53 protein-coding genes, 1 tRNA gene and 1 pseudogene (1 of these 55 cut by a window edge) are annotated in these 57,671 nt (G+C 32.1%); 50 read left to right on the top strand and 5 right to left on the bottom strand.

What is annotated here, in order from left to right:
* The 6 genes from HMPREF9943_RS04370 to HMPREF9943_RS04345 all read left to right on the top strand — a co-directional run.
* On the top strand, positions 1-38 hold the 3' portion of the coding sequence (locus tag HMPREF9943_RS04370; RefSeq protein ID WP_004802387.1) for a DEAD/DEAH box helicase. Its footprint begins 1,522 nt before the window's first position; 38 of the gene's 1,560 nt are visible here — the last part of the coding sequence; its start codon lies beyond the left edge, outside the window; it ends in the stop codon at positions 36-38.
* A gap of 122 nt (positions 39-160) precedes the next feature.
* Entirely contained in the window at positions 161-2,815 is a 2,655-nt protein-coding gene (ppdK, locus tag HMPREF9943_RS04365) for a pyruvate, phosphate dikinase (protein ID WP_004802385.1), read from the top strand.
* 86 nt (positions 2,816-2,901) lie between these two features.
* Positions 2,902-3,897 carry a DNA-processing protein DprA gene (locus HMPREF9943_RS04360; RefSeq protein ID WP_026624409.1) on the top strand — a complete coding sequence of 332 codons (996 nt, stop codon included), beginning with the start codon at positions 2,902-2,904 and terminating at the stop codon, positions 3,895-3,897.
* Positions 3,878-4,486, top strand: coding sequence for a rhomboid family intramembrane serine protease (locus tag HMPREF9943_RS04355; protein WP_004802381.1), 609 nt, complete (start codon positions 3,878-3,880; stop codon positions 4,484-4,486). The genes HMPREF9943_RS04360 and HMPREF9943_RS04355 overlap by 20 nt, the downstream gene beginning before the upstream one ends.
* Positions 4,487-4,530: 44 nt before the next feature.
* Positions 4,531-4,950, top strand: coding sequence for a hypothetical protein (locus HMPREF9943_RS04350; RefSeq protein WP_004802379.1), 420 nt, complete (start codon positions 4,531-4,533; stop codon positions 4,948-4,950).
* A gap of 29 nt (positions 4,951-4,979) precedes the next feature.
* Positions 4,980-5,732 (top strand): hypothetical protein, encoded by a 753-nt coding sequence (locus HMPREF9943_RS04345; RefSeq protein WP_004802378.1) that lies wholly within the window; start codon positions 4,980-4,982, stop codon positions 5,730-5,732.
* A gap of 104 nt (positions 5,733-5,836) precedes the next feature.
* On the opposite strand, the gene def is transcribed toward HMPREF9943_RS04345, so the two are convergent.
* Positions 5,837-6,406 (bottom strand): peptide deformylase, encoded by a 570-nt coding sequence (gene def, locus HMPREF9943_RS04340; RefSeq protein ID WP_004802376.1) that lies wholly within the window; start codon positions 6,404-6,406, stop codon positions 5,837-5,839.
* Positions 6,407-6,513: 107 nt separating this feature from the next.
* On the opposite strand from def, the gene HMPREF9943_RS04335 reads away from it, so the two are divergent.
* From HMPREF9943_RS04335 to HMPREF9943_RS04185, 29 genes are all read left to right on the top strand, one after another.
* Entirely contained in the window at positions 6,514-6,771 is a 258-nt protein-coding gene (locus HMPREF9943_RS04335) for a UPF0223 family protein (RefSeq protein WP_004802373.1), read from the top strand.
* Positions 6,768-7,988, top strand: coding sequence for an FtsW/RodA/SpoVE family cell cycle protein (locus HMPREF9943_RS04330; protein ID WP_004802371.1), 1,221 nt, complete (start codon positions 6,768-6,770; stop codon positions 7,986-7,988). Before HMPREF9943_RS04335 ends, HMPREF9943_RS04330 begins: the two co-directional genes overlap by 4 nt.
* Positions 7,978-8,358, top strand: coding sequence for a YlbF/YmcA family competence regulator (locus HMPREF9943_RS04325; protein WP_040402609.1), 381 nt, complete (start codon positions 7,978-7,980; stop codon positions 8,356-8,358). The genes HMPREF9943_RS04330 and HMPREF9943_RS04325 overlap by 11 nt, the downstream gene beginning before the upstream one ends.
* Positions 8,333-8,887: a 16S rRNA (guanine(966)-N(2))-methyltransferase RsmD gene (gene rsmD, locus HMPREF9943_RS04320; protein WP_004802368.1), complete on the top strand. Its 555-nt coding sequence runs from the start codon at positions 8,333-8,335 to the stop codon at positions 8,885-8,887. Before HMPREF9943_RS04325 ends, rsmD begins: the two co-directional genes overlap by 26 nt.
* Complete coding sequence (gene coaD, locus HMPREF9943_RS04315) at positions 8,884-9,369, top strand: pantetheine-phosphate adenylyltransferase (protein ID WP_026624416.1); 486 nt, start codon at positions 8,884-8,886, stop codon at positions 9,367-9,369. The genes rsmD and coaD overlap by 4 nt, the downstream gene beginning before the upstream one ends.
* Entirely contained in the window at positions 9,366-10,112 is a 747-nt protein-coding gene (locus HMPREF9943_RS04310) for a dihydroorotate dehydrogenase electron transfer subunit (protein ID WP_004802364.1), read from the top strand. The genes coaD and HMPREF9943_RS04310 overlap by 4 nt, the downstream gene beginning before the upstream one ends.
* A 1-nt stretch (position 10,113) precedes the next feature.
* Positions 10,114-11,031: a dihydroorotate dehydrogenase gene (locus HMPREF9943_RS04305; RefSeq protein WP_004802363.1), complete on the top strand. Its 918-nt coding sequence runs from the start codon at positions 10,114-10,116 to the stop codon at positions 11,029-11,031.
* Between the two features lie 17 nt (positions 11,032-11,048).
* Complete coding sequence (locus HMPREF9943_RS04300) at positions 11,049-13,190, top strand: ATP-dependent helicase (RefSeq protein WP_004802360.1); 2,142 nt, start codon at positions 11,049-11,051, stop codon at positions 13,188-13,190.
* Between the two features lie 97 nt (positions 13,191-13,287).
* On the top strand, positions 13,288-15,273 hold the full coding sequence (ligA, locus tag HMPREF9943_RS04295; RefSeq protein WP_004802359.1) for an NAD-dependent DNA ligase LigA: 1,986 nt from the start codon (positions 13,288-13,290) through the stop codon (positions 15,271-15,273).
* A complete protein-coding gene (locus HMPREF9943_RS04290) occupies positions 15,270-16,355 on the top strand; it encodes a CamS family sex pheromone protein (RefSeq protein ID WP_004802356.1) in 1,086 nt (361 codons plus the stop codon). Before ligA ends, HMPREF9943_RS04290 begins: the two co-directional genes overlap by 4 nt.
* Positions 16,356-16,411: 56 nt before the next feature.
* Positions 16,412-17,095: a hypothetical protein gene (locus HMPREF9943_RS04285; RefSeq protein ID WP_004802355.1), complete on the top strand. Its 684-nt coding sequence runs from the start codon at positions 16,412-16,414 to the stop codon at positions 17,093-17,095.
* A 36-nt stretch (positions 17,096-17,131) separates the two neighbouring features.
* Complete coding sequence (gene rlmD / locus HMPREF9943_RS04280) at positions 17,132-18,757, top strand: 23S rRNA (uracil(1939)-C(5))-methyltransferase RlmD (RefSeq protein ID WP_004802352.1); 1,626 nt, start codon at positions 17,132-17,134, stop codon at positions 18,755-18,757.
* A gap of 16 nt (positions 18,758-18,773) precedes the next feature.
* A complete protein-coding gene (locus HMPREF9943_RS04275; protein WP_040402606.1) occupies positions 18,774-19,055 on the top strand; it encodes a CD1845 family protein in 282 nt (93 codons plus the stop codon).
* Between the two features lie 40 nt (positions 19,056-19,095).
* Positions 19,096-19,434, top strand: coding sequence for a CatB-related O-acetyltransferase (locus HMPREF9943_RS04270; protein WP_004802350.1), 339 nt, complete (start codon positions 19,096-19,098; stop codon positions 19,432-19,434).
* The gene (locus HMPREF9943_RS04265) at positions 19,431-19,955 is read left to right on the top strand and encodes a P-loop nucleotide/nucleoside kinase family protein (RefSeq protein ID WP_004802348.1); all 525 of its coding nucleotides are present in this window, start codon (positions 19,431-19,433) and stop codon (positions 19,953-19,955) included. The genes HMPREF9943_RS04270 and HMPREF9943_RS04265 overlap by 4 nt, the downstream gene beginning before the upstream one ends.
* 433 nt (positions 19,956-20,388) lie before the next feature.
* On the top strand, positions 20,389-20,646 hold the full coding sequence (locus HMPREF9943_RS10180) for a CD1845 family protein (protein WP_482156153.1): 258 nt from the start codon (positions 20,389-20,391) through the stop codon (positions 20,644-20,646).
* Entirely contained in the window at positions 20,636-21,226 is a 591-nt protein-coding gene (locus HMPREF9943_RS04250; RefSeq protein ID WP_004802344.1) for a DUF6707 family protein, read from the top strand. The genes HMPREF9943_RS10180 and HMPREF9943_RS04250 overlap by 11 nt, the downstream gene beginning before the upstream one ends.
* 342 nt (positions 21,227-21,568) lie before the next feature.
* On the top strand, positions 21,569-21,976 hold the full coding sequence (locus HMPREF9943_RS04245) for a hypothetical protein (RefSeq protein ID WP_004802343.1): 408 nt from the start codon (positions 21,569-21,571) through the stop codon (positions 21,974-21,976).
* A gap of 571 nt (positions 21,977-22,547) precedes the next feature.
* A complete protein-coding gene (locus HMPREF9943_RS09825) occupies positions 22,548-22,985 on the top strand; it encodes an L-2-amino-thiazoline-4-carboxylic acid hydrolase (RefSeq protein WP_196793789.1) in 438 nt (145 codons plus the stop codon).
* Between the two features lie 88 nt (positions 22,986-23,073).
* The gene (locus tag HMPREF9943_RS04230; RefSeq protein WP_004802337.1) at positions 23,074-23,532 is read left to right on the top strand and encodes a hypothetical protein; all 459 of its coding nucleotides are present in this window, start codon (positions 23,074-23,076) and stop codon (positions 23,530-23,532) included.
* A gap of 30 nt (positions 23,533-23,562) precedes the next feature.
* Positions 23,563-24,042: a hypothetical protein gene (locus tag HMPREF9943_RS04225; RefSeq protein ID WP_004802335.1), complete on the top strand. Its 480-nt coding sequence runs from the start codon at positions 23,563-23,565 to the stop codon at positions 24,040-24,042.
* Positions 24,043-24,122: 80 nt separating this feature from the next.
* Complete coding sequence (locus HMPREF9943_RS04220) at positions 24,123-24,368, top strand: hypothetical protein (protein WP_051053879.1); 246 nt, start codon at positions 24,123-24,125, stop codon at positions 24,366-24,368.
* Between the two features lie 101 nt (positions 24,369-24,469).
* Positions 24,470-24,823 (top strand): immunity 51 family protein, encoded by a 354-nt coding sequence (locus HMPREF9943_RS04215; protein ID WP_004802333.1) that lies wholly within the window; start codon positions 24,470-24,472, stop codon positions 24,821-24,823.
* A 316-nt stretch (positions 24,824-25,139) separates the two neighbouring features.
* Positions 25,140-25,619 carry a hypothetical protein gene (locus HMPREF9943_RS04210; protein ID WP_004802331.1) on the top strand — a complete coding sequence of 160 codons (480 nt, stop codon included), beginning with the start codon at positions 25,140-25,142 and terminating at the stop codon, positions 25,617-25,619.
* 583 nt (positions 25,620-26,202) lie between these two features.
* The gene (locus HMPREF9943_RS04205; RefSeq protein WP_004802329.1) at positions 26,203-26,412 is read left to right on the top strand and encodes a hypothetical protein; all 210 of its coding nucleotides are present in this window, start codon (positions 26,203-26,205) and stop codon (positions 26,410-26,412) included.
* Between the two features lie 435 nt (positions 26,413-26,847).
* Complete coding sequence (locus HMPREF9943_RS04200; protein ID WP_004802327.1) at positions 26,848-28,485, top strand: malolactic enzyme; 1,638 nt, start codon at positions 26,848-26,850, stop codon at positions 28,483-28,485.
* 168 nt (positions 28,486-28,653) lie between these two features.
* Positions 28,654-29,640, top strand: a complete 987-nt coding sequence (locus HMPREF9943_RS04195) for an IS30 family transposase (RefSeq protein WP_004802325.1) — start codon at positions 28,654-28,656, stop codon at positions 29,638-29,640.
* Positions 29,641-29,756: 116 nt separating this feature from the next.
* A complete protein-coding gene (locus HMPREF9943_RS04190) occupies positions 29,757-30,257 on the top strand; it encodes a hypothetical protein (RefSeq protein ID WP_004802323.1) in 501 nt (166 codons plus the stop codon).
* A gap of 706 nt (positions 30,258-30,963) precedes the next feature.
* Complete coding sequence (locus HMPREF9943_RS04185; protein WP_004802321.1) at positions 30,964-32,241, top strand: hypothetical protein; 1,278 nt, start codon at positions 30,964-30,966, stop codon at positions 32,239-32,241.
* Between the two features lie 1,430 nt (positions 32,242-33,671).
* On the opposite strand, the gene HMPREF9943_RS04170 is transcribed toward HMPREF9943_RS04185, so the two are convergent.
* The gene (locus HMPREF9943_RS04170; RefSeq protein WP_004802319.1) at positions 33,672-34,793 is read right to left on the bottom strand and encodes an IS110 family RNA-guided transposase; all 1,122 of its coding nucleotides are present in this window, start codon (positions 34,791-34,793) and stop codon (positions 33,672-33,674) included.
* 1,111 nt (positions 34,794-35,904) lie between these two features.
* Between HMPREF9943_RS04170 and HMPREF9943_RS04160 the strand changes: the two genes are divergently transcribed.
* From HMPREF9943_RS04160 to brnQ, 6 genes are all read left to right on the top strand, one after another.
* Complete coding sequence (locus HMPREF9943_RS04160) at positions 35,905-37,470, top strand: helicase HerA-like domain-containing protein (RefSeq protein WP_004802315.1); 1,566 nt, start codon at positions 35,905-35,907, stop codon at positions 37,468-37,470.
* 141 nt (positions 37,471-37,611) lie between these two features.
* Positions 37,612-38,523, top strand: coding sequence for a metal ABC transporter solute-binding protein, Zn/Mn family (locus HMPREF9943_RS04155; RefSeq protein WP_004802314.1), 912 nt, complete (start codon positions 37,612-37,614; stop codon positions 38,521-38,523).
* Positions 38,507-39,229, top strand: coding sequence for a metal ABC transporter ATP-binding protein (locus tag HMPREF9943_RS04150; RefSeq protein WP_004802311.1), 723 nt, complete (start codon positions 38,507-38,509; stop codon positions 39,227-39,229). The genes HMPREF9943_RS04155 and HMPREF9943_RS04150 overlap by 17 nt, the downstream gene beginning before the upstream one ends.
* Positions 39,211-40,074: a metal ABC transporter permease gene (locus HMPREF9943_RS04145; RefSeq protein WP_040402601.1), complete on the top strand. Its 864-nt coding sequence runs from the start codon at positions 39,211-39,213 to the stop codon at positions 40,072-40,074. Before HMPREF9943_RS04150 ends, HMPREF9943_RS04145 begins: the two co-directional genes overlap by 19 nt.
* Positions 40,071-41,177, top strand: coding sequence for a metal ABC transporter permease (locus HMPREF9943_RS04140; RefSeq protein ID WP_004802307.1), 1,107 nt, complete (start codon positions 40,071-40,073; stop codon positions 41,175-41,177). Before HMPREF9943_RS04145 ends, HMPREF9943_RS04140 begins: the two co-directional genes overlap by 4 nt.
* Before the next feature lie 170 nt (positions 41,178-41,347).
* Entirely contained in the window at positions 41,348-42,691 is a 1,344-nt protein-coding gene (brnQ, locus tag HMPREF9943_RS04135; RefSeq protein ID WP_004802305.1) for a branched-chain amino acid transport system II carrier protein, read from the top strand.
* A gap of 29 nt (positions 42,692-42,720) precedes the next feature.
* On the opposite strand, the gene HMPREF9943_RS04130 is transcribed toward brnQ, so the two are convergent.
* Entirely contained in the window at positions 42,721-43,632 is a 912-nt protein-coding gene (locus HMPREF9943_RS04130; RefSeq protein ID WP_004802303.1) for a ribonuclease HIII, read from the bottom strand.
* Positions 43,633-43,719: 87 nt separating this feature from the next.
* Between HMPREF9943_RS04130 and HMPREF9943_RS04125 the strand changes: the two genes are divergently transcribed.
* The 9 genes from HMPREF9943_RS04125 (at position 43,720) to HMPREF9943_RS04085 (ending at position 56,172) form a co-directional block, all read left to right on the top strand.
* A complete protein-coding gene (locus HMPREF9943_RS04125) occupies positions 43,720-44,502 on the top strand; it encodes a CvpA family protein (protein WP_026624282.1) in 783 nt (260 codons plus the stop codon).
* 3 nt (positions 44,503-44,505) lie between these two features.
* Positions 44,506-46,803 (top strand): endonuclease MutS2, encoded by a 2,298-nt coding sequence (locus HMPREF9943_RS04120; RefSeq protein WP_004802299.1) that lies wholly within the window; start codon positions 44,506-44,508, stop codon positions 46,801-46,803.
* A gap of 13 nt (positions 46,804-46,816) precedes the next feature.
* Positions 46,817-48,571, top strand: a complete 1,755-nt coding sequence (gene uvrC, locus HMPREF9943_RS04115; protein WP_423901387.1) for an excinuclease ABC subunit UvrC — start codon at positions 46,817-46,819, stop codon at positions 48,569-48,571.
* 45 nt (positions 48,572-48,616) lie between these two features.
* On the top strand, positions 48,617-49,744 hold the full coding sequence (locus HMPREF9943_RS04110; RefSeq protein ID WP_004802294.1) for a M15 family metallopeptidase: 1,128 nt from the start codon (positions 48,617-48,619) through the stop codon (positions 49,742-49,744).
* 1 nt (position 49,745) lies between these two features.
* Positions 49,746-50,213: a metallophosphoesterase family protein gene (locus HMPREF9943_RS04105; RefSeq protein WP_004802291.1), complete on the top strand. Its 468-nt coding sequence runs from the start codon at positions 49,746-49,748 to the stop codon at positions 50,211-50,213.
* Between the two features lie 53 nt (positions 50,214-50,266).
* Positions 50,267-50,343: transfer RNA gene (locus tag HMPREF9943_RS04100), tRNA-Arg, on the top strand.
* Positions 50,344-50,954: 611 nt separating this feature from the next.
* The gene (locus HMPREF9943_RS04095; RefSeq protein WP_004802287.1) at positions 50,955-52,652 is read left to right on the top strand and encodes a ribonuclease J; all 1,698 of its coding nucleotides are present in this window, start codon (positions 50,955-50,957) and stop codon (positions 52,650-52,652) included.
* 67 nt (positions 52,653-52,719) lie between these two features.
* Positions 52,720-54,999 carry a DNA translocase FtsK gene (locus tag HMPREF9943_RS04090; protein WP_004802285.1) on the top strand — a complete coding sequence of 760 codons (2,280 nt, stop codon included), beginning with the start codon at positions 52,720-52,722 and terminating at the stop codon, positions 54,997-54,999.
* 87 nt (positions 55,000-55,086) lie between these two features.
* The gene (locus HMPREF9943_RS04085) at positions 55,087-56,172 is read left to right on the top strand and encodes a BMP family lipoprotein (protein WP_004802282.1); all 1,086 of its coding nucleotides are present in this window, start codon (positions 55,087-55,089) and stop codon (positions 56,170-56,172) included.
* Between the two features lie 65 nt (positions 56,173-56,237).
* On the opposite strand, the gene HMPREF9943_RS04080 is transcribed toward HMPREF9943_RS04085, so the two are convergent.
* A complete protein-coding gene (locus HMPREF9943_RS04080) occupies positions 56,238-57,182 on the bottom strand; it encodes an IS3 family transposase (protein ID WP_155957262.1) in 945 nt (314 codons plus the stop codon).
* 158 nt (positions 57,183-57,340) lie between these two features.
* Positions 57,341-57,586: pseudogene (locus HMPREF9943_RS10255) on the bottom strand (transposase); the annotation flags it as partial.
* Positions 57,587-57,671 lie beyond the last annotated feature (85 nt).

The following is a 57,671-nucleotide window of genomic DNA, read 5'->3' as shown; positions in this document are numbered from 1 at the left end:
CAAGAATAAAATTAGAGTTTGCAAAAGAAGTAAGATAATCTTACTTCTTTTGATTTGTATAACATTTTTAAGTTTATCAACTGAAATTAGGTGAAATTGCTTGCTTGAAAGATACATGATGGTGTATACTATCTTCAGTTATTAATAAGGAGGATTGAATATGAAAAAGTATGTTTACCTTTTCAAAGAAGGTGCTGCTTTAGATATGCCACTTAGCAAGAAAAAAGAACTTCTTGGTGGTAAAGGTGCAAACTTGGCAGAAATGACTGGTATTGGATTACCTGTTCCACAAGGTTTCACTGTTTCTACTGAAGCTTGTACTAAGTATTATGAAGATGGAGCTCAAATGACTGATGAAATGAAAGCAGAAGTTTTAGCTAATCTTAGAGAACTTGAAAAAATTACAGGAAGAGAATTTGGCAATCCTGAGAATCCATTATTGGTTTCTGTACGTTCCGGTGCAAGAGAATCTATGCCGGGTATGATGGATACTGTATTAAACTTAGGTCTTAATGATGAGGTTGCTGCTCAATTCGCAAAAGATACTGGCAATGAACGTTTTGTATATGATTCATATCGTCGTTTTATTCAGATGTTTGCTGATGTTGTAAGAAACTTCCCAAGAGAGAAATTTGAACATCAGTTTGATGCTATTAAAGAACAGAAAGGCTTAGAGAACGATTTAGACTTAACTGCTGAAGATTTAAAAGAAGTTGTTGAAGTTTATAAGAAAGAATTTGCTGAACTTGATCCAGCTGGTTTCCCTCAGAAACCTGAAGAACAGCTGATGGCTGCTATTGGTGCAGTATTTGGTTCTTGGAACAATGATCGTGCCATCACTTATCGTCGTTTAAATGATATTCCAGGTTCTTGGGGTACAGCTGTTAATGTACAACAGATGGTTTACGGTAACCGTTCAGAAACTTCCGGTACTGGTGTTGCCTTTACTAGAAACCCGGCTACTGGTGAAAATGTATTATATGGTGAATATTTAATGAATGCTCAGGGTGAAGACGTTGTATCCGGTGTAAGAACACCTAGTCCAATTGCTGCCTTACATGAGCAGATGCCTGATTGTTATAATCAATTTGTTAAGATCTGTGAAACATTAGAATCTCATTATAAAGATATGCAGGATATGGAATTTACTATTGAAGATGGTAGATTATATATGCTACAGACTCGTAATGGTAAGAGAACTGCTCAAGCTGCATTAAGAATTGCTGTTGAGATGGTTGATGAAGGTATGATCTCTAAAGACCAGGCTTTATTAATGGTTGATCCAAAGGCTTTAGATCAGTTATTACATCCAAACTTTGACAATGATTCATATAAAGCGGCAAAAGCTGTTGCTACCGGATTAGCTGCTTCTCCGGGTGCTGCTACAGGTCATTTATATTTTACTGCTGAAGATGTTATGGCAGCTAAAGAAAATGGCGTACAGGATATGATCTTAGTACGTAATGAAACTTCTCCGGAAGATATTGAAGGTATGAACTTAGCTCATGGTATCTTAACTGTACGTGGCGGTATGACTTCACATGCTGCTGTTGTTGCTCGTGGTATGGGTACTTGTTGTGTATCTGGATGCGGTTCTTTAAAAGTTTCTGAAGCTGATAAGACTGTTGTATTACCAGATGGCAGAGTATTACATGAAGGTGACTGGTTATCATTAAATGGTTCTACTGGTGAAGTTTTTGCTGAACAGATTAAGACTGTTGCTCCTGAAATTGGCGGTAATTTTGCTAAATTTATGGAATGGGCTGATGAAGCAAGAAAATTAAAGGTTAGAACGAATGCTGATAATCCAAGAGATGCAAAACAGGCTAAAGAATTTGGTGCTGAAGGTATTGGTCTTTGCCGTACTGAACATATGTTCTTTGACGAAGAAAGAATCTTTAACTTCCGCCGTATGATTACTGCTGAAACACTTGAAGCTAGGGAAGAGGCATTATCTAATATTCTTCCATATCAGAGAGAAGACTTTGAGAATTTATATAGAACAATGGGTAAATACGGAGTTAATATTCGTTTCTTAGATCCTCCTTTACATGAATTCTTACCTCATACTGATGAAGAAATTGCTCCATTAGCTGAAAGTTTAGGAATGACTTTTGAAGCATTAAAAGAACGTGTTGAATCACTAAAGGAATTCAATCCAATGATGGGTCATCGTGGCTGCCGATTAGCTGTTACATATCCGGAAATTGCTGCTATGCAGACAAGAGCTGTAATTGAAGCTGCTATTAATGTTTCTAAAGAAACCGGCACATTAATTGAACCTGAAATTATGATTCCTTTAGTTGGTGAAGTAAAAGAATTAAGCTTTGTTAAGAAGACAGTTGTTGCTACTGCTGATGCTATTATTGCTGAAAGCGGATTAGATATGAAGTATCATGTAGGTACTATGATTGAGATTCCAAGAGCTGCCTTAACTGCTGATAAGATTGCTCAAGAAGCTGAATTCTTCTCATTTGGTACAAATGACTTAACTCAGATGACATTTGGATTCTCTAGAGATGATGCAGGTAAATTCTTAGGTGATTATTATGCAAATAATATCTATGAACATGATCCATTTGCAACTATTGATGTTGATGGTGTTGGTCAGTTAGTTAAGATGTCAGTTGAAAAGGGTAAATCTACTCGTCCAGATATCAAACTTGGTATCTGTGGTGAACATGGTGGAGATCCTAAGACAGTTGAGTTCTGTCATAATGTAGGATTAACTTATGTATCATGTTCTCCATTTAGAGTACCTTTAGCTCGTTTAGCTGCTGCTCAGGCTGCTGTTAAAGAAAAATTAGGTAAATAATTTAAAGACCCTTAGGGGTCTTTTTTTTCATTGAGAACTGTTTTATCATTATTTTATATGATATAATATAAGAAATGGTGATGAAAATGAAAATAAAACTTAATTTGGACAGCTTGGCTGTGATATTATATACAAGTGATATTATACCTACAAATATTGAACCTCTTACTAATGAAGAATGGTTTCATGTTGAGAAACATTTAAGAGGAGGAGAAAATCACGATCCTAGCAGATTGATTGGAATGAACATTGATACGCTTCATCAGATTTTAGGTATAGATTTAGATATTGCTAAAAAGCTTATTGCCCGTACGGGTCTTCTGCCTGATCTTATTCATTCTTTACATAACTTGGATTCAGAGCATATTTCTATAACAACAAAATATGAAAATGATTATCCACAGTCACTTCTTAAGTTAAAAGGAAGAATGCCGCTTATTCTATATTATTGCGGGGATCTTAACTTACTTCAGCATAATGTTGTTTCTATAGTAGGACCGCAAACTAAGGATAAGATTCTATCTAAGCCCATTCGTAAAGTTGTTGATAAGATACTTCAGGAAAAGATTCCTATATTGGTACAGGGAATTAAGGGTACTGATGAGTATGTTACACAGATTGTGTTAAAAAATAATGGTAAATTAGTGATGATGACAGCAGATCATATGCTTGATAAAATGATTGAATATAAAAAGCAAATTAGAAATGCGCAGATGCTTCTTATTTCTGCTGTAGATCCATATGCTTATTTTAACCTGACTAATTCATTAGATCGTAATATTTATGTATGTGGTCTATCTAATACTCAGTTTGTAATAGCTGCTCATATTAATAGCGGTCCAGTCTGGTTTACTTCTGTTCAGAATCTCCATTATCAATGGACAAAGCCTTTAGTTTTAACAACGGATACTGACTACAATGGAAATTTAAGACTTATTGAAATGGGTGCTATCCCGGTATCCCGTGCAGATTTATTAAGTGATTTAAGTATTGATGAAATAGTTATGAATAATGAAGAAAAGAAAGTAGAATCAATCACATTGATTGATCAGATGTCAATTTATGAATTTCTTGATGATTAAATATGAATATAAGAAATCTCCAGTTATCTATACACTCATGAGCATATGTATTTTTGTTTATATCATTTCTTTTCTGCTTTATGGATTAGAAATGAATGCTTATCAGGGTCTTGAACTAGGAGGATATAATCCTATATATGTCCATGATTATCACCAATATTATCGTTTAATTACAGCAAACTTTATTCATTTTGGAATTCTTCATTTAGCTGTGAATATGTCTGCTATATATAATCTTGGCATATTTGTAGAACGGATTTTTCAGAAGAAAATGATCATTGTTGCTTTTGTGTCACTTCTTTCAACAAATTTTCTTCCATATCTTCTTTATCTTTATAATGGTTTTGGAAAATTAACTGTAAGCGGAGGTATTAGCGGACTTATCTTTGGATTAATTGGAGCATTAGCTGCTCTTGCGTTACTTAAAAAGAATATTTTTTCAGATATTTTTAAAAGTCTTTTACCTAATCTGATTGCAATGATTTTGATTTCTATAATTGTACCGAATATTTCTCTTTCAGGACATATTTGTGGTTTTATAGGTGGTTTTTTTAGCAGTTATTTGCTTATTAAGATAAATAATTTATAGTAAGTTCATACTATTTTATTAAACTGTAATAGGTGGTGATTTCTTTGAATATAGCAGTTGTATGTAGCAGTAAGAACAAATTAACTTTACAGCTTGCTGATGAATTAGCAAGATATGGGAAAACGCATGTCATAGAGATAAATGAATATGATTTTAATCAGAAAACCGATTTACTTATTTTAGGCTTTTCATCATTACCTCAAGAAAAGAAGATAATTAAATCATTCATTTCTAAGCTATCCAGAGCTCATGTTTCTAATTTTGCTTTATTTTCTACTTATCATATGAATGATCGAAGAATGCAGGATATTATTTCATATGCTATTAAGAAAGATCTTCCACTAATGCGAGAACAATGCTGCTGTAAACTGCCGCTTTTTTCTAAAAAACTTCCGGATGATATCAAACAGCTTTCTCGCTGTTATATTGATGATATGATTACTATTTGTGAGCATTATTACTAATAGAATACTTTGTGAAAGGGATAGGATATATGAGTTATTTTAAAGATTTAAAAAACATATTTTATTATACTTTAGGTTTTGGTGGATTTATTGCTTGGTGTATAGTACTTTTATTCCAATTGGAATTCTTTTATATTCTAGTTTTTTATAGTATGCTTATTTCAAGCGTATATCTTCTTCTTACTATAATTGAATTCACTAGAATAAAGAAGATAAGAAAATTAAAAGAAAACTGTTGTATGAGAGAATATTTAAAAGAAATTGAATCTTTTGATATGGGAGGAACTACAGTTAAACAAAGAATTGCTCACACAGTTGACAGAGCAATCGCTTATTTGGATTTAGGAAACTATAATGAGTTTTTAATACTTATGAATCAGGTATTTGAATATGGCAGAAAAAAGAATGATCAAAGGATTCTTGTAAATTACTTTTATAATTTAGCTTTGTATTATCTGTTAGTTAATCAATTGAGTAAGAGTAAGGAATATTTGGAATATACGAAATCTTATGTTTCTTCACTTACAAAATCACAGCAGAAATTTTATTCTCAGAATATTGAATATTTAAATCATATTATTGCCTTTAAAGAAGGCGATGATCGCTATATTGAATTCTATCTTTATGGGGTACTGAGAAACAGACTGAATAATTATGGTAGAGTTATTGATCATTTTTATTTATATGAATTTTATAAATTTAGAAATGATCCTAGAGCTGAGCAGCATAAGCAGTTTATATTAGCTTATAGCAATGATTTAAACTATAAAAATATGTTATAGTTTCTCTTTTATATTTTCATTTCAGTAAATACTTATATAATTAAATCATTATTTTAAAAACTAAATAATAAATCTGTAAATAAAAAATAGAAGTCCTAGGACTTCTATTCAATTACTATAGCGTTGCTGATTGGAGCATGAGGATTATCTTTATTAAAGTGATCATAATAGAGGATACCATCTAGATGATCCATTTCATGCTGAAGACAGATGGATAAAAAACCTCTCGCTACAATTTTTACTTGTTTATCAGTTAAAAGATCATAGGCTTCAACGGTTACTTTTGCATGTCTTGGAACGATTCCCTGCTGATCTATCGGAACTGATAAGCATCCTTCACCATTTTTTAGATAAGAGGGCTTAGCAGTATAGGAAATTAATTTTGGATTAACCAATATATATTGATCACAGTGAGTTATTTCACCGTTTTCATCTATTTCCGGTATATATATTGCAAGCATTCTTTTTAAAACACCAACCTGAACAGCAGCCAGTCCGACACCGGGTCTTAAATCATATTTTTCGCTGATTTCTTCATCCTGTGAATTCTTTAAATATTCAAACATTTCTATTCCCAGTTTTCTTGTTTGTTCGTCAACAGGTATAGAAATATCTTTAGATTTTTTTCTGATTAATGGATTTTTATCATCAATTATATCTTTCATTGTTAACATGTTACCACCTCAGTGACATTATAACAAAACAATCCCTATAAATCTATCTATGTGACTTTATAAAATCATTAAATTCATGTATAATGGACATAATTGGAGTGATGAATATGTATGATTATCCATTAGACAGTGAATGGACAGTTAATGAAATTATAGATGTTATGGCATTATATAATGCAGTTGAGAAAGCCTATGAAGGTGGTATCTCAAGTGATGAGCTTTTAGCTGCTTATAAGAAATTTAAAGTGATTGTAACTTCCAAGAGCCAGGAAAAACAACTGGATAAAGAATTTGAGAAAAACAGCGGCTATTCTATTTATCAGGCTATAAAAAAATCTAAAGAAGAAAGCTGGATAAGTTTATGATAGGAAAAGAGTTTTTAAAAAAGGTATTTAAGAATACCGGTTCTGATCGTGTACTGTATTTTATGTGCATATTTCTTTGTGTATTTGGGATAGTTATGATTGGAGATGCATCAGTAGGAATGGCTAATAAATATGGAACAGCTTATGCTGCTATCAATATGATTAAGCAGATTGTATTTGTATGTGCCGGAACAATAGGAATGACGTTTTTAGCTCATAATTATAAAAAAAGAAAACTTTCAGGAAAGTTTTTAAAGCTTATGTACTTTATTGTCTTAATGAGTATGTTTATATGTCTTTTATGGGTTATTAATGGAACACATGCGTGGATTGTTTTAGGGCCTGTAACTATTCAGCCGGTAGAATTTATGAAGCTGACAATTATTTTATATCTTTCTTATGCTTTTGGCGAATTACCTAGACATTATGATTTTAGAAAAGGCAGTCAAAAGCTGAAAAATGAATTACAGGATAAACTTTTAAAACAATGTCTTGTTTATCCTATTGCTATGGCTGGCTTTGCCTTTTTAGTGTGTGCATTTATACAGAAGGATTTAGGCTCAGCTTTGATTATTGGCGGAATCAGCTATGTAATATTTTTATGTACTGATTATTCTTTTTTTCAGAAATTTAAAAGACTTACATATATTTTGATTATTGCCTTACCTGTTGTTTTTCTTATGTATTCAGGACTATTAAAGTCTCATCAGCTATCTCGTATTGATTCATGGCTTCATCCATTAAGAGATATTTATGGACAATCTTATCAGATAGTGAATGGATTGGTAGGTTATGTAAGCGGGGGACTTTTAGGAAAAGGATTTGGAAGCAGTGTTATGAAATTTGGTTATATTCCTGAAGCGCAGAATGACTATATTTCAGCTATTATTATGGAAGAACTGGGGCTTATCGGTTTTGCCTGTATTATGATACCATACTGTTATATTATTTTTGTATGCTTTAGATATGTGTTTAAGGTCAAGGAATCTTCTGACAAGCTGACATTAATCGGTATTGCTGCTTATTTTCTTACTCATCTTTTTGTCAATATCGGCGGTGTATCCGGTCTTATTCCTATGACCGGTGTTCCATTGCTGCTTATTTCTGCCGGCGGATCATCTACTGTTGTTGCTTTATTGTCAATAGGTATTATTCAGTCTATTATCACTAAGCATAATCGTGATCAATTAAAGGAAGATTATGAATATGGATTATGATCTTTTAGAACAGCTCATTGAAAGTATTAAGCAAGAACAGTGTTATCAGGATTTTATGAAGGCTAAGAGGGATATTGACAGCAAACAGAATATTCTATTACTGATTTCTCGTATTAAAGAAAAAGAACAGCAATATCAGGAAATGATGAAATATAAAAATTATATTTCCTTGGATGATCTTAAAGAAGAGATCAGAAACCTAAAAATCAGTCTTTATAGTTATAATGAAGTTATTGTTTATAATAGTTGTTTAAAGATTTTAAATAATCGTTTGGATGAAATATCAAATATTTTGTTTAATGGTGTTTCAGATGAACTGGTGACTTCAAGGATAGGTAAAATTTATGAGAGTTATTTCAGGAAAGTATAAAAGTCGTCGTTTGAAAACTGTTCCTTCTCAGAAAACAAGACCAACGACGGATAAGAATAAGGAAAATCTTTTTAATATTATTCAAAGATATCTTAATGGTGGGACTGTCTTGGATTTATTTGGTGGCAGTGGAGGGCTTGGTATTGAGGCTATTAGCCGAGGAATGGATACTTTATATGTATGTGATAAAAGCTATCAGGCATATAAAGTTATTAAAGAAAATATTGAAGCATTGCATATTTTAAATGCATATCCATTAAAAATGGATTATCGGAAGGCACTTTCTTATTTAAAAGAACAAGAGATTAAGTTTGATCTCATTTTACTTGATCCGCCTTATTCTATGAAGATAAATAAAGATATTATTTTATTCATGCAAGAAGCAGGTATGCTCAATGATAAATGTATTATTGTGACTGAAGATTTATATGAAGAGAAAATGATACTGGATAAGCATTTCCATACTATTAAAGAAATTGTTTATGGTATAACGATGCTTCAAATTTTTGAATATAGAGAGGAATTATGATGAAGGCAGTTTATGCAGGAACGTTTGATCCAATTACTAATGGGCATTTGGATATTATTAAAAGAGCATCTAAATTATTTGATAAGGTCTATGTAACAATCTTTGAAAATCCTGATAAAAAGGGATTATTTAATATTGAAGAGAGACTTTTATTAATCAAGGAGACAGTTAAAGATCTGGATAATGTGTATGTTGATTTTAGTGATAAGCTTGCGGTTGAATATGCTAGAAAAGTAGGAGCAGGAGCTCTAATCAGAGGCTTAAGAGCAACTCAGGATTATCATTATGAATCAATGATGGCTTATGCAAATCAGTATCTTGATGATGAGATAGAAATTGTTTTCTTAATGTCTCATCTTAATCAGACTTTTATTTCAAGTTCTAATATTAAAGAGATTGCCAGTCATCATCATGATGTTTCACCTCTTGTACCGGAATGTGTAAATAAAGCTTTAATAAAAAAATTTGGAGATAAAAAATGAATAATCAAGGATTGATGAGAATAGTCTCACATCAGAAATTAATTGAAAATGTTTATGAAATGATACTTGAAGGAGAAGCAGCTTCTTATGTTGAACATGCCGGTCAGTTTATTAATATCAGGCTGACTGAAAATAAAGATCCTTATTTGAGAAGACCAATGAGTATTTGTGATTATAATAATCATGAAATTAAATTGATTTATAAAGTTGTAGGAGAAGGAACAAGAATTTTATCTAAGAAAAAAACAGGTGATATTCTTGATGTTTTGACTGGATTAGGTAATGGTTTTATTTATCATAATGAAAAAGAGGCGTTGCTGATTGGCGGGGGACTTGGGGTACCGCCATTATATAAAACATGTAAAGATCTTATTAATATGGGTGTTAAAGTTAAAGCTATATTGGGATTTAATTCAGTTGATGATGTTTTTTATCAGAAAGAATTTGAAGCACTCTGTCCAGTTTATATTTCGACAATGGATGGTTCCTTAGGAATAAAAGGAACTGTTATTGACTGTATTAAAAAATATAGTTTTACATATGATCATTATTATGCCTGTGGACCTTTGCCAATGCTTAAAGCTTTAGCTTCCTTTGATAACAAGAATGGATCATTGTCATATGAGGCAAGAATGGGATGTGGCTTTGGTGCATGTATGGGCTGTTCGATGCTTATGAAAGATGGAACTTCTAAACGTGTCTGTGTAGAAGGTCCTGTATTTTCTTCAAGTGAGGTACAATAAGATGGCTAATATGAAAATAGAATTACCTGGTTTATCTTTAAAAAATCCTGTTATTCCTGCTTCAGGAACATTTGGGTATGGAGAAGAATTCACTCGCTTTTTTGATTTAAATGTATTAGGATCGATTTCTATTAAAGGAACGACTTTAGAAAAAAGATATGGTAATCCTTTACCAAGAATTGCTGAAGGACCGGCAGGATTACTCAATGCGATTGGTTTACAGAATCCCGGGGTTCATCATGTAACCGGATATGAATTACCAAGATTAGCTGAAATATTTAATGATAAAGTGATTGGAAATATTGGCGGACACAGTTTTGCTGATTATATTGAAACTGCAAGAATTTTAAGTCAGGCGGATAATATTGGTGCTTTGGAATTAAATATTTCCTGTCCAAATGTTGCTGATGGAGGAATGCAATTTGGTACTGATCCAATGACTGCTGCAAAACTAACAAGTGAAGTAAAGAAAGTATCAGCGAAGCCTGTTTATGTGAAGCTTTCTCCTAATGTGACTGATATTACAGAAATTGCCTGTGCAGTAGAAAAAGCAGGTGCTGATGGTATTTCTATGATTAATACATTGGTTGGTATGCGTTTTGATATTAAAACAGGTAAACCGATTATTGCGAATAAAACCGGTGGATATAGTGGTCCTGCTATTTTACCGATTGCTTTGCGAATGGTTTATCAGGTTTCTCTGGCTGTTTCCATACCTGTTATTGGTATGGGAGGAATTAGCAGTGGAAAAGATGCTGTTGAGATGATGATTGCAGGTGCCAGTGCAGTTCAGATAGGCTGTGCCAATCTTATTGATCCATATGCCTGCCCAAAGATCATTAATGAAATGAATGATATTCTTGATCGTATGCATATTAAGGATGTCAAGGATATTATTGGTTTATCACATCAATATTAAACAAAAGGAGGGTAAGTATGAATTTAAAAAAACTATTAAATGAAAAGCAATATGAGGCAGCTACTTATCTTGATAGTCATTTAAGAATTATTGCCGGTGCAGGTTCAGGTAAAACAAGAGTCATTACTTACCGTATTGCTTATCTGATTGAAAATATTGGTGTTTATCCTAAAAATATTTTAGCAATTACCTTTACTAATAAGGCGGCTAATGAAATGAAAGAGAGAGTAGAAAAAATTTTAGGAACACAGGCACTAGGTTCTACAATCAGTACTATTCATTCTATGTGTGTGCGTGTTCTTCGCCAGCATATTTCTAAACTTGGCTATGGTCATAATTTTATTATTATGGATGAAGAGGATCAAAAAGCTCTGGTAAAAAAACTGTTAAAAGAATTATCGTTGGATAGTAAGATTTATACTCCAAAATCTCTTATTCATTATATTTCTTCATATAAGACAGCTTTTATTACACCTAAGAAGGCTTTATCAATGAACAGTCTTAAAGGAGAAAAGGATAAAGCAAAATTATATCAGGCTTATGAAGATTATAATAGAGCTCATAATATGCTTGATTTTGATGATCTTCTTTTAAAGACATTGGAACTTTTTAGAGATAATCCCGATATTGTTGAAAGATGGTCACAAAGATATCAGTATGTGCATGTAGATGAATTTCAGGATGTTGGAGAGATAGAGTATGAATTGATTTCTTTTTTTGGAAAAGACTCAATTGTTTGTGTCGTAGGGGATCCTGACCAAACTATTTATTCATTTAGAGGCAGTGATGTTAATTTTATTATTAATTTTGATCAGGACTATGAAGATGTAAAAACAATTTATCTTAATCAAAATTATCGTTCTACTAAAAATATTTTAGAAGTTTCCAATAATCTTATTAGAAAAAACAAAAATAGACTGGATAAAGAACTTTTTTCTAATCTTGAAGAAGGAACAAAAACGATTCATTTTTCTGGAAGAAGTGAAGAAGCTGAAGCACAATATGTAGCTGATCAGATTGAAATACTCAGAACTAAGTATGATCTTTCGTATAAGGATTTTGCGGTTTTATATCGTGCTAATTATTTATCTCGTTCAGTTGAACAGATATTGATTAAAATGAAGATACCTTATCGTATCTTTGGCGGTTTAAAATTCTTTAGTCGCAAAGAAATAAAGGATGCTTTAAGCTATATAAGACTACTTGTCAGTAATGATGATCTTTCTTTTGAAAGAATTATTAATGTACCAACAAGAAACATTGGTATTAAGACATTAGAAAAGATACAGGCAATTGCGATTAATCATAGAATATCAGATTATGAAGCTATCTGTTACTATATGAAGGAAATGAATCTTTCAGTTAAAGTACAGAGTCAATTGAAGAATCTGATACAGATTATGGAAAATGCCAGATTAAGTAAAGATAATCCGGAAGATATCTTTGATCATATGTTTAAGGATCTAGGCTATTATGAAATGTTAGAAAAGAATGAAGAGAAGTCTCGAATAGAGAATTTAATGGAATTAAAAAGTTCTATTGCCGGCTATATGAGAGATCACCCTGATACTGCTGATTTTGAATCTTATCTTCAGGAAATAGCTTTATATACTTCTCAAGATACTGTCGGTGAAGGCGATTATGTCTCATTAATGAGTATTCATATGGCGAAAGGATTAGAGTTTGAATATGTTTTTGTAACCGGTCTTTCTGAAAATATTTTTCCTTCACTTCATGCTTTAGAGGAAGAAGGAAATGATGGTTTAGAAGAAGAAAGACGTTTAGCGTATGTTGCTTTTACAAGAGCAAAGAAGGCTCTTTATTTAACTGATTCACAGGGCTTTTCTTATATTTCTCATTCTCCTAAGCTGACTTCTCGTTTCATTAGTGAATTAGGAAAAAATAAAGTTGAGCATATAGGGGCTAAAAATAAGTTTAAAACAGAAAATTATATTAATACCAAAGAAACTGTTGAAGAAATGATCGGTGATAATGAAATAACTGACTGGAAAGCTGGAGATTTGCTTATTCATGATGTTTTTGGTAAAGGTGTTGTTGTTAATGTGAATGGAGAAATGCTTGATGTTGCTTTTAATATCCCATATGGGTTAAAAACTTTAATGGGTTCTCATAAAGCAATTAAACGTTTATCAAATTAAAATGGGTTATACCCATTTTATTTGCTTTAAAGAACTCATTAAATAGGTTTTCTAATAAGCAGGATTTTGTTATAATGAGGCAGGGAATGGTGACAAAATGAGTATAGAAAGATTAAATGAATTAAAAGAAACTTTAAATAAATATAATTATCAGTATTATGTATTGGATAAGCCTACTGTTACAGATCAGGAATATGATACTTTAATGGAAGAACTGATAAGAATTGAACAAGCTCACCCGGAATGGCTGACTTCTGATTCTCCTAGTCAAAGAGTAGGAGGTCAGGTATTGGAAGGTTTTAAAAAGATCACTCATAGAGTAGGCATGATGTCGTTAGGAGATATATTTAATGAAGATGAAGTTTACGAGTTTAATCAAAGAATTAATAATACTCTTGTGAATAATGATTATGTATGTGAATTAAAGCTTGATGGCTTAAGTGTATCGCTTGTATATGATCAAGGAATATTGCAGTATGCAGCGACTCGTGGTGATGGAACAGTAGGAGAAGATATTACTCATAATGTAAAAACCATTCGTTCTATTCCTTTGCAGATTGATTATCTTGATCATTTGGAAGTGCGTGGGGAGATTATTATGCCTAAAAAATCTTTTGAACGCTTGAATAAGGAAAGACAGATGGCAGGAGAATCTTTGTTTGCAAATTGCCGTAATGCAGCTGCTGGCAGTGTTAGGCAGCTAGATAGCAGCATTGCTGCTAAGAGGGGACTTGATGCTTATCTTTATCATCTTCCTATTACAGATAATTTGCCTGTTACAACACAGGAGGAATGTCTTGAATTTATGAGATCACTGGGATTTAAGATTAATCCTTATATTCAGATATGTCATTCTATTGAAGAAGTATGTTCCTATATTGATGAAGCAGGGAAAATAAGAGCTGATCTTCCTTATGATATTGATGGTGTTGTTATTAAGGTTAATGATTTAAAAAAGCAAGGCAGGCTTGGCTTTACTGCTAAGGTTCCTAAATGGGCAATTGCTTATAAATTTCCTGCTGAAGAAGTTATTACTCGTTTAAAGGATATTATTTTCACAGTAGGGAGAACAGGACAGATTACTCCTAATGCTGTTTTAAATCCTGTCAGAGTAGCAGGAAGTACTGTTCAAAGAGCAACACTTCATAATGAGGATAATATTATAAAAAAAGATATTCGTATTGGTGATGATGTTGTAGTTAGAAAAGCTGGAGATGTTATTCCGGAAGTTGTTCGTTCATTGATTGAAAGAAGGACCGGTAATGAGCGTCCTTTTGAGATGATTACTGTTTGCCCAATGTGTGGTCAGCCTCTCTCTAAAAAAGCAAATGAAGCAGCTTATTATTGTTTAAATGATAATTGTAATTCTAAGAATATTGAACGTATCATTCATTTTGCATCTAGAGATGCTATGAATATAGATGGTCTTGGTGATAAAATAGTTGAGCAGCTTTATAATTTAGGGTTTATTAAAGAAATTGAAGATCTTTATCATATTGCTGATCATGAACTGGAAATTATGGCAATAGAAGGATTTGGCAGAAAGTCTATGGATAATCTTATTAATTCTATTGAAAACAGTAAAAAGAATTCATTAGAGAGATTATTATTTGGCTTAGGTATAAAAGGTATTGGTTCTAAAATGGCAGATGTATTATCTAAAGAGTTTCATACCTTAGATGCTTTACTTGAGGCAGACTATCAGACACTTATTAAAATCAAAGATGTTGGTGATACGATAGCTTTATCTTTATCACAGTATAAAAGAGACCCAAAGAATCAAAAATTGATAGCCCATTTAAAAGATTTGGGTGTTAATATGACTTATCTTAAATCAGAAACTATTCATCAGAGTATTTTTACCAATAAGACAGTTGTTGTTACAGGAACACTACAGTTATTTACTAGAAAAGAGATTAAGGACTATTTGACTAGTCAGGGGGCTAATGTTACAGGGAGCGTTTCTCAGAAGACTGATTATGTTATTGCTGGTGAAAATCCAGGCTCTAAATATGATAAAGCAAGGGCTCTTGGAATTACTATTCTTGATGAAGAGACGTTCAAAAAGGAGGTACAGTTATGAAAAAATATATACTTCTTATGATGTGTATGATACTTTTAACAGCATGCGGATCTTCTAAGAAAAACACTTCTAATAATGAAGTAACTGATGTAGATTCATTTTCCGGTGATTATTATAAAATGTTGAATAATGGTAGAGGAACAAATAGTGAGAATTTTTATTTAGAATATTCCGGAACAAAAGATCTGGTTACTATCGGTTCCGGCTTGCAGAGAATTTCTTCTAAGTATTTCTCTACTGATAGTTATTATTTAAGTGAAGGACAGCAGTTATCTAATAATGATTATTCTCAGTTTTTAAAACGCGATAGTGAAAATGCTAAAAAGAAAAGTTTTCCTTATACATTACAGCCTGCTCGCGGAACTGAATTAGATGGCATTAAAAATATGGTCATGGTTAATAGTCTTATAGAGCAGGATTATTATAAGAAAACTGCAACCAGCTATGTTATTAAGGGAGCATCTATTGCTGTTATTTTAAATCCGACTGATGAAAAAGGAAATAGAATTTCTACAGAACTAAAAACATCTACATTAAAGACTTATTGTGACGGTGCTTTAAAAATATTATATAAATATATCAGAGATAAAAAGAAAGCATTAAAGGACATTCCTATTGTTGTTGCTTTTTATATGATGAATGATAATAATGTGTCATTGATTAATGGTAATTATAAATATCAGGCTTATTGTGAAGATGGGAAGGCCGGTTCATTAAAATCAGTTAATTTTGAAAATGTTGTTTTTTCCAGTACAAGAGCAAGCAAGCTTGACCCGACTACATCTAGTGAGTTTGACACAATTAAATCAGCTTTAAAAAAGGCTTCTACCGAAGCTGCCGGACTTGTTGGTGAAGCACAGTATGTTGATAATACTATTCAATCTATGAAAATAACAGCTCATTTAAATATTAAAACATATACAGAAATGCTTTATCTCACAAGTATATTGGCTGATCGTATTGATAGTAAATTTACTCAGGACTTCCAGATTAAGTGTTTGGTTTATTCACAGGATTCTTTAATGGCGGTTATTATAAAAAATAAAGGTGAATCAGTAAAGACAACAATTATAGAGCAATAATAAACTATACATGTAAGAAAAAATTTGTTAAAATACATATAAAGCAGGTGATGAATTTGGCAAGAAAACAATTTAGCTTTGATGATGAAAATAGTCAGGGACGTGATCCCCAAAAAGGACCTATTAAAAACACAAAACAATCTTTTGCTTTTGCTGATAATAGTCAGCAAAAAAAATATGAGAAGGAGACTCAGCCCTCTAAAAAGAAACTAAAATTAAAAAAATGGCATGTTACGATTACTGTTATTGCTTTATTTGCAATTATATTTACGATTGTAATTGCTATTATGGCAAGTGAAGATGGTCCTGTTAGAGGAGATCGCTGTGAAGGATTGATTACAATTAAAAGCGGTGTATTAAAGGAAGCAGAAAATACAATTAAAAAGTCTTATGATAAAGTTGAGTCTATAAAAACTGAAATAGCATGTAAGACAATAAAAACTGATATCGTATTTAAAGAAGGTACACATTATACTTATGCTAAAACAGTTAGTCAGGCATTGGTTAAAAAAATTGACAGCCTGCAAGGATTAAACAAGGATAAAGGCAGTGATTATAGCAGTCTCTTTAATACTTATAAAAATGTTAGACAGTATGAAGTTAATTTTTACATGACTTGCAAAGGTAATGCTGATTTTCCGATGTATGGTACAAAAGTTGCCAATAAGGATGGTTTTAATTATTCTTATGCCAGCATAAAAGACCAAAATACTTATAGAAAAGTAAAATCAGGTAGTTAAAAAGCGGGAATTGTCCCGCTTTTTAAAAGGAGAAGTATGAAAAAGAAGGATCATTTTATTGGACAATGTATTGATTATACACATGATGGATTAGGTATAGTAAAATATAATAGTGTAACTGTATTTGTAAAGAATATGATTGCCGGTGAAACAGCTCTTATAGAGATTATTAAAGTTTTAAAGAATTATTGTGTAGGAAGAGTTATTGAATTTAAAGATCAGTCTTTATATAGACAAATACCGATATGTGATTATTATAAACAGTGTGGTGGATGTTCTTTAATGCATTTAACACAAGAGGGACAGCAGGACTTTAAAACTAGAAGAGTTAGGGAAACACTGGAACGAATAGGACATCTGGATGTTAAAGTCAATGATTGTCTTATGGATAGTAATCCCTACTATTATCGTAACAAAGTACAGGTTCCTGTAGATATAAAAGATAATTATATTATCTCCGGATTTTATAAAGCTCATACTAATGATATTATTGATAATAATTATTGTTTTATACAAAATAAGTTTTCTAATGATGTAACTGCATATGTTAAAGAGATAATGAATAAATATCATATCATGCCTTATGATAAAAAGAATCATACCGGTATGATTAGACATATCTTAACACGTTATGGAGTACATACTGATGAAGGTATGCTTGCTCTCATATCTTATACAAAAGATATTCCTTATTTAAATAATCTTATAGATGAAGTTATAAAAAAATTTCCTAATATTAGAACAGTTATTTTAAATATTAATAAAAGACACGATAATGTTATTTTGGGAGATGAGGTTATTGTTCTCTATGGTGATGGTGTTATTCATGATAAACTGCTTGGTAATGATTATCAAATATCATTAAAATCATTTTATCAAATTAATCCCAGACAAGTAGAGGTATTGTATAGTAAGGCAATAGAACTGGCTGATTTTAATAAAGATGATATTGTCTTAGATGCTTATTGTGGAATAGGAACAATTGGTATAACCTTAGCTTCTAAGGTAAAGAAAGTTTACGGTGTTGAAGCTGTTGAACAGGCTATTATTGATGCTGGAGATAATGCTAGAAGAAATCATATTGATAATATAGAATTTAAATGTGATGATGCTGGTCATTTTATGGAAGGGTGCATTAATAGTCATAAGAATATTAATGTAGTTATTGTAGATCCTCCAAGAAAGGGGTGTTCTGAACAGTTTTTAGATCACCTTATTCAGTTATCTCCTGATAGAGTGATTTATATTTCCTGCAATGTAGCTACTCAGGCGAGGGACTTGTATTACTTAAGAGATTATTATAAACCTGTTGTTTGTCAGCCTGTTGATATGTTTCCTAATACTGTGCATGTGGAGACGGTAACACTTTTGTCCAAACTCGATGTCGATAAGCATATAGATGTTGAAATTAAGCTTGATGAGCTTGATTTGACATCTGCTGAAAGTAAAGCGTCTTATGCACAAATTAAGGAATATATATTAGAAAAATTTGATTTAAAGGTTTCGACACTCTATATTGCACAGATTAAAAAGAAGTGTGGAATTGTACTGAGGGAGAATTATAATAAATCGAAAAAAGAGAAACAGGTTATTCCACAATGCACACCGGAAAAAGAGGAAGCTATCATGGATGCCTTGAGGTATTTCAAAATGGTTGAATAGAAAGAGAAGATATTTTATGAGGTGGATAATAAAAATAATCTTGTTTCCTATCAGCTTGCTACTGAGTATCCTCACTGCCTTTCTGACATTCTTACTCGGCATAGGAACAACTATTCTTTACCTTTTGATGTTAATGTGTATAGTTGCTGCGATAGGCTCATTTATACAAAAAGATGTATCACTTGGTATAGAAGCTTTGGTATTAAGTTTTTTATTAAGCTCATACGGAATACCGATGGTTGGAGCAGTAGTTATAGCTTTTTTAGAAAGTATAAATGAGAAAATAAGGTCAATATAAATGATCGACAAGATAATATATATTAAAAGGAGTGTTGACAGTGGATGATAAAAGCAATAAAAAATTTTGGGATAAATTTGCCAAGGGTAATACTGTAATTGGCAACGATGTGTGGATTGGGCAGAATGCAGTGATTCTTCCCGGAGTAAACATCGAGGACGGTGCAATCATTGGAGCTAACAGTGTTGTAGGCACCAAAGTTGCTCCCTATACTATAGTGGCGGGAAATCCAGCAAAGGTCATAAGAAAACGATTTGATGAAGAATTGATCGATCTGATGCTCCGCTTCAAGAGTATCAGAGAAATTAATAGTCTTATTCCAATCTTAACGTGCAGTGATTTGGAAAAGGTTAGAGAAGAATTGGAGGCAAAACTATGATCATACTGATAACAGGTGCATCACACACCGGAAAAACGCTTCTGGCACAGAAGATGCTCGAAAAATACTATTACCCGTATCTGTCAATTGATCATCTGAAAATGGGACTGATCCGCAGCGGGAATACCAATCTCACGCCGGAGGACGATGATGATCTTACAACTTATCTTTGGCCGATTGTCCGGAAAATGATAAAGACCGCAATCGAGAATAAACAAAACCTGATTGTGGAGGGCTGCTATATTCCGTTTGATTGGAGAAAGGATTTTGATGAGATATATTTGCCCTCTATTAAGTTCATCTGCCTTGCGATGACGGACGCATATATTGATGCCCATTTCCACGAGATAAAGAAATATGGGTCTGCAATAGAATCGAGGTTGGATGATACTGACTGTAAAATTGACAGTTTGAAAAAAGATAATCGCATTTACATTGAGGGATATGAACGAAGCGGTGAGCAAGTCACACTCATTGATTCGGATTACTACTCGACAATTCAGACTTTATTTCAAGGTTAAATCCAGTTTCATGAGGAGAGCGCAATGTACGCACAGGCAGCGATAAAACCGAATACCTTACTCCGTAACGGTGCATACGGCATCGTTATGAGGGGTGTGCAAAAATGCACACGGGGGTGTTCATCGTTAAGGGGTAGAAATAGGCTGCCGTTATGTTGTATCAAATTAGACACGGCAACAGATCCGGCTTGCGGGACTCGTGTCATAATAATGACAGAGGCAAATAGTTCAGTAAAATCAAAGGTTTTGAAGCTTTTACCAAAGTTAAAAAATGAAGAAACTGATAGCTTATGTGTTGCTTAGAGCCACTATCTATTAAAATAATGGTTGTAAGCAGCACATAAGCCGAAGAGAAAAAGAGGTAGTGTATGCGATGGATAATAAAAATAATCTTGTTTCCAATCAGTTTGGCGCTTAGTATACTCACTGCTTTCTGACATTCCTGCTTGCTATAGGGACAGCGTTACTTTATATCGTAATGACAATCTGTGTATTTATAGCACTTGGTTCATTATTTATGCTACACGATACAAAAGCAGCAATAGAAGCACTCATCATCAGATTTCTATTAAGTCCTTATGGACTGCCGATGATAGGAGCGACTGTGATAGTATTTATTGAATTGATAAATGATAAGATTAAAGTGGTGTTGACAAATTGGAAGTTGTGGAGGTTAAATTATGTTATTTGAAGAAATTATGCAGGTACATGATAAAAAGCAAGTCATCAGGCTTTGTAAAAAATTAAGTAAAAGCTGTTCATTTACGAGAAATTCAGATGTTACATCTTTGTGTGAGCTTGCATATTGTTTATATATTTCAAATGACAAGGAAAACGCATTAAAGGTATGCGAGCATACCAATATTGATATTCCAACAAAAATCAACTATAATATCTGGGATTTTATTCTTTGGATATGGGGATTAGAAGCGTATATCTATGATGAATATGGAAGAACAGATGATAAAAAAATTCGGATATCACAAATGAAAAGGGTCTGGTCAACACCTAACTGTAACGATAAAACAGAAGATGAAATGTGGAAGTCTTACCAAAAAACTGCAAATAGACAAACCTTTGAGGATTTATGCAATATGGAAGAGATTGCAGAGGAAGCTAGTATGGGAAATAAAAAAGCAGAAAATACTTATCGTTTTATCGCTCTTTACAAAATGATTGGATACGGAGTTACGGGATTTTATCCTGCCTTGGAAGAAAACAAAGATGAGTTGGAGAAAAAAATCAGGAAATATATTATGTGCTTAAGATGACTCTTGATTTTAGAGTTAACAGCAATCAATAAGGGAGTAATAGTGAAGAGACGTAAACAAATTAGAATTTCACAAACTTGCTATTATGCTGTTAAGCATTTTACTTTGTGTGGTTTTACAAGCTGTGTTGGGAGGAATCACACAAAGTAGCATATAATACTTTATTTGAGTTTAGAATGTCTTTGCAGAAAAGGCGGAAAATCTCTCCATTTAGATGTGAGTGAGAAAAAAAGGAATCTTTTTAATGATTTTTATTAAGCTATTTTCGGCTATTATTATTCAAACCATGCCACTTTTCATAAACGGCGAATAAAATTTTGAAAAAGGAGATAAATTGTATAAATGTTTGAATATTTTTGGATAGGAATCAAAACGGCATGGAGTATAGCTGTTTTCAAATATATAGCTATTGTTTTTGCTTTATATAGCTTACTATGGGTGCGTAGATTATATATTGTCATCAGAAGTGGTGGTCCTTTTTTAGCACCTTATCATATTGCCAAAGGTAATTTTTATATCCATAATGGCATATGTTTTGGTAAAAGAATTATTCCGTTAAAAGAAATAAGCCTTATTACTGTAAGAGAAATTTCCGGATTTCATTGTAACGGAAGAAGATATGGTATGTATATAGAAAGAAAACGAGGGAAAACGATTACGTTATTTTTCGGTAAAACTCAAAAGAATGATATACTAATTGAGAAGTCTAAAAAAGAAATAAAAAAATTGAGAAGAATAAATATAGATTAAAACAAAATTGATGTTGAAGAGATAGATTTTATGGAGTTTAAAGATGCAAATCCGCAAGATTATGAAGGAATTGTTCATTGTATTTATCATGGATTCAACATCATTTTAAAAATTTTAATGCAAACGAAAGCTCAATAAAAAAGTTGCTGTTGAGGATATTGAGTTTAAATCAATTCAAAGTTGTTTTGGACAATGGACAAGTGATAGAGTGTTGTGGTATTGAAGAAGGTTGTTCAAGGTAATATAATCGAAACAGAAAAAATGAAAAAACAAAACTCAATGGGTGGCAAATATAGCAATGGTAAAATTAACCTAAAATTGATATAATATTATATATTGAAAGATTTGAAAAGGTAGGGGGATATCATGAAAAATTCGTTATGTGAAAAGATAATGTGGTATGCTTTATCGCCTGTCATATTCAAATTTATAGAACAATATTGGAAAAAATATTAACATAAAGAGTATTAAAAGACTTTCTAAAGATAACTATAAGGCTATAATTAAGCGTACACCGGACATAGGCAGTTTTAGAAAAAATCCACTTAGAATACCTCTTGCAGGTGGAATGTTGTGGTTATCTATATATGATGCAATGGAAGGAAAAATGAATCAAGAGCAGTTTGGGAAGATGGTCAGTGCTACAATAGAAGCTCCTATGTTAAAGAAAAATTTTCAAAAGCAAAAGGCTTTTGATATAAAAAAGCAGAAAAAGAAAATAGAAAAAAACAAGATTGCCAATGCAGCTTCTGACAGTGAGTTTAATTGGAATACAGAACTCATTTTAGGTAGAGATGAAGATGAATACACAGTAATGTATCATAGATGTGGGCTTTGCGCCTTGGGCAAACAGGAACATCATGAGGAATTGATACCATATATGTGTAAAATGGATTATGAGACTATAACGATGATGGGCGGTGTACTAAAAAGAAAAGGAACAATAGCTACAGGTGCAGATTGTTGTGATTTTTATGTATGTAAAAAAGGTTCAAAGTGGGATAAATGACGAAGTTTATGATTAGAATTTTTATGGTATAGGTGAAAAATTTGAATCTGTTGAGGTGATTACTCGCTTTGGAAATGAGGAATGATAAATGAAAATGACTGTTAAAAAGACTTCCGTTTTTTCAGCGAAGCAAAGCAATGTTTTTGGACTACTACAAAGATTTGATACACTTGCATATATTGCCAAGCCCTATGCAACATTCAAAAACATCGATGGACAAACCGAACTGGTTTGGGAAGTTGGCAAAAGTTTCTCTTTTGATTTTAAGATGTTTGGCTTCATTTCACTCGGTGTTCATATTATAAATGTCAAAGAATTCAACATAGACAACATCTATACAAATGAGGGCAATCCTTTTTGCCCAATATGGAATCATCGAATTATTCTTAAAGAAATTGCTGAAAGGAAAACCGAATATACTGATGAGGTAGAAATTGAGGCAGGATGGAAAACACCGTTTATATATTTATGGGCAAAGGCATTTTACTCGCACAGACAAAAGAAGTGGATAAAGCTACTTAATAAGCGATATGAAGAAAAAGCGTAATAACAAAGATGAAGTTGTGGAGGTGACGATATGATTGCATTGGAATTAGCTTTATACTGTTTCCTGTTTACAATAATGGTGAGATATGCTGTGAGAGGTGGAGCGATTGATGGGTTGTATTTTTATCCGAAGATTGTTCAGGAGCGAGCCATCGAGATAGGACTAACCACAAAAGAAGTAATGCAGCGTAAAAAGAAGATCTTCATGACTGAATTTTATATTATCATGTTGGTTGCACTTGTATTTATAATTGGTGTGTGCCATAAGGTATCGGATTTCAAAACAGCATATCTGCTGGCATTGCTTTTTTTAGAGGTTATGAACTGGTATGACGGTATCGTGATTGATAAAATATGGGTAGGACACAGCAAGTTTTGGATACTGGAAGGTTGCGAAGAATTGCCATTTATTCAAACGTGGAAGCAAGTATTAAAAAAGCGAGGTTTTCTTACCCTGATTTGGATTGCCGGGGCAGCAATTGTAGCTGAAATTGTTGTGCTGATTTTCTAGCATATTCTAAAACTTTCATATTGCTCAATTGAATATAATAATTTGCGAAACAGTAAATCAATGATGTGTAAAAGGATTTATTGTTTTTTATTGCTCAAAACGAATATGAGATCAAAAAACTCAATGCAGAGAAATATTTGAAAGAGCATTTAGGCGAAAGCAAGACCTTAAATGTATCTCAATGGAAATCGGAAGTAACAGCCTTGAAGAAAGAAAAAGATAGTCTGTATTATCAAATCATAGACCTACGAAAAGAAGTCGAACAAGCTGAAAGTGTTAGAAGCTGTATAGAGAAATTGCAACAAGAAAACAGAGAACTAACATAGGTAAAGAAACAAGAATTAGACCTGTAAAACTAATTGAAAATATGGTATGATACTAAAAATATTGAGTGAAGCAAATTAAAATTTGAAAGGAGCACATTGATATGAAAGTTACAGAACAATTTGAAAAAGAAATTACCCCGTTTTTCTGGGTAGAACATGAAGAAAGTGCTTCTGTTTGCTTAAATGTAGGAGAATATCTACAAGAAATTTTTGATACTCGTGCGGATGAAGGATTTGAGGGGAACGGTTATGATTGGGGAAGTTTAGCACAAGTATTTTTGGACGAACAGTGTTCGGATTTGCAAGAAAAAATAGACTTTGACCCAGAGGGCAGTATGTTCTGTGTCTATTCAAAAGATAAAAATGCACTGGCAGATTTTATTCTTCGTTTCAAAAAAGCCTGTGAGAATAAACCCTTTATTTTAGACTTATTCAGTCGAGCTGAATTAGACTAAAAATTCAATCTGATAACTTCTAGTTTGCCTAATTGAATATAATAATTTGAGAAACAGTAACTCAAAAAGGTTTGCTGTTTTTTTCTTGCTCAAATGTTAAAAGAAAAAACGTCAATTATGAATGAAATTTTTGAAAACAATATTTTTACTTAGTAATTGAGAAAGATTAACCATGAATTTAGTACAAAAAAATTCTAAGTATGCAGTAAATAAAAATTTATTGGTGGTAGTAAGTTTTTAAAAATGATAAAATATTGGACATAATCAACTAATAAAAGATAAAGAAGATAATTAAAAGTTAAGGAGATGAAAAAATGTGTTAAACAATAGAATCCTTTGTCACTTTTTATGCTATATTTTGATTTTTATACTTGGTGGTATTTTAATTACAAGATTTGCAAGATTACTAAGTTATTTGTTTTTTGTAGATGATTATTTTACAAAACATTTCAATGAAATGGAGCCGATTTTCAAATTAAAAAACAAAAAATTAGCTTGGGTATTGAGTTTTCTTTTACCAATTCCTATTATCTGTGCCCTATATTTTCTAAAATTTTCAAATATTGGTGGTTTCCTTAGCTATCTTTTACTTTTAACTAAACCAAAGACCGCATTTTATACTTTGAGCTATATATATTTTTCAGAGGGTCTTGTGTTTTTGATTTTTATATTAGAGCAGAAATTAGCAAAAAAACTGTATAAGAGTAAACAGAGGATGATATTAGCAGCTTTATTTTATGCTATTCTTATTATTTGCTTGTTTATAATTTTAATAAAATATATGTCTACATTTTAGAGGTAAGGTAGATTATATAACATATTATATTAAAAAATACTATCAAGATGAAAAAATATGTACTGGACTGAAGAATAATTGAAACTGATTTAAATGATTGGATAAGTGAAACAGATGAGAGAAAATTTTATATTGATAGCAGCTTTTCTATGATGGGTTATTTGTTACAAGTCATTTTACTTTGTATAGATTTTGGCATTTACGGGATATTTGAATAAAATATCCGGATTTCTAATTATTGCTATTATTTTAATAATTGTACTTGTAAGATGGGAAATGGATAACTAAAAAATTGATAGAGAACAGTAAATTAAAGAAATTTACCGTCTTTATTTTTCAGCGTTAAAAAAAGCACAAATAAAATAGTGCTTGGCAAAACGCTTTCAAGGGATTATGTTATTAACAGGGGAAGATATGAAATACAAGGAACGAGAATATATTAAAGGAGCAAATCAGGCAGTTAAAAAAATACCATAAAATAGTATAATGCTAGCTGAGTGTGGTAATTAGATTAATGACAATGAGGCATTTCTGTTATATATGAGATTGTAAATAATTTAGAAGATTTTGTGAGGTATAGCTAATGAAAAGATATGAATTGACAGCAACAACGGCAAAATCAGATATTATTGCCGGTTTAATGTTTCCTGTGATAATAATGACTCCTATTTTGGCAATACAATTAATTTCATTTTATTTAAAACTTAATGATTTTTTTAAATCATATCCGGTGCTTCTTTTATTGATAGTATTGGTGTTTCTTAGCGCAAGTTTTCTTTTAGTTAAAAAGTGATTGGGTGTTGGTGTTCAGAATTCTACTGAAGACATGAAAAAGTACTGTGATTATATAACGGATGCTACTTGTGATGAAAATGCAGTTGCAGAGGTTATTCATAGATTTGTTTTAAACAATTTATAAGTGAACATTAATAATTAATAGATAAAGTGATAAAAACACGAAAGTAGTTTTAAGTGGGGACAATATTCAACTTATATGCATTTTGCTTGTTCTTTTAAACGTATAATAAGGTATGATAAAACTAATTTTAAATAAAATTTAGAGTGTTTTGAAAAAATGAGAAAGATAATAGGAAGTCAGCATACATCATTATTTTGAACATATATTAAAAACATAATCTGTAAGGCTATACTAATATGTTGTGTTTATGTTATATATATATATATATATATATCAATGATAAAAAAATATTAATTTGGAGGTATTAACATGAAAAAAGGCTATGCGTTATTAAATGATCCGTTTTTGAACAAAGGAACAGCTTTCACTAAAGAAGAAAGAGAGCAATTAAGATTGGTTGGGCTAATACCTGATCGTATTCAAACCATTGAACAACAAACAAAGCAAGCTTATGAAAATTTTCAAAAAAAGGTAGATAATATTGAAAAAAGACATTATCTTATGGAAATCTTCGGAAGAAACAGAACCTTGTTTTATAAACTTTTTAGCCAACACGTGGAGGAGTTTATGCCTATCGTATACGATCCGGTCGTAGCAGATGCAATTGAAAACTACAGTCATTATTTTGTAGAACCTCAAAATGCAGCATTTATTTCAATTCACCAAAAAGATAATATCGAAACTATCTTAAAACAAGCAGCTGACGGTCGTGATATTGAACTTATCGTTGTCAGTGACGCTGAAGCTATTTTAGGTATAGGTGATTGGGGACTTAATGGTGTAGGTATATCGGTAGGCAAATTGATGGTATATACAGCAGCAGCCGGTATCAATCCTACGAAGATTTTGCCTGTAGTATTGGACGCAGGTACAAACAGACAATCTTTATTGGATGATCCTCTTTATCTTGGAAACCCTCAAAAACGTGTTTACGGTGACGATTACTACAATTTTGTGGACAAGTTTGTCAATGCAGCAGAGTCATTGTTTCCAAATTTATATCTACATTTTGAAGATTTTGGAAGAGGTAATGCGGCAAACATATTAAATAAATATAAAGATAAGTATGCCGTGTTCAATGATGATATAGAAGGAACAGGCATCATCACTTTGGCAGGTATTTTGGGAGGATTAAATATTTCAAAAGAAAAGTTGAGCGATCAAATCTACCTTTGTTTCGGTGCCGGAACTGCAGGAGCTGGGATTGCAGACAGAGTCTTTAAAGAATTCGTGCAGCAAGGGATGAGTGAGGAAGAGGCACGTAAGCATTTCTACCTTGTAGATAAGCAGGGACTTCTATTTGATGATATGGATGACCTTACTCCACAACAACGACCTTTTGCCAGAAAACGCAGCGAGTTTGACAATGCAGATAAACTTGTTGATTTACTTGATATTGTCAAGACTGTAAAACCGACAATCATGGTAGGTACGTCTACTGAACCGCATACTTTTACAGAACAGGTGGTAAAGGAGATGGCAAGCTATTGTAAAAGACCGATGATTTTCCCGTTAAGTAATCCTACAGAATTGGCTGAGGCAACCGCAGAAGATTTAATAAAATGGACAAATGGGCGTGCCTTGGTTGCTACAGGTATTCCCAGTGCAGATGTAGAATATAACGGTGTGAAATATGAAATAGGACAGGCAAATAATGCTTTGATTTATCCGGGTTTAGGATTGGGTGTTATCGCAACAAGGGCAAAATTTTTATCTGAAGAAATGATATCAAAAGCTGCCCACAGTTTAGGTGGAATAGTGGATACGAATAGACTCGGAGCGGCAGTTCTGCCACCTGTAAGTAAATTAACTATGTTTTCGGAAACAGTAGCTATAGGTGTAGCAAATGAAGCGATTGCACAAAATCTAAACCGTGAACCGATTTCAGATGTGAAACAAAGGATACAAAGCATTAAATGGTGTCCTGAGTACAAGTCATTAATCTAATATGCAAATACTAATACTGTACCGACCCCAAAAGTTAGACCAAAAAAGCTAACGATAGGAGGTTGGTATTTTTATGACTTGAATTTATAATCTAAGTGCAACTAAAAAAGATTCATAGCTTTCTGATAAAATAGTGTTTGCAAAGACATCTAAAAATCAGGAGGAGCCATGAATCATTATACTCATTTTACACTAAAAGAGCGCGAAATGCTAAAATATTTTATTGATATAGGCAAAAATCAAACAGAAATTTCAATTTTACTAGGGAAAAACAAATCGTCTATATCAAGAGAAATTAAAAGAAATAGTCAAAATGGTGAGTACATACCTTGTGAAGCCCATGACAGATATAAAAATAGACGCTTTAATTGTAGACCAAGAAAAAAGCTAGATAATCCAAGTCTATATGAATGTGTAAAGGATTTATTTTTGAGGCATCAATGGTCTCCGGAACAGATTTCCTCTCGATTGAAATTTGAAAATTCAAGCTTCACTATTAGCTACAATACAATTTACAGGGAAATATATAATGGTCGTTTTGATGAAAAAGGACTATCGCATGGAAATAGAGGAGTCATTCGCAAACTACGACATCGTGGTAAAAGCCGTCATACAAAAAATTATGAAGAAAGACGTGGCAAAATTCAAATTAATAATTTAATTACAGATAGACCGGATCCTGCAAATAATCGAGAACGATTAGGTGATTGGGAGGCTGATATAGTTATGGGACAGACCGGTAAGGCTTGCTTAGTAACATTAACTGATCGAAAAAGTAGGTATCTACTATGTAAAAAAAATGCAAAAAAGAATTCATTTTTAGTCAAACAAGCGATGATTGAGCTTTTAGAAAATCAACCTCTAGAAACAATAACTCCGGATAGAGGGAAAGAGTTTTCTAAACATGCAGAAATTAGTCAGGAGTTGAATTTAGTAGAGTTTTATTTTCCATTTCCACATCATCCTTGGCAAAGAGGAACAAACGAAAATACCAATGGATTGTTGAGAGAATATTTCCCGAAGACTGTGGATATTAATCAATCAGATAGCTATGTTGAAGCAAAAATGAAAGAAATGAATCTTAGACCGCGCAAATGCTTAAATTGGAAAACTCCATACGAGGTTTATCATTCAGTAGAGTTGCATTTGACTTGACAATTCAAGGTCTAAAAAACATAGTGATAGTTTCAAAAGACGGAGGTTGTTATTATTTTAATAGAAGTGTATAATCAATTAGAATATTTTTTAAATAAGAAAGCAGGGGTAAATTTATGAATCAGACTATTTTAATTATTTTAATTGTTACAGTTTTGTGGCTGATATTTTTTATTTTATTTATGTTTATAACTAAAAGAAATAAAGCAAAAACATCTTCTTTTATTGTAAATAATAAAGATAAAGCTATTGTCCATTTATATTGTCGAAAAACTAAGATAGATAATCAGGATATTTCTGTTTTTAATCCTGTTTCCGGTGAAAATCTAGAAAAAATAGTAGCATTATCATCTGGAAATCATTTTTTTGAAGGTATTTTTGAGTCAACAGAAATATTTTTAGGGAAAACAAGGAATATAAAAACTGAAAAAATACAGTTCAATCTTTATTTGGAAGAAGGACATACATATACAGTAGCAATGTATTCATATCCTCCAAAAGAAAGAAAAGATTATAATACAGATAGTACTGGAACTGATATTTTGACAATTCCTTTAAGTTTATATGAAGGAAGTGACAATATAAAAGCATATATTATCTGCTATAGAGAAGATTAGATATATATAGTGCTACACACGTCAAGATTTGACGGTGCTTTCTATATGGAAATCATCAACATGTCATGGTATAATAAGTTATCTTATCGATTAAAGAAAGTGAGCACAAAGGAGCCTGACGTGCTTAAAAACAATATAGAATTTGATGTGAAAACAAAATACATTGAAGCCGGAATCACCTAGGCAAAGCTTGCAAAGGAAATCAGTACATATGCTTCCTACATAAACTGGGCGAGCCGCAGCAAGGAAAGCATCGTCAACAACACGCTTGTCAAAATGATGGAAGCTCAGGGGTATGATATTGAGCTAAGGTATGTGAAGCGTGAGGAAGAGTGATGGATGTAAAAGTTTTTTTGGCGGGATGTGCTTTCCCAGAACAGGGAAGCCCTGCAAGCTTATTTTTGCAAGGATACCGTTATCCACTGACATTGCACGAACGAGAAATTTAGTGCTCAGGAATATATCAAAGTCAATTGTGATTATCCTGGCGAAGTTGGAGAAGCACGAATTACGGCTGTGAGCGTTTTTTCTAAAAGACAGGAGCGCATCCTTTCACGCCGTAAGTTTTATAAAACTCAAAGATAATCTGATCTCGGAGCTTGATGAATATTGGTCTGGTGATGAGGAAATACCTGTATGGAGACTGAACTTGAGAATAGAGGTATCAATTCAAGAAAATTAGCTTTGAATAGATAGGAGGAAAATAATGAAATTGGAAGAGAAAAATCGTTTGAAGTTTAAAGCCATGAAATGTAATACTTGTGGAGCACCCGTTTACTATGATGCCGCGCAAAATGGATTTTCTTGTTTGTACTGCAGAAATGTAATACCTTATGAAGGTGATGATGGCGTTGAGGAGACATCCTTTCATCTCGATCACATTCCAATCACCGTTGAACAAGAGTGCTATTGCTTGGATCAACTTGGTGAGAGCCGCGACATGATTCATGGAAAAGGCTGGAAGCAGGATCGCAATTGGCAGTATATCATTAAACAAAAGTTTCTCGATCATCAACAAAGGCAAAACTATAGAACAAGAGAACTCCTGATTCATAGTTGTCCCATGTGCGGTGCTCAGGTCGAAGCTTTTGCTTCCCAAAATATTTGGCATTGTGATTATTGCCGCAATAAGTTTATCAAAGACGAGATCCTGCAATCAAAAGCCTATAAATCATACGAAGTGATTGATAATGGCAATGATTTACTCCCTCATTTCGCCATCCCATTTTCAGTTTCCAGAGAAGAAGCAAAGCGTGTTATTTTACGGTTTGCCGCCTTAAGACCGAATGCTTTTAAGGAACAAAATCTCGAAAAAAGAGTCGATGAGCTTTGGCAATTTTATGTACCCTTTAGAATTAGCGATTCAAGTTTCTTAGTCGAAGTCGAGAATGAAAAAGGCACCGCATTGCTTTTGCAGGACTATATAAACTTGGTCACTCCGATTACTCACGATCACAACCAGCACATGTTGAATGATATCGGTCCCTGGGACTTGTCAGCTATTGCTCCATTCTCCGCAAAGTTTGCGGAAGGTGATATCATGTTTGATGAGAGTTATAAGGCGGATAGCTCGCCGGCCTTATTCATCAGGGAGAATACATTAAAACCGGAAATTGTCACGACAATCAAGAAATTATATCCTTCGAAAAACTATCGCATAAATTGGATAAGAGAAGAATTAAGAACAGTTAAAACGGCCATGTTGCCGGTTTATTTTCTTGATAAGATGAGCAACGGAATTAAAGTTTACTTTATGGTCAATGGGCAGACCGGAGCTGTTTGCGCGTTAGGCCGAGGGCAGATGGAAGGCAGGGAGACATTGTTTGCTCCGGGGAATGTAGATATAAATAGCTTTCGGGAGACGACATTAAAATCAGGCTGGCAGCCGGTGGTCGAACAAAAATCGCAAATTTACAAACGTGTTTCAGCAGATGAAGCGTTTAGAAAAAAAGGATTATTAAAACGACTATTTGAGAAGAGATAATTATTACTAAGCGAAAAGGCATCGGAAGCGAGTTGATTCACACTGTTGTAGACAAATTCAGGGATGTATGTTAGATAAAGTTGCTGCCGGATAACATGGAAAAGATCAGAACATTTTATAGTTCAGTGAGCTTTACTCTGGCAGATGATTTTGGCTACATGACATTCAAATATGTGAATGTAAGGAATGAGTCAACAATGGATTCTCAAAAAATTGATGCTTCTCAAAACAATCAATGATGAGAACCGGAAAGCTTATAATCCGATTTAGAGATATATTCGGCGCTGAACCTTCGCTTTGAGGGAATAAATCTACATGGTTTCTCAGAGAGTTTAGTTAGCAGTTTAGAAGTTGTGGAAGACGGAGTGTCGGCTTTTTTATCGGTAGAACTGTTCATATATTGTCAGTATATTAGACAGCGGCAATTAAAATTGTGAGGATAAAAATGTACAGAATCGAAGTAGATACATTCTTGTTAGAGCTGTTTCCGGAGATTCATGAATAGGATTTTATATATCATGTAAATGTAACTCTTGGTGTGAAGGTTTCCAGTTATAGCTATTCAGCGGACACCTTTGTGGATGCCTGTGTTTAGGGAATTGCTGAATTTGCTTTACAGTTGAAGGCTCTATATGAAACACTGATTGGAGAAGTAAGACTGGAAGAACCGTATAGCATTCATAATTATATTGAATTTATTGCTGAAACAGGCGGTTATATCAGAGTAATAGGATGACTGAACAACAGTGTTTTCGGCTGCACACAGGAAATAACCTTTGAAAATGAGATTGATCAGACTTACCTGAGAACATTTGTTAAACAGTTGCTTGCTGGCTTCAGCAAATATACCGAATGACAAATAGGAATAGGAATTTGTGTGAATACAAAGATGTTAAGAAATTTGATAAAGGTTTTCCATATAAAAAAAACTAAAATTACCGGGACAAATCTTCTAATTGAAACAAAGCTTCTTACTACGATGATTTCAGTAAGAAGCTTATTTATTAACCTGATAGCTAAAATGTTAAAGATATTTATTGTAAAAAAGGCTATTGTCAAATATTTTTGATAGATTTAATATCTCTTATAAATTATAAATAGTAGTAAAGAGAAAGGAGGCTTTTAAGTGGACACTGGAGAAAAATTGAAAGAAGCTCGAATAAAGGCAGAGTTTACACAAGAGCAGGTGGCAGAAAAACTTCAAGTTTGTAGATAAACAGTGTCTAACTTGGAAAATAATCACTCTTATCCGGATATTTTGAATGTTCTTATTATGAGTGAAATGTATCAGATAAGTTTTGATCAATTATTAAAAGGAGCTAACTATTAAGAAGTAAAGACTTTTTTAAGAAATTTTAGAGTGATAATTTTGGACGCACTGAAAACAGTGCATAAAATGCACTTTTTAAAAATTGTTCAGTTAGTTCAATTTAATATAGTTTTGAAGGGTCAAAGGTATTGCCGGTCATCTCAAGAATAAATATTACTCTCAGTAGTTTCTTTACTACATGTGACTGTGCAACTCTATATGCTTTCCCTTCACTACGTTTTTTATTATAAAATGTTTTAAATGTTTCGTTATGCATAATGATGTAGGGTACTACATTAAATAAGGTTCGCCTTAGATTGGATGAGTCATGTTTCACCATTTTACCTTCATGGTAAGAAGTACCGGATTGGTAAATAGATGGTTCTACACCGCAAAAAGCACACAGTTGTTTTGTATTATTGAAACGGGAGAAATCTCCAAATTCACCAATAATAGAAGCTGCAGATATAGCTGATATACCCGTTATGCTTACTATTGGAGAGTTAATTGTAGACATGATAGAATTGATTTCTTTTTCTATTTTATCTATTTCGTTGTTTAAACATTTTATTATTTGTAGATTTGCGGAGATTAAAGAATCATTGTAGTCAAAATGATGACCACATGTATTCCTGGATTTGTTGTGTAGTAATACACAATCATTATAAGATAACTTACTGATACGTTTTACAGTTTGATATTTATTTAAAAGATATAACGCTGTATCAATGAATTTATTATTAAAGAACCCTTTAAATTCAGGAAACTCGACATCTAGAATATCAGTAAGCACTATCTGATGCTTACTACGTTCATCGATTAATGAATTTCTGGCACGTGTCAGTTGTTTTAAAGCTTCAGTATAGTATGATGAGTATACATAGGTTCTGGAAGCACCTGTTGATACGAATCGTGCTATTTGGGAAGCGTCGATTTTATCAGTTTTGTTTTTTCTATTGGACATAGCGTTAGTAAAACGTTTGACTTGAAGAGGGTTCAGTTCGTCAAAGTCATATTCAATAGATGATAGAAAGAGTTTTAAATTCTTTCTATAAATACCGGTTGCTTCTAGACCTATTTTGATTTTTTGGGAATAATTCAATGCGTCTAGAACCAACTTTAGTTTGTTGAATTCTTCTCTTGTATTTTCAAAAGTGAAAGATTCTAACACAGTCTCACCTTCAGAAGTGAAGATGAAACAGTCGTGTTTATACTTGGCAATATCAATGCCGACATAATACATATAAGTTTCCTCCTTATGAATGTGATATATGGGCTGGCCTTGAACACAGTGTTTTTACATGAGCCTAATCTTGTGTGAAATGAAACATCAAGTGTTATCTAACTAATCAAAGCTGTAAATAAAAAACTGTGGTCCGATACTCCTTTAAATGGTCTACGCCACAGTGAAAAAAAACAAATCCACAGCCCTAAATAAATATTAAATTATAAACAATTCCCAAGAAAGGAAAATATTATTTAAATACCAGAGATATCGGATAATTAAATAATACAAGATGAAAAATTAATAGAGCATATGCAAAATAGTATTATTAATAACAGCTTTTCTAATCTTGCAGTTTGCCAATAATCGAATAATATTTATAATATTATTTATTCTTATGATAATGGATATGAGTGCTTTACTGTTTGAGATTGTAAAGAGAATATAGGAGAATAATAAAATGAATTATCTATTATTAATTGGTTTTTCGATACTATTTGTAGGGATATTTTTTACATGGTATCAACTATATAAAATAGTCTCATGTGATACAAAGCGCCGTGGATTGCCTCATCCTAAAGCAATTAGTTTTATTCTAAGTGGTGGACAGCGGACAGCGTGGTGAAGGATTATTAATATATCTTATTACCAGAAAAAATATTGTATTGTTGATAAAAGTGAAGATCTGGTAATATAAATTTTTCGTTATAAAAAGCTTGCTGGAATAGGTATTGTTTTTATGATGATAGGAGCTATTCTATCAGTATTAAGAATTAGTTTATTGTAAACATTTAGATATATAGTCAGAAAGTCTAAAAGAGATTTTCTGATTTTTTATTATCGATAAATTATCATAATTAGTGCAACACTATAAAACTCATAGTTAATCAGCTATGTTAATATGTAAGTGAGCAAATAAAACATATAAGTGTTATGGATGTACTTTTATTTATTATAGAGACTTGCTGATAATGCACCTGATTTTAATGTGTTTAAAGTGATTTCTTAACTGTTATTTCAATATATCTTTAATAGTTGCTTATGATTTTACTAATTATAATATTCATTGAATATGGCTATCTATTTTTCTTATGATACTATATAATATTATATAGGGAGGCTTATTGAGATGTATAAATATAATAAAATATGGATTGGTAATAATGATAAAGGAAATATGATAAGTTTATTACCACAATATGCGAATAGACACGGATTAATATGCGGTGCAACCGGTACAGGTAAAACTATTACTTTAAAGGTACTGGCTGAAACGTTTAGTGAAATGGGTGTTCCGGTATTTATGGCAGATGTAAAAGGAGATGTATCCGGGATGATGAAACCGGGAACTGATAGTGCCGATATGCAAGAAAGAATTAAAAAATTTAAGCTTGATGAAGCTGGTTTTCAGTATTCAGGATGCCCTGTTACATTCTGGGATGTTTATGGTACTAAGGGAATACAGCTTAGAACAACAATATCTGAAATGGGTCCAATACTGCTTTCTAGAATACTTGATTTAAATGATTTACAGTCTGATATTTTGTCTGTTGTATTTAAGATTGCTGATGATAATCAATTGCTTCTAATTGATACAAAAGATTTAAAGGCAATGCTAAATTATGTAGAACAGAATACTGATCAGTTTCAAGCAGATTATGGGAAAATATCAAGTGCTTCTATTGGTGTTATTATACGATCAATCGTTGCTTTAGAATCTCAAGGCGGAGATATATTTTTTGGAGAACCTGCTCTTAATATCAGTGAATGGCTGACTTTAGGAAATGATGGAAAAGGCATGATTAATATTTTAGATAGCAGTTCTCTTGTAAATAATGGAAAGCTATATTCTACATTTTTATTATGGCTGCTTTCAGAACTCTTTGAAGCTTTGCCGGAAGTAGGGGACACAGAGAAACCAAAAATGGTTTTCTTCTTTGATGAAGCACATTTATTATTTAATGATATTTCAAAAACATTGCTTACTAAGATTGAACAGACTGTAAAGCTTATTCGTTCAAAAGGTGTAGGTGTTTATTTCTGTACTCAGAATCCTAATGATATACCAAACAATGTCTTAACACAGCTTGGTAATAAAATAGAACATGGATTAAGAGCTTATACACCTGCTGATCAAAAGAGTGTTAAAGCAGCTGCTGAAAGTTTTAGAGTGAATCCGGAATTTAATACATTTAATGCCATTCTTAATTTAGGAACTGGTGAAGCTGTTGTTTCATTTATTGATGAGAATGGTATTCCATCAATAGCAGAGAAAGTTAACATTATGCCACCAAGATGTAGCTTTGGTGCCATTACTGATATTGAAAGAGAGCAAACTGTAAAAGGTAGTCTTGCATATAGCCGTTATGCAATTTCTCAAGACCCTGATTCTGCTTATGAATTTCTGCAAAGACATCAGGAAGCATCTGCAATTCGAAAGGAAGAAGAAAAAACACAAGAACTGGCAGAAAAAGAAATGATTAAACAAGAGAAATTAGCTGCCAAAGAAGCAGAAAAAGATTTAAAAGCAAGACAGAAAGCTGTTAAAAGTGTTGGCAGTACACTAGCTGGAACTGTTGGCAGAGAACTTGGTAAACAAGCCGGCAAATCATTTGGCAGTTTTGGAAAAACACTTGGCGGTAATGTTGGGGCACAATTGGCCAGAAGTATTCTTGGCACTTTCTTTAAAGGTTAATCTAAAGGTACTTGGTGTACCTTTTTCTATAATAAAAATAGTAAGTTAGTCATAACTTACTATTTTTATTATTTTCCTTTACTTAAAGATAAAAAATATGTATACTGAATATGGTTAGACATAACTAACTAGGAGGTATATATGAAAAAAATATTAATTATTATAGCATTATCAATGTTTATGCTTATGACAGGATGTTCTAAGCAAAGCACTAAAACAAAGAAAGATGTTGTTGTAACAACATCATTTTTGGCAGACATGGTAAGTGTTATTGCCGGTCAGGATGTCAATGTTCATACTATTATTCCGGCGGGAGAGGATCCTCATCTTTATACTGCCAAAACAAAAGATCTTGAGGTTATTAATAAAGCAGATTTACTTTTATATCATGGTTTACACTTTGAAGGTAAGATGGAGGATGTTCTAGAGAAAAAAGGAAAAGCAGTGACTAAAGATTTTAAAAAAGAAGAGATTGGACGTATGGAAGAAGATGGGCATACAATCATTGATCCGCACTTTTGGTTTGATATTAATCTTTATAAAAAAGCTGTTAGTAAGGCGACAGACTATCTTTCTAAATTAAATGAGGATAAAAAAGAGACATATTATAAAAACAGAGACGCGTATTTAAAAAAACTTGATGATTTACATGCTGAAAATAAAAAGAAGCTTGAGAAGATACCGGCAGCTCGACGTTATCTTGTTACACCACATGATGCTTTTAATTATTTTTCTCGTTTATATAATATACAAGTTGTTGCTCCTCAGGGAGTAAGCACTGATTCGGAAGTTGCAAATAAGGATATTGAAACGACAGCTAATTTTATTCTTAAGCATAAAATTAAAGCAATATTCTCTGAAAGTACGACTAATCCGGAGCGTATGAAGAAATTACAAGAAGTAGTTAAGGCAAAAGGTTTTTCAGTAAAGGTAGTAAGCGGGGAAGGGCAAGAATTATTTTCTGATTCACTGGCACAAAAGGGGAAAGATGGTGATACATATATTGAAATGTATCGTCATAATATTAATTTAATCTATGAAAACCTTAAATAAATCTATTGTACATATCGAAGATCTTTCCTTATCTTATTATGAAAAACCTGTTATTTATGATATCGATCTGGATATTTATGAAGGAACAGTTTGTGCTATTATTGGACCCAATGGTGCCGGGAAATCAACTTTAATCAAAGGAATGCTCGGTTTTCTGAAACCATTAACCGGCTTTACGCTTTTCTTTGATAAATCTTTCAAAGAGGTACATGATCGAATCGCTTATGTACCTCAATGGGAGAGTGTTGAGTGGAATTTTCCGATTACTGTTAAAGAGGTTGTTATGATGAGTGATACTTATCGGCTTCCTTTATTTAAAAGACCTGATAAACTGATGAAGGAAAAGGCCCTTTCTGCATTAAAAGAAATGGGTTTGGAAGAATACAGTGATGTTCATATTTCACAATTATCCGGCGGACAGAAACAGCGTGTTTTTATAGCTAGAGCACTTAATCAGCAAGCAGATCTCTATATTATGGATGAGCCGTTTGCCGGAGTAGATAAGAAATCAGAAAGTATTATTGTAGAACAATTTAAAAAGCTGAAAAATGAAAATAAAACAGTGCTTGCTGTACATCACGACATGATTACGCTGGAAGACTATTTCAATGATATTATTCTGCTGAATAATACTATTAAGGGGCATGGCAGCTATCAAAATCTTTTTTCGGATATGACACCATTAGAATGGATGAAAAGACAATGATTCTTACAAATTATTCATTTATCATAGTTGCTTTAGGAACAGTTTTTTTAGCTATTAGTGCAGCTATTGCCGGAACAGTCAATGTTTATAAAGGACAAAGCTTAATTAGCGATGCTATCGGTCATGCTTCATATCCGGGAATCATTTTTGCTTTTATAATCTTTCAGACAAGGAATCCTTATTTACTTCTGCTTGGATCATTTTTATCGGGAATGCTTTGTTATCAGTTAATACAATGGACTCATCGTTATTCCAAGCTTCATTTAGATGCATGCTTAGCAATTTATCTGACCGGTTTTTTTGGGCTTGGAATGGTCTTAAAAAGCGTTATACAGGGTGGTCGGTTTCATGCCAGCCAGTCCGGTCTGGAAAAATATATATTTGGGCAGGCCGCTTATATGGTTGAGGATGATGTTAAGCTGATTATCATCATTGCTTTCATTGTTTCTGTTCTCTTTATCCTCTTTAAACAAAAGCTGATAATTTATATATTCGATTATGAATTTGCTTTTACTCATATGATTGCTACTTCTCTAATGAAAAATGTTATTCTTATTATGACTATTCTAACTGTTTCGATAGGTTTAAAAGCAGTAGGAGCAATCTTGATTAGTTCATTTATGATTCTGCCTTGTATTTTTGCTAATCAGTTATCTAAGAAATTTAATCATGTTATTATATTAGGAATATTATTTTCAACAATAAGTGCATTTATTGGCAGTTATTTAAGTTGCTTATACAGTGGCTTGAGTACAGGTCCATGTATCATTATTATTATGTCAGTATTGACTTTACTAGCAATTGTTTTTGGTAAATATGGTTTGATAAGAGGGAAGCATTTATGATTAATATATTACTTGTTGCTTCGGTCACAACCTTAGCATGCAGCCTTTTAGGTCCCTATCTTGTTTTACGAAAGCTATCAATGACTGCTGATGCAATCAGCCATAGTGTTTTACTGGGAATAGTTTTGGCATTCTTTATAACTTATGATCTAAAATCACCTTTGTTAATTATAGGAGCAATTATTTTTGGATTGTTTTCAGTTTATTTCATAGAAAGTTTGGGAAAAACAAAAAAAGTTAATTATCAGGATGCGATTGGTGTTGTTTTTCCGATGTTCTTTGCTATGGCAGTAATACTTATCAGCAGATTTGCCAGAAATGTTCATTTAGATACTGATATTGTATTGATGGGTGAATTGATTTTTACTTCATTAGATACTGTATCTATAGGTTCATTAGTTTTACCATTGGCATTTATTAAAATGCTTATTCTCTTTATTATTAATTTAATTGTAATAATCGCTCTATTCCAAAAGATAAAAATCATATGTTTTGATTCTCAGTTTGCTTTTATTAAAAATATAAGAACTCATCTTATCTATTATCTTATAATTACATTAACTTGTATTACTATCGTCAATGCTTTTGATTCAGTCGGAAGTATTCTTGTATTATCACTATTAATTGGTCCTGCTGCCAGTGCATTTTTAATCACAAAAAGATTATATAAAATGTATATATATAGTTTGTTAATAGGATTAATAGACACACTTATCGGTACAGTTTTTTCTGTTATATTTAATACATCCATATCAGGAATGATAGCTTTTGTGATTATGGTTCATTTTATACTTATATTATGTTTTCATAAAGAAGGTATTATTAGACAAATTATTGTCAGAAAACAACGTCAAAAAGAGTTATATAAACAGTTATTTATTATTCATATTGGAAATCACCAGAAAGATGGCAGATATCTAACAGAAAATAATAATTCTCTAATTTATAAACATTTACATTGGTCGGATAGACAATTAAAGAGAGTTATAAGATCTTTAATGATGAATCATTTCATTGAATTAAATAATAACTGCTATCTGTTAACTGATAGGGGACAAAAATACTATAATGAACTTATGAGAAATCAAGATAGCTCAATCTAATATTAATCTGTTATTGGGAATAAACCCCAATAACAGATTTTTAATTAGTATTTCAGTATGTTGCATAGTCTATCTTTAGTTGCAGGTTTAATAAATTATTTACTTATTCTTTACCAAATTGTTTTTCTGTTATAGAATAAGAACAATATTAAGGGAAACGGGGATATTTTATGGACAGAAAATTAACAAAAAAGGAATATATTATTTTAGCATCTATGATGTTTGGTCTTTTTTTCGGAGCAGGCAATTTAATTTTTCCGATTCATATGGGAGAATTAGCAGGAAGAAATTTTCTGCCTGCGGTTATTGGTTTTTGTATTACCGGGGTAGGACTGCCTTTGCTTGGAATTACTGCTATAGGTATAACCAAGAGTAATGGTCTGTTTGATCTTAGTCATCTGGTAAGTAAAAAATTTGCTTATTTCTTTACTTGTGCACTCTATTTAACTATTGGACCATTATTTGCGATTCCAAGAACAGCAACTGTTTCATTTCAGGTAGGGGTTGCCTCATTTGTTCCAAAAAGTAATCAATCATTAGCTTTATTTATTTTCTCATTATTATTCTTTGCATTTGTTCTTTATTTTTCTCTCAAGCCTTCAGGTATTATGACTTGGGTTGGTATTATTCTTAATCCTGCTTTTTTAATCTTTTTAGGTATTTTAATAGCAGCAGCGGTTTTTAATCCAATGGGAAATATATCTCAGGTAGCACCGCAGGGTCAGTATGCTACAAAGAGTTTAATGACCGGTGTACTTGACGGGTATAATACAATGGATGCTCTTGCTGCTCTGGCATTTGGTATTATTCTTGTTAATTCTATTAAAAAACTCGGTGTAGAACAGCCGGAGAAGATTTCAGCTATTACTGTTAAGTCTGGGCTTTTAACAGTTGCTGCAATGGCAGGAATTTATGCTTTGCTTACTTATGCAGGAGCCCAGGTAGCTACAGCTTACCCTACAGCTCCTGATGGAGGAATAACTTTTTATACAATGGCACGTCATTATTTTGGCTTAGCCGGAGCAGTGATTTTAGGCATTACTATCACACTAGCATGTTTAAAAACATCGATTGGTTTGGTTACGTCATGTGCTGAAACTTTTCAGAATATTTTTCCAACAAAATTTGGCTATAAAGGCTATGCTATCGTTTTTAGTATTTTCTCATTTGCGATTGCTAATATCGGATTATCACAGATTATTTCTATTTCTATTCCGGTTTTAATGTTTTTATATCCTCTCACAATTGTTTTAATTATACTTGCATTATGTGGACGCTATTTTAATTATAATAAGAATATTTTTGTCTGGTGTATGAGAACCACTTTACTGGCATCAGTATGCGAATTTTTAATAGCTTTACCAAAATCCTTTTTTACATCATTCTCCTTAGTGAAATCACTGACTCATTTGTACACATCACTGCCTCTTGCTTCTTATGGCATGGCTTGGGTTATTCCTTCCCTGATAGGTGTAGTAATTGGGATTATATTTATGATATTAGAGAATCATTAAATGAAATAGATCATACTAAATAAAGAGTCTTATAAAGACTCTTTATTTAGTATATTATTAACTTTTTTCATATCACTGAAGTTTATTTTGACCACTTTAGTAAGTATTTTTGGTCCATATTTTTTTGCAATCTCAACAACTATATTATCTACATTAGCGCCGGTACCTCTTAGCAAAGAGAACTTAAGGCTTTTAGACATACTGGTAAAATATTGAATATAGGCATAACGAGAGATAATCTCAGCCGCTAAAACTGCCATATACTGTGATTTAGCTTCTTTTTCAAATTGCAGATCCTTTACAACAATAACTTCACTTTTTAAATAATTAAAGTAGGTCTTAGGGGAAATATATTTCTCAACAACTTTTAATTCAACGCTTTTCTTTGCCTTCTGAAGAACATTAACCAGTGCCTGATTAAAAAGCCGAGCTCTGATATTTGCCTGATTAAAACCTTTATTAATCATATCATTATAATGACTGTTATCCAAAATAAGAAGAGAACTAATAACATGTGACTTAATCGTTTTAGCATAATCTATAATTTCTTCTGTACTTAGTGATTCAATATCTTCAATATGGAGATTTTCCACAAAATCAATGCCTTCTTCATTAATATAGCAGGCAACAACGCATAAAGGACCAATGAAATCAGTTGATCCTGTTTCAGCAGCTCCAATATGATGATATGTATAAATTTCATTTGATTTAATAGCTGCCTGCATTTTTTTAGCTAATGTTTTATTCCAGTGAATAGCTTCATGAATAGCATTCTGACCATTAAATCTTGCCTTCATATCTTTTGTGACAGTAATCTCACAATTGATTGTTTTCGCCTGAAGAAGTATATCAGTCTCATCGAATGGAACCATTTGGCTATCATAAAATTTATTCATTTTTTCAAGTGTATTTTTTGTAATATTAAATATTATTGGTTCCACAATATTCACCTCGCTTACTATTTTACCACAAGAACGCATTTTTTGACAGTATATTTTATTGATGTTATACTTTTTTTGGTGATTAATGTGGAAACAATAGTACAAAATTATTTTATCGATATTCTTATTCTTATTTACTTTATAGTTATGTTAATTAAAGGCTTTAAAGACGGATTTATTGCTTTATTTTATAATCTCGCCAGCCTCATATTTATTCTAATATTTACAATGATGATTTACAAGCCCTTATCTAACCTAATCACAATTTATACCTACAACAATGATTTAATTTCCAGTGTTGTAGGACCGGTCTTTAACAGTACAGCTATTTTCATTATTGTTTTTATTATTCTGTTTATTTTACGGATTGTGATTGGATTAGCATTAAAGCCAATGTTAACAAGTTTAAATGATAAATTTCATATAACTAAGACAATAAATCATTTTTTAGGCATGATTTTAAGTGCAGTTCAGTCCTTAGTTATTATCTACATTGTCTTAGTTCTTATTTTTCTTCCATTTATACCGGAAAGTCAAAAGAAACTTGCTAAAAATCCGATTGCTTACACTATTGTGAATAGTGTCTCTATTAAAAAGCTTCCAATATCATCAGATACACAAAAATTTCAGCATATCTCTGATAAGAAAGTGTTAGAAGAACTTCTACATGTTTATCTTTATGCTTATAAAAACGGTCTTATTTCAGAAGAAAAAGCAACTCAGTTTTTAGAAAAGCAATTAAGTGAAGATATATTACGCTATAATCCGCAATTATCTAAAGAAGATAAAACGGTCATTTCAAAGATTATTAAAAAAACTAAGCTTAGTTCTCCGGAACAAACAGATATTTTAAATCATATAGGCGAGTAATTTATGGATACAAAATATATTTTAGAGTTTCATATTATCTTAAATAAAATTGCTGCTTTTAGTAAAACACAGCAGGCTAAAGAAAGAATACTGACATTAGATTTATATAAAGATAAACTAGAGTTACAGGATAACCTTAAAAAAACAGGAGAGGCAATGTCTATTCATAATATTTTAGGACATTTACCTTTGCAATCTTTAGAAAGTAACGACTCTATATTAAAAAAATCTGAAATGGAAGGAATTCTGTCGATTGAAGAAATAAGAAAGATTTATATATTATTAAAAAATACTCAGACTTTAAAAAAGTATTTTTCCAACTACGAAAAAACATTTTATTATTTAAGAGATGAAATTGAAGGTCTTAATGGTGATGATTATCTTATTTCTGAAATAGAAAGATGTATTACTTCTGATATGATGATTGATGATCATGCCACAAATGAACTTTACCATATCAGAAAATCTATCTTAAACATAACTACTCGTATCAGAAAAACAATGGAAAGCTATCTTAATAAGAATAAGGATGCTTTATCTCTGGATAATCTGATAATTAGAAATAATCGTCTTGTACTGGCTGTGAAAACTTCACATAAAGGTGATTTTCAAGGCATAGTTCATGCCGGTTCAGCTTCCGGAGCAACACTCTATATTGAGCCTCAGCAGTCTGTATTATTAAATAATGAACTTAATGAGTTAAAAAATGCTGAATTTGAAGAAATTCAAAAGATTTTGAAGTTTCTGTCTTTAGAGATAAAAAAGAGATCTGTTCTATTACGTTATGATCAGAAATTGATAACTGAATTGGATTATTATTTTTCTTTAGCGGCATTTGGTAATGCTTACCATTCATGTATTCCGGAAATTTCTAATCGAAAAGAGCTTATTTTAAAAGAAGCTAGACATCCTCTATTGGATCAAAAGAAAGCTGTCAGTAATGATATTGTTCTGACTAAGAAAATGATGATGATTACAGGTAGTAATACTGGCGGTAAAACTGTTACTTTAAAAACAGCAGGACTTCTCTCATATATGGCTTTATCAGGAATACCTGTTCCTTCAGTAAGTGCATCAGTTTATTTTTATGATTGTATTTATGCTGATATTGGTGATGGACAGTCTATTGAGGAATCACTTTCTACATACTCTTCACATATGAAAAATATGATTTATTTTCTTTCTCATGCTTCTGCTTCTTCATTGATATTAATTGATGAAATAGGTTCCGGTACAGATCCTGTTGAAGGAGCTTCCTTGGCTTCAGCTGTACTTGATGTTCTCTTAGCAAGAGGATGTAGTGTTATTGCCAGTACACATTATGGAACATTGAAAAATTATGGAAAAGCAAGAGAAGATGTAATCCTTGCCAGTGTCGGTTTTGATTTAGAAACAATGAAGCCAACTTATAAGCTGTCATTAAATAGTATCGGTAGTTCATATGCTTTTGAAATAGCTAATACATTAGGTTTAGATAATGATATTATTGAGCAGGCTTATTTATACAAGAAATCTTCATTGAATGCTGCTGAGAAACTATTAGAAAAATTAGAAAAGCAAAAAGAAGAATTAGATCAGAAGCAAAAAGCGTTAGAGAATGAATTGTCTAAACAAAAAGAATTAAGGGTACTTTATCAACAAAAAGTAGATAAGCTTGAAAAACAAAAAGAAAACATTATTAAGCAGGCACAGGATCATGCAAATAAACTTGTTGAAAAAACAAAGCATGAAGCTGAATTGATTATTGATGAATTAAAAAAACATAAAGAGGTAAAAGATCATCATCTTACAAATGCTAAAAGATCTTTAGATAGCTTATTTATTGAAGACAAAAAAGAAATGCCTCCTCAGACTCATATTTTAAAGCCGGGAGATCATATCAAAGTGAATGCTATGAACAGAGAAGGCGATATTATTGAAGTACTTAAGAATCATAAGATTCTTGTAGGTATTGGTGGACTATCTTTAAAGCTAAAGGATAATGAGGTTACATTTCTTCATGAAAAACAAAAAGTGAATAAACCAGTAACTATTAATAAAAGAACTATTAAGAAAGAAAGCTACTATGAGATTAATGTTATTGGAAAACGCTATGATGAAGCTATGGAAACTGTTGATAAATTTTTAGATAATGCTCTTGTTGAAGGATATCCCAGTGTACGTATTATTCACGGTATGGGAACAGGAGCTTTAAGAAATGGGATAAGAAAGATGCTGGATAAGAATAAAATGATTAAAAATTATTGTGATGGTGGACCTAATGAAGGTGGATTAGGTGCTACTTTAGTTTATTTTGAATAAAAATCTTAAGTATATTAAGAAGAAATTAGCTTTATTGCCTCTTTCACCTGGATGTTACCTTATGAAGAATAGTCAAGGAAAGATTATTTATGTTGGTAAAGCACGTAAGCTAAAAAATCGTGTTTCTTCTTACTTTACGGGTGCTCATAATTATAAGACTCAAAAACTGGTAGATAATATCTGGGATTTTGATTATATTGTTGCGAATAGTGAAAAGGAAGCACTCTTATTAGAAATTAATTTAATTAAAGATTATCAGCCGGAATATAATATTATGTTTATGGATAGCACTTATTATCCTTATATTGAATTGAGTGATGAAAGACATCCTAAACTTACAATTGTCAGAAAAGCTAAATTAAAAAAGAACACTTATTTTGGTCCTTTCCCTGATGCAACGGCAGCCAGAACTGCCTATAAGCTTTTGGAACGACTATTTCCATTAAGAAAGTGTAGACACATTCCTAATAAACCTTGCCTTTATTATACTTTAAATCAGTGTCTGGCACCTTGTATTAATGATGTTAGTGAAGAAACATATAGTCAGATCAAAAAAGATATTATCAGATTTATGAAGGGTGACGTTAAAGATAAAATAGAAGAATTAACAGATAAGATGACAGAGGCCAGCAATGCATTAAATTATGAGCTTGCTAAAGAATATAGGGATCTGATTCAATCTATTAAATATGTCACAAGTAAGCAGACAATAGATTTAAAGGATCGTATTGATAGGGATATCTTTGGTTATTATATCGATAAAGGATATCTTTCTGTACAGCTCTTTTTTATGAGAGATGGGCATCTTTTATCACATGAATTTAATTTGGTTCCTGTTTCTGATGATTATCAGGAAGATCTGATACAATTTTTAGTATTTTATTATCAGGATAATGCATTACCTAAAGAGCTGCTTATTCCTAAAGATGTAGATGATCACTTATTAAGAGAGGTTATTAATATTAAAATACTAAAACCACAAAAAGGCGAAAAAAAGACGCTTGTAGATATGGCAATAAAAAATGCTAAAGAAGCTTTAGAAAAGAAATTTCTTCTGAAGCAGGCACAAGAGGAAAAAACAGTAAAAGCGATTAAAGAATTAGGAAAACTGCTTCATATTGATACTCCTCATATTATTGAATTATATGATAATTCTAATATTCAGGGAGCCTATGCGGTTGCCGGCATGGTAGTGTTTAAAGATGGGATTGCATCAAAAAAAGATTATCGTAAATTTAAAATAAAAACGGTAGAAGGTCCTGATGATTATGCTAGTATGCGTGAAGTTATTTATCGTCGCTATTACCGTCAGCTTTCTGAAAAAAGAGAAATAGCTGATATGATTATTGTTGATGGTGGGATGGGACAGATTCATGCGGCTTGTGATGTTATTGATGCATTAAAAGTTCCGGTTAAAGTCTGTGGTTTAGCAAAAGATGATAAGCATTCAACTGCTATGCTGTTAGATCGAGAAGGCAAACAAATACCTATTAACCCAAAAAGTCAGTTATTTTTCCTACTGACAAGAATGCAGGATGAGGTTCATCGCTATGCTATCAGTTTTCATAGAAATGTACGTTCTAAATCATTATTTGCGAGTATTTTAGATGATGTAGAAGGTATTGGTGAAAAAAGAAAGAAAAAGCTATTAAATCGATTTAAGAGTGTTAAAAAGATGCGAGAAGCATCATTAGAAGAACTTCAGGAAATATTACCTGAAAAGGTATCTATCAGTCTTTTTAAAATTCTTCATCAAGAAGAATCTTGACATTTTTTAGAGATGAATTATCATGATTAAAGCGAGGTGATCATAATGAAAAGATGGCATTTGTTTTTAATCGTCATTATTATATTTATTGCTACATTTTATAAAATTAATTTAAATTATGATCGTTTCTATCGTGTCAATGGAATTAATAATGATAATCGCGTAATTATTGAAAAGTATTTAAGTAAAGAAGATCAGAATTTTCTTGTAGAAAACCAAATTTCTATCACAAAATTAATCGATTATATGAGTGTCGATCATTTTAATATTAGAAATTATCAGTACTATAATCTTCTTATTGATACAAAAAGATATACTAATAAGAATATTCTTATTAGTACCGGAAACGCTTTAAAAGAGAAATTGACTAAAAAAACATCATCTAATGCATTTGCATTAGCTTCTTCTCTTATTAATAATAATCTGGAAGCCGGCTATCTTAATGACGACAGCTTTAATTTTGATTATTTAAATATTTATATTGCTTTAAAACCTTTATACTCTGATTTAAGATATATTGAGGATACCAAGCAGTATGTTGAAGAACTGACAGATGAAAAAATGAATATGAAGCAGATAGAAGATATGCTTCAAACAGCTGTCAGTGATTATAACAGAGGATCATTAAAAACACTGATTATGAATGCAGGCATATCCAGACGAATTATTCATCCATCATCAGTAACTGCAGTTGTAGATGAAACCAGTTATATTGGATCTTATGAACCGGCTCGTTTAGTACTTATAGAAAATATTCATCGTATGAAATATGTTATGTATTTAGAAAATAACTCTTATTATGCACTTGCATCATTATATAAAGCAATGGGTAATTTAAGTAAAACACTGGTAGTAAGAAAAGCTTATATTTCTTATAACTATCTTCCGGCTTCACAGCAGGGACATAGTGAGTATCAGTTGGGCAATACTGTAGAATTTACAGATTCTTCTTATAATTATAAGGATTTTTCTGATTCTGAAACATCGCGGTGGCTGGAAGCACATGCTCATGAATATGGTTATATATTAAGATATCCGCCTAATAAAGCTTCATCTACAAATAAATCTCATGATGCTCATGTTTATCGTTATGTAGGCAAAAAAGCGGCTAAAGAGATTCATGATAGTCAAAGTACTTTAAATGATTATGTATTAAAGAAGATAGAGGATTAATATGAAAAAAATTGTTGTTATGAGTGATAATCATGGAGATCATGAAAAAACATCACTGCTTAAAGAATTAGAACCGGATGCTTATTTATATGTTCACTGTGGGGATAGTGAAGCAGATAATTCATTAGAATTATCAGGCTATATCTGTGTTGCCGGAAATAATGACTGGGGTCTTGATTTGCCTCGCTATGCTCAATTTAAAGTAGATGAGTTAGAATTTTTAGTAACTCACGGACAGTTCTATGGCTATTTTAATAGAGAAGAATATATGATGAGAGATTTAAAAAATAAAAACTGTGATGTCTTATTATCCGGACATACACATATTCCTTCTCACATTATCAAAAATGGATATCATTTTATTAATCCCGGTTCTACTTCATGGCCAAGAGGAGGATCTCAGGCAGGATATGCTGTCATCTATGTTAATGGTAAAAATCTACAAATAGAGTTCAAGACTTTTTTGTAAAAATACTTGCGTGAATATTTATAGTATGCTAATATAAATCACGTACTAAATATGTCTACGTAGCTCAGCTGGATAGAGCACACGCCTTCTAAGCGTGCGGTCGCGGGTTCGAATCCCTCCGTGGACGCCATTTCATTAATTAATCACTTCTTATGGAGTGATTTTTTATATTTTGCTTAATCAGTATTAAAAAGATAAGTAACAAACACTCGATTAGTCCATTAATGCATCCACAAAAGAAATAGATTGTCAAGATAAATAAAAAAGCAGAGCTTATTAGATGTAATAATTGTAAAGATTGATTATAATTAGTATAAGATAAGTGGTAAATATAGTGTATTAAAACAATAAGAATTATAAACACACTTAATTGAATAAGCATAACATGTAATGTTCCATTTACTGTATGAACTTTGTAAGGAAACAATAATCCTGTATACATAAGCAAAGCTGCGAGTAAAACAAATTTATTTTTAGTATATTTAAAAAAACTATATGAATAGTAGACTATGAATAGAAAAAAATAAAAAAGAATGTAATAATGATATTGAGGCATATTACTTAGAATTGTAATATTTTCACTCAGAATAGAATTTCTGGTTGTAAAATAAATCATGAATAATAAAAATAATAAATCAGTCATAAAAACTCCTTTACTCTATTATAGGTTTTTATTATGTTTTTTCAAATATTTGTGTTATTATGTAGTTGTTGAAATACATTGGAAAGAAAGGAATTGTAATGAAAAGAGATCAAATTAAAATACTTCCTATCGGCGGACAAGCTGAATTAGGAAAAAGCATGTACTGTATTGAAATAAATAATAGTATTTTCATAATAGATGCCGGTCATCGATTTCCGGATTTAGATAAATTAGGAGTAGATATCATCATTCCTAGCTTTGATTATCTATCTGAAAGAAAGAATGATATTGCTGCAATTATTATTACTCATGCCCATGATGATGTAATGGCAGCTTTGCCTTACTTGCTTAAAGAAGTGGGAGATGTTCCTGTTTATGCACCTGCTTTAACTGTCGATCTTATCGAACAGATGATTGAACATTTTGAAAGAAGTACTAAGACTTCACTAAACATTAACTTGAATAGAGTAAAAAGAGATGCTTCTATTGAAATTGCCGGTAGAAATATTGAATTTTTCCCAATCACACATTCTATTCCGGGAACTGTTGGCGTTGCGATTGATACAAGTGAAGGATATATTGTTTATGGAAGTGAATTTATTATAGACTTTGGAGCTCCTGAAGGTTTTAAGTGTAATTTGCAGAAAATGCTTGAAATAGGCAAAAAAGGTGTTTTAGCATTGATGGTTGAATCTACATATGCTAAAAAAGAAGGATATACATCACCTAATCATAAATTAACTAATAAAATAGAGCATCTGTTTGAAGAGGCAAGCGGAAGAATTATTATTTCTTCCTATGCTCAAAATGTATTTAGAACTCAAGAGATTGTTGAGTTAACTAAAAAATATCATCGTCAGATTGTTTTTTATGGAAGAGATAAATATGATAAGACAAATTCTATTTTGAGAATTGGTAAGACAATGAGAAAGCCCGTAATCGAAGTGCCATTAAAGAATCTTGGCAGCAAAGAAAATGTTGGTAATCCAGTTAAGGACAGAAACTATGTTATTTTATTAAGTGGTGCACCACATACTATTTATACTGATATTTCTGATATATTAGATGGCGGAGATGATTTAAAGCTAAGAAAGGGCGATACATTTATTGTTGCTTCTCCCGTTCTTCCAGGAACTGAAAAAATTGCGGTTAAGGTGCATAATGATTTGTATAAAAGTGAAGCTGATAAGATTGCTATTTTGAAAAACAAAGATCTTCAATCTATGCATGCTTCCAGTGAAGATATAAAGGTTCTTATTCAAATGTTTAATCCTCGCTATTTTATACCTATTAAAGGTGAATATCAGCATTTTATTGCTAATGCTAATGTAGCAAAAAGTATGAATATTGATGATGATCATATTATTATTATTGATAATGGTGAAGAAATTACTTTTGACAAAGGAAAGCTATTAGATGATCGTCATGTGATTGATATTGAAGATGTTATGGTGGATGGAAGTGGCATCGGTGATGTCGGAGAAAAGGTTATTGATGATCGTATTCAGTTATCCAATGATGGTGTTGTTGTTGTTGGAATCACAATTGATCGTCATACAAAAGAAATCATTGCTCAGACAGATTGTCAGACCAGAGGCTTTGTTTATTTAAAAGATTCACAATATATTATTAAAAAAATTATTGAACTATGTGAAGAGGAAGTTGCCAAGCTTAAACTGAATCCTTATAAAGATATGCAGGAAGTCAGAAATGCTATGCGTGATGCTTCAATGAAGTATATTATGAAAGAGATAGGGAAGAAACCTGTTTTTATCAGTGTTGTAATTGAAGTATAAGCCTTTTGGCTTATACTTTTCATTTGTAGGATTTTTTGCTATAATCATTCATACGAGGAGAGTTGTAATGGCACAAAGAACAAAGAAAAAATCACAATCAGCAAGTGTTCATATGACACCTTTATCACGTCGTATCATTGCTTTAATATTTTTATTTTTAATTATTGTATCTGCTTTTCAGATGGGAAAGTTAGGAGCTTATTTTCATATCTTTTTTGTTTTCTTTTTTGGTTCCGTAGTTGTTTATCTGTTTTATATTCTAGTAGGAATTCTTTCTCTCTATACTCTATATTCAGGACTTTTTTATCATTTTTTATCAGCTGAAATCATGGGAGCATTCTTATTATTTATTTCAGCTGAAATGCTTTTGCTTGTACAGAAAGATTTTAAGGGAATCACAATATTTGTTAATTATCTGAAACATCGCTCATATCCTCAGGGAGGATTGTTTGGTGCTTTATTTTATGGTCTTTTCAGTCAGCTGTTTGATGTTGTTGGAGCTTTGATAGGAGCATTATTAATTCTTTCTATTGCTATAATTCTTTTATATAGCTTTATTTATTCACACTATAAGAATTATCGTAATGCTCACCCTAAAAAGAATATAGAAAAAAATGTAGAGCCGATAAAAGAAGAATCAAATAAAATAATGATCAGAAAGAAAACTCCTAAATTCTTTGATTTTATGAAACAGGAAAAGGAAATAACATTATTTCCTGATGATGTCTTTGAAGATCATCAGGATAGCTATATTGAATCGGAAATTACTGATGCCTTCTCATTTAATGAGAATACCTTAAAATTGGATATCGAAGAAAAAACTAAAACTAAACAGAAAAATAAACCAATAGAAAAAAAAGAAACTATTATTGAACATAATCCTCAAATTATAAGCAGTTATCAGCTTCCTACTTATAAGCTTTTAAATCCGATTACAAGGAATAAGAAAGGTAATGACGATAGCAGAGCAGCAAAATCTACAGCTTTACTTTTAGAAAATTTATTAAAACAATTTGGTGTTAATGCTCATGTTGAAGATTACCATATTGGACCTACTGTTACTAAATATGAATTAAAACTGGATATTGGAACACGAGTTAATAAGATTCTTTCATTACAGGATGATATTCAGTTGGCTTTAGCCGCTAAAGAAATTCGTATTGAAGCTCCTATTCCGGGTAAACCTTTTGTAGGTGTAGAAATACCTAATAAATCACCTTCAATGGTTCCATTTAATGAAATATTTCAGTTAGCTATGAGACATAAAAGCTGGAGTAATAAACTTGCCGTACCTTTAGGTAAGGATATTGAAGGTAATCTTGTGGTAGCAGAACTTAATAAAATGCCTCACTTATTGATTGCAGGTGCTACCGGCTCCGGAAAATCAGTTTGTGTTAATGTTATTATTACAAGTTTATTGATGAAGGCATCTCCTGAAGAAGTGCGTCTGATTTTAGTAGATCCAAAAAAAGTTGAATTATCTAATTATAATGGTGTTCCTCATTTATTAGCACCCGTTGTCACTGATGCCAAGAAAGCTGCCGGTGTACTTCAGGAAGTTGTCAATGAAATGGAAAGACGTTATGAAGTATTTGCTGCTAACAATCAGCGTAATATTTCTAGCTATAATGAATTTGCAGGAAACTATAATAATAGTCATGATGATAAGAAAGAAATTATGCCTTATCATGTTGTTATTCTTGATGAAGTTGCTGATTTGATGATGGTTGCCAGTAAGACTGTTGAAGATTGTATTATGAGAATTTCACAAATGGCTCGTGCAGCAGGTATTCATATGATTGTTGCAACTCAAAGACCATCAACTAATATTATAACAGGGGTTATTAAAGCTAATATTCCTTCACGTATTGCTTTTGCGGTTTCATCACAAATTGATTCTCGTACTATTCTAGATGCTTCCGGTGCTGAAAAACTATTAGGAAAAGGAGATATGCTTTTTTCACCAATGGACGCTTCATCTCCTGTAAGAGTACAAGGAGCATATGTTGATGATTCAGAAGTAGCTAGAATTGTTGACTTTGCTTCTCATCAGATGGAAACAAACTATGAAGATAAATATGTAAATGCTAAAGAGCTTTCTAATGATAAAAGTAATAGTGGTGATGATCCTTTTGCTCAAGAAGATGAAGAATATGAAGAATGTCGAGATTTCGTTATTCAGATGCAGAAAGCATCAACTTCTTTATTGCAGAGAAAGTTTCATATTGGCTATAATAAAGCAGCCAGAATCATGGATCAATTAGAAGAAAATGGTGTTATTGGACCACAGATTGGTTCTAAGCCTAGAGAAGTTTATATTCAAAGTTATTCAGAAGAGCAACTATAATAGTTGCTCTTTTAACTTTTAGACTTTAAAAACTTAGTCATGCGTGATAAAATAAGTATATAAATCATTTAAGGAGGATTTTTTAAGATGAAAAAAGTATTGGCATCCGCAGTCGTACTATCAATGGTGTTAGTTGGATGTGGAAGCAAAAGTAACAAAGCTGAACTTGCTATGATTACTGACTCTGGTGATATCAATGACAAGTCATTCAATCAGGCCGCATGGGAGGCAGTAAAAGAGTATGGCACAAAGAACAAGCTGAGTTACAAGTATTATAAGCCTGCTTCATTTGATACTGCCGGCTATAAATCACAGATTAAAAGCGCTGTGTCTAATGGAGCTAAAGTTGTTGTCCTTCCGGGATTTAAGTTTGCTGCTGCTATTGGAAAAATTCAGGAAGATTCAGCTTATAAGGACGTTAAGTTTATTTTGATTGACCATCAGCCCCAGACAGAAGATGGTAAATTAATTGAACCAAAAGAAAATGTATTTTCAGCAAACTACAAAGAATATCAGCCTGGCTATTTAGCCGGTTATGCAGCTGTTAAAGATGGCTATACTAAGCTTGGATTTATGGGCGGTATTGCTCTTCCAGCTGTTATTAACTATGGATATGGCTATTTACAGGGTGCTAATGATGCAGCTAAGGAATTAAAAACTAAAATAGAAGTTAAATACTGGTATTCTGGTACATTTAATGAATCACCTGATATTGCTACTAAAGCAAAAGGATGGTACAAAGCAGGAACTGAAGTTATCTTCTCTTGCGGTGGACAGATTTGTAATTCTATCTTCTCAGCAGCAACTGAAACTAAAAAGAAAGTTATCGGTGTTGACTCAGATCAGAAACAACAATCTGATACTGTTATTACTTCAGCTATGAAGAATGTTAAAGGTACAGTTACTAAACAGTTAGAATTAATTTATAGTAATAAATTTAAAGGTGGCGTAAATTTATTAGATGCTAAGGGTGGCTTTGTTGGTCTGCCTGATGATTTTTCTAGATTTAAGAAATTCACAAAAGCTGATTATGAAAAAATATACAATGATGTAAAAGACGATAAAGTAAAAATCATTTCATCTAATGATGTTGATAAGAAGGCTAAGGGTAGTCCAAATGCTGAACAGCTAAAGAAGGTTTTAACTAATACTACTGTTGCATACGAAAAATAATGTAGTTATGTCTAACTTAAAAACGGATTGATATGTACCCAGAATTCTGGACACATATTTATGAGCTAGGCTGAACACATGGATGTTATCCTGTATTTTACAGGTGGCATCCATTTTGTTTTCGCCTGAATTCTTTTGTTGTTATAATAATCTATATACTCTGCAACAGCCTTCGAGAATTCTTCAAAAGAAGAATAGTCCTTTTCATGACCATAATACATCTCGTTTTTTAACCTTCCAAAGAATGACTCCATAATACAATTATCATAGCAATTCCCTTTTCGTGACATTGATTGGATAATTCCGTGTTCCTGTAAAATATTTCTGAAATAAGCATGTTGATATTGCCAACCTTGATCCGAATGAAATATAAGATCTTCAACATTGGGAAACTTATCTAAAGCTCTATCCAGCATTCTTACTATCTGTTCAAGATTTGGAGTAGTTGATAAATCATATGAAACAATCTCGTTTGTATTCATGTCTAGTACCGGCGATATATAACACTTTCCCCATGAAAAATTGAACTGAGATATATCTGTTGTCCATTTCTGTAATGGTGCAGTTGTTGTGAAATCTCTATCTATTATGTTATCTGCAATCTTTCCAACTTTGCCTTTGTATGAGTGATATTTTTGCTTTGGACGTTTTCCGGACAAGCTGGCTTCATGCATAAGACGCTGAACTCGCTTATGGTTTATCTTGTGTCCACGATTTACAAGTTCTTGATGAACTCGTCTTACTCCGTATCTACGTTTGTTCTCTTCAAAAATACTTTTGATTTCTTCTAGTAATTCTTGATTACGTTCAGCAACAACATCTTTTCTGTTAAGTTCAAAATAATAGGTAGATTTAGCCATAGGCACAGCTTTAAGGAGATACTTTAATTTGTATCCATTCTTGCGGAGTTCTTTGATGATTGCTGCTTTTTCGCCTTGAGTCGCGCAGCTTCCTTTTCTTCTCTCAAGGCGATCTCTTTTTTTATTACTTCTATTTCTGCTTTCATATATTCGTTTTCAGCTCTTAATCTGATTAATTCTTCATATTCAGATTCATTTGGTTTTGGTGGTTTTCTAGTACCTATTTTTTTCATATCCGGATTCTTTGATTTTCGACCTTTCTTTTTATTGATAAGTCCATTATAACCAAAAATCTTATATTTGCGAACCCACTGATATAACATACCATCACTAATTCCAGCATTAAATGCCACTGATTTGTATGATTCACCTGCAATCACTTTAGCCACAAGTTCAAGTTTAGCTTCCGGAGTCCAATTTTTGTTGTGAGCCTTATGGCGAAGAGCATCCGATCCGTTTGCCTCTTCAATTCGAACCCATTCTCTAACTTTATTTCGAAAGATTTTGGTATCGATCCCCTCAGGAGTATCAGGATAAATTCCTTGATAATACATTTCAACACATTTTTTCTTAAATTCATAGCTATAACGCATAAAAATACCCTCCTTACTGATTGTCCAGTAAAGAGGGTACATATCA

This window comes from Eggerthia catenaformis OT 569 = DSM 20559 (assembly GCF_000340375.1).
Taxonomy (GTDB): domain Bacteria; phylum Bacillota_I; class Bacilli_A; order Erysipelotrichales; family Coprobacillaceae; genus Eggerthia; species Eggerthia catenaformis.
Note: the sequence above shows the minus strand (reverse complement) of the source record. Positions and strands in the feature narration are given on the sequence as shown.

What these genes read in the sequence shown, in the direction of transcription:
- HMPREF9943_RS04245 (WP_004802343.1), top strand. Translation starts at nt 21,569, where the DNA reads ATGTTTGAATATTTTTGGATAGGAATCAAAACGGCATGGAGTATAGCT.
- HMPREF9943_RS04275 (WP_040402606.1), top strand. Translation starts at nt 18,774, where the DNA reads ATGAGGTGGATAATAAAAATAATCTTGTTTCCTATCAGCTTGCTACTG.
- HMPREF9943_RS04290 (WP_004802356.1), top strand. Translation starts at nt 15,270, where the DNA reads ATGAAAAAATATATACTTCTTATGATGTGTATGATACTTTTAACAGCA.
- HMPREF9943_RS04225 (WP_004802335.1), top strand. Translation starts at nt 23,563, where the DNA reads ATGATTGCATTGGAATTAGCTTTATACTGTTTCCTGTTTACAATAATG.
- HMPREF9943_RS04355 (WP_004802381.1), top strand. Translation starts at nt 3,878, where the DNA reads ATGAATTTCTTGATGATTAAATATGAATATAAGAAATCTCCAGTTATC.
- HMPREF9943_RS04160 (WP_004802315.1), top strand. Translation starts at nt 35,905, where the DNA reads ATGTATAAATATAATAAAATATGGATTGGTAATAATGATAAAGGAAAT.
- HMPREF9943_RS04330 (WP_004802371.1), top strand. Translation starts at nt 6,768, where the DNA reads ATGATAGGAAAAGAGTTTTTAAAAAAGGTATTTAAGAATACCGGTTCT.
- rlmD (WP_004802352.1), top strand. Translation starts at nt 17,132, where the DNA reads ATGAAAAAGAAGGATCATTTTATTGGACAATGTATTGATTATACACAT.
- HMPREF9943_RS04215 (WP_004802333.1), top strand. Translation starts at nt 24,470, where the DNA reads ATGAAAGTTACAGAACAATTTGAAAAAGAAATTACCCCGTTTTTCTGG.
- HMPREF9943_RS04200 (WP_004802327.1), top strand. Translation starts at nt 26,848, where the DNA reads ATGAAAAAAGGCTATGCGTTATTAAATGATCCGTTTTTGAACAAAGGA.
- HMPREF9943_RS04190 (WP_004802323.1), top strand. Translation starts at nt 29,757, where the DNA reads ATGAATCAGACTATTTTAATTATTTTAATTGTTACAGTTTTGTGGCTG.
- HMPREF9943_RS04145 (WP_040402601.1), top strand. Translation starts at nt 39,211, where the DNA reads ATGGATGAAAAGACAATGATTCTTACAAATTATTCATTTATCATAGTT.
- HMPREF9943_RS04230 (WP_004802337.1), top strand. Translation starts at nt 23,074, where the DNA reads ATGAAAATGACTGTTAAAAAGACTTCCGTTTTTTCAGCGAAGCAAAGC.
- HMPREF9943_RS04345 (WP_004802378.1), top strand. Translation starts at nt 4,980, where the DNA reads ATGAGTTATTTTAAAGATTTAAAAAACATATTTTATTATACTTTAGGT.
- HMPREF9943_RS04150 (WP_004802311.1), top strand. Translation starts at nt 38,507, where the DNA reads ATGAAAACCTTAAATAAATCTATTGTACATATCGAAGATCTTTCCTTA.
- HMPREF9943_RS04195 (WP_004802325.1), top strand. Translation starts at nt 28,654, where the DNA reads ATGAATCATTATACTCATTTTACACTAAAAGAGCGCGAAATGCTAAAA.
- brnQ (WP_004802305.1), top strand. Translation starts at nt 41,348, where the DNA reads ATGGACAGAAAATTAACAAAAAAGGAATATATTATTTTAGCATCTATG.
- HMPREF9943_RS04085 (WP_004802282.1), top strand. Translation starts at nt 55,087, where the DNA reads ATGAAAAAAGTATTGGCATCCGCAGTCGTACTATCAATGGTGTTAGTT.
- HMPREF9943_RS04105 (WP_004802291.1), top strand. Translation starts at nt 49,746, where the DNA reads ATGAAAAAAATTGTTGTTATGAGTGATAATCATGGAGATCATGAAAAA.
- HMPREF9943_RS04170 (WP_004802319.1), bottom strand. Translation starts at nt 34,793, where the DNA reads ATGTATTATGTCGGCATTGATATTGCCAAGTATAAACACGACTGTTTC.
- coaD (WP_026624416.1), top strand. Translation starts at nt 8,884, where the DNA reads ATGATGAAGGCAGTTTATGCAGGAACGTTTGATCCAATTACTAATGGG.
- HMPREF9943_RS04335 (WP_004802373.1), top strand. Translation starts at nt 6,514, where the DNA reads ATGTATGATTATCCATTAGACAGTGAATGGACAGTTAATGAAATTATA.
- HMPREF9943_RS04310 (WP_004802364.1), top strand. Translation starts at nt 9,366, where the DNA reads ATGAATAATCAAGGATTGATGAGAATAGTCTCACATCAGAAATTAATT.
- HMPREF9943_RS04305 (WP_004802363.1), top strand. Translation starts at nt 10,114, where the DNA reads ATGGCTAATATGAAAATAGAATTACCTGGTTTATCTTTAAAAAATCCT.
- ppdK (WP_004802385.1), top strand. Translation starts at nt 161, where the DNA reads ATGAAAAAGTATGTTTACCTTTTCAAAGAAGGTGCTGCTTTAGATATG.
- HMPREF9943_RS04325 (WP_040402609.1), top strand. Translation starts at nt 7,978, where the DNA reads ATGGATTATGATCTTTTAGAACAGCTCATTGAAAGTATTAAGCAAGAA.
- rsmD (WP_004802368.1), top strand. Translation starts at nt 8,333, where the DNA reads ATGAGAGTTATTTCAGGAAAGTATAAAAGTCGTCGTTTGAAAACTGTT.
- HMPREF9943_RS04095 (WP_004802287.1), top strand. Translation starts at nt 50,955, where the DNA reads ATGAAAAGAGATCAAATTAAAATACTTCCTATCGGCGGACAAGCTGAA.
- HMPREF9943_RS04155 (WP_004802314.1), top strand. Translation starts at nt 37,612, where the DNA reads ATGAAAAAAATATTAATTATTATAGCATTATCAATGTTTATGCTTATG.
- HMPREF9943_RS04360 (WP_026624409.1), top strand. Translation starts at nt 2,902, where the DNA reads ATGAAAATAAAACTTAATTTGGACAGCTTGGCTGTGATATTATATACA.
- HMPREF9943_RS04140 (WP_004802307.1), top strand. Translation starts at nt 40,071, where the DNA reads ATGATTAATATATTACTTGTTGCTTCGGTCACAACCTTAGCATGCAGC.
- HMPREF9943_RS04205 (WP_004802329.1), top strand. Translation starts at nt 26,203, where the DNA reads ATGAAAAGATATGAATTGACAGCAACAACGGCAAAATCAGATATTATT.
- ligA (WP_004802359.1), top strand. Translation starts at nt 13,288, where the DNA reads ATGAGTATAGAAAGATTAAATGAATTAAAAGAAACTTTAAATAAATAT.
- HMPREF9943_RS04300 (WP_004802360.1), top strand. Translation starts at nt 11,049, where the DNA reads ATGAATTTAAAAAAACTATTAAATGAAAAGCAATATGAGGCAGCTACT.
- HMPREF9943_RS04185 (WP_004802321.1), top strand. Translation starts at nt 30,964, where the DNA reads ATGAAATTGGAAGAGAAAAATCGTTTGAAGTTTAAAGCCATGAAATGT.
- HMPREF9943_RS04110 (WP_004802294.1), top strand. Translation starts at nt 48,617, where the DNA reads ATGAAAAGATGGCATTTGTTTTTAATCGTCATTATTATATTTATTGCT.
- HMPREF9943_RS04090 (WP_004802285.1), top strand. Translation starts at nt 52,720, where the DNA reads ATGGCACAAAGAACAAAGAAAAAATCACAATCAGCAAGTGTTCATATG.
- HMPREF9943_RS04250 (WP_004802344.1), top strand. Translation starts at nt 20,636, where the DNA reads ATGTTATTTGAAGAAATTATGCAGGTACATGATAAAAAGCAAGTCATC.
- HMPREF9943_RS04120 (WP_004802299.1), top strand. Translation starts at nt 44,506, where the DNA reads ATGGATACAAAATATATTTTAGAGTTTCATATTATCTTAAATAAAATT.
- def (WP_004802376.1), bottom strand. Translation starts at nt 6,406, where the DNA reads ATGTTAACAATGAAAGATATAATTGATGATAAAAATCCATTAATCAGA.
- HMPREF9943_RS04265 (WP_004802348.1), top strand. Translation starts at nt 19,431, where the DNA reads ATGATCATACTGATAACAGGTGCATCACACACCGGAAAAACGCTTCTG.